Annotated in this window: 34 protein-coding genes, 1 tRNA gene and 2 pseudogenes; 15 read left to right on the top strand and 22 right to left on the bottom strand. The window is 69.9% G+C overall.

Going from position 1 to position 42,991, the window contains the following annotated elements:
- Positions 1-1,715 (bottom strand): DUF2264 domain-containing protein (locus AQI88_RS14270; protein ID WP_208615783.1); only part of this gene is annotated, 1,715 nt, incomplete at its 3' end.
- A 68-nt stretch (positions 1,716-1,783) separates the two neighbouring features.
- Complete coding sequence (locus AQI88_RS14265) at positions 1,784-2,827, bottom strand: rhamnogalacturonan acetylesterase (RefSeq protein ID WP_066997690.1); 1,044 nt, start codon at positions 2,825-2,827, stop codon at positions 1,784-1,786.
- A gap of 188 nt (positions 2,828-3,015) precedes the next feature.
- Between AQI88_RS14265 and AQI88_RS14260 the strand changes: the two genes are divergently transcribed.
- A complete protein-coding gene (locus AQI88_RS14260; protein WP_066997687.1) occupies positions 3,016-4,695 on the top strand; it encodes a rhamnogalacturonan lyase B N-terminal domain-containing protein in 1,680 nt (559 codons plus the stop codon).
- Positions 4,696-5,242: 547 nt separating this feature from the next.
- On the opposite strand, the gene AQI88_RS14255 is transcribed toward AQI88_RS14260, so the two are convergent.
- From AQI88_RS14255 to AQI88_RS14240, 4 genes are all read right to left on the bottom strand, one after another.
- Positions 5,243-5,932, bottom strand: coding sequence for a hypothetical protein (locus AQI88_RS14255; RefSeq protein WP_066997685.1), 690 nt, complete (start codon positions 5,930-5,932; stop codon positions 5,243-5,245).
- Positions 5,933-6,332: 400 nt separating this feature from the next.
- Positions 6,333-6,755 (bottom strand): arsenate reductase ArsC, encoded by a 423-nt coding sequence (locus AQI88_RS14250; protein ID WP_066997683.1) that lies wholly within the window; start codon positions 6,753-6,755, stop codon positions 6,333-6,335.
- A gap of 31 nt (positions 6,756-6,786) precedes the next feature.
- Positions 6,787-7,521 carry an aquaporin gene (locus tag AQI88_RS14245; RefSeq protein WP_079057567.1) on the bottom strand — a complete coding sequence of 245 codons (735 nt, stop codon included), beginning with the start codon at positions 7,519-7,521 and terminating at the stop codon, positions 6,787-6,789.
- Complete coding sequence (locus AQI88_RS14240) at positions 7,518-7,892, bottom strand: ArsR/SmtB family transcription factor (RefSeq protein ID WP_066997680.1); 375 nt, start codon at positions 7,890-7,892, stop codon at positions 7,518-7,520. The genes AQI88_RS14245 and AQI88_RS14240 overlap by 4 nt, the downstream gene beginning before the upstream one ends.
- A 105-nt stretch (positions 7,893-7,997) precedes the next feature.
- On the opposite strand from AQI88_RS14240, the gene arsM reads away from it, so the two are divergent.
- The 3 genes from arsM (at position 7,998) to AQI88_RS14230 (ending at position 11,035) form a co-directional block, all read left to right on the top strand.
- The gene (arsM, locus tag AQI88_RS14235) at positions 7,998-8,888 is read left to right on the top strand and encodes an arsenite methyltransferase (RefSeq protein WP_066997678.1); all 891 of its coding nucleotides are present in this window, start codon (positions 7,998-8,000) and stop codon (positions 8,886-8,888) included.
- 161 nt (positions 8,889-9,049) lie between these two features.
- Positions 9,050-9,137: transfer RNA gene (locus AQI88_RS45900), tRNA-Ser, on the top strand.
- A gap of 413 nt (positions 9,138-9,550) precedes the next feature.
- Positions 9,551-11,035 (top strand): serine/threonine-protein kinase, encoded by a 1,485-nt coding sequence (locus tag AQI88_RS14230; protein WP_079057566.1) that lies wholly within the window; start codon positions 9,551-9,553, stop codon positions 11,033-11,035.
- A 131-nt stretch (positions 11,036-11,166) separates the two neighbouring features.
- Here the strand turns inward: AQI88_RS14230 and AQI88_RS14225 are convergent, their stop codons facing one another.
- From AQI88_RS14225 to AQI88_RS14190, 8 genes are all read right to left on the bottom strand, one after another.
- Positions 11,167-11,901 (bottom strand): site-specific integrase, encoded by a 735-nt coding sequence (locus AQI88_RS14225; protein ID WP_208615782.1) that lies wholly within the window; start codon positions 11,899-11,901, stop codon positions 11,167-11,169.
- Between the two features lie 195 nt (positions 11,902-12,096).
- On the bottom strand, positions 12,097-12,456 hold the full coding sequence (locus tag AQI88_RS14220) for an ASCH domain-containing protein (RefSeq protein ID WP_066997672.1): 360 nt from the start codon (positions 12,454-12,456) through the stop codon (positions 12,097-12,099).
- A complete protein-coding gene (locus tag AQI88_RS14215) occupies positions 12,453-13,568 on the bottom strand; it encodes a hypothetical protein (protein ID WP_066997669.1) in 1,116 nt (371 codons plus the stop codon). Before AQI88_RS14215 ends, AQI88_RS14220 begins: the two co-directional genes overlap by 4 nt.
- 639 nt (positions 13,569-14,207) lie before the next feature.
- Positions 14,208-14,648, bottom strand: coding sequence for a hypothetical protein (locus tag AQI88_RS14210; protein WP_079057564.1), 441 nt, complete (start codon positions 14,646-14,648; stop codon positions 14,208-14,210).
- Between the two features lie 55 nt (positions 14,649-14,703).
- A complete protein-coding gene (locus tag AQI88_RS14205; protein ID WP_066997666.1) occupies positions 14,704-15,933 on the bottom strand; it encodes a helix-turn-helix domain-containing protein in 1,230 nt (409 codons plus the stop codon).
- 216 nt (positions 15,934-16,149) lie between these two features.
- Positions 16,150-17,235, bottom strand: a complete 1,086-nt coding sequence (locus AQI88_RS45895) for an ATP-binding protein (RefSeq protein ID WP_159050336.1) — start codon at positions 17,233-17,235, stop codon at positions 16,150-16,152.
- Positions 17,236-17,977: 742 nt separating this feature from the next.
- Positions 17,978-19,387, bottom strand: a complete 1,410-nt coding sequence (locus AQI88_RS14195) for an RICIN domain-containing protein (RefSeq protein WP_066997660.1) — start codon at positions 19,385-19,387, stop codon at positions 17,978-17,980.
- Between the two features lies 1 nt (position 19,388).
- Entirely contained in the window at positions 19,389-20,471 is a 1,083-nt protein-coding gene (locus tag AQI88_RS14190; RefSeq protein ID WP_066997657.1) for a glycoside hydrolase family 43 protein, read from the bottom strand.
- A 190-nt stretch (positions 20,472-20,661) separates the two neighbouring features.
- On the opposite strand from AQI88_RS14190, the gene AQI88_RS14185 reads away from it, so the two are divergent.
- On the top strand, positions 20,662-22,764 hold the full coding sequence (locus tag AQI88_RS14185; RefSeq protein WP_066997654.1) for an autotransporter-associated beta strand repeat-containing protein: 2,103 nt from the start codon (positions 20,662-20,664) through the stop codon (positions 22,762-22,764).
- A gap of 13 nt (positions 22,765-22,777) precedes the next feature.
- Here AQI88_RS14185 and AQI88_RS14180 read toward each other — a convergent pair whose 3' ends face one another.
- Positions 22,778-24,151: an amino acid permease gene (locus AQI88_RS14180; RefSeq protein WP_066997652.1), complete on the bottom strand. Its 1,374-nt coding sequence runs from the start codon at positions 24,149-24,151 to the stop codon at positions 22,778-22,780.
- A 156-nt stretch (positions 24,152-24,307) separates the two neighbouring features.
- Here AQI88_RS14180 and mmuM point away from each other — a divergent pair, with 156 nt between their 5' ends.
- Positions 24,308-25,225 carry a homocysteine S-methyltransferase gene (mmuM, locus tag AQI88_RS14175; protein WP_066997649.1) on the top strand — a complete coding sequence of 306 codons (918 nt, stop codon included), beginning with the start codon at positions 24,308-24,310 and terminating at the stop codon, positions 25,223-25,225.
- A 50-nt stretch (positions 25,226-25,275) separates the two neighbouring features.
- Here mmuM and AQI88_RS14170 read toward each other — a convergent pair whose 3' ends face one another.
- The 4 genes from AQI88_RS14170 to AQI88_RS14155 all read right to left on the bottom strand — a co-directional run bounded on the left by AQI88_RS14170 (position 25,276) and on the right by AQI88_RS14155 (position 32,879).
- Complete coding sequence (locus AQI88_RS14170; RefSeq protein WP_208615781.1) at positions 25,276-26,844, bottom strand: carboxylesterase/lipase family protein; 1,569 nt, start codon at positions 26,842-26,844, stop codon at positions 25,276-25,278.
- 110 nt (positions 26,845-26,954) lie between these two features.
- On the bottom strand, positions 26,955-28,202 hold the full coding sequence (locus AQI88_RS14165) for an alginate lyase family protein (protein ID WP_066997646.1): 1,248 nt from the start codon (positions 28,200-28,202) through the stop codon (positions 26,955-26,957).
- A gap of 28 nt (positions 28,203-28,230) precedes the next feature.
- On the bottom strand, positions 28,231-31,359 hold the full coding sequence (locus AQI88_RS14160; protein ID WP_066997642.1) for an alginate lyase family protein: 3,129 nt from the start codon (positions 31,357-31,359) through the stop codon (positions 28,231-28,233).
- The gene (locus tag AQI88_RS14155) at positions 31,356-32,879 is read right to left on the bottom strand and encodes a glycosyl hydrolase family 28 protein (protein WP_066997639.1); all 1,524 of its coding nucleotides are present in this window, start codon (positions 32,877-32,879) and stop codon (positions 31,356-31,358) included. Before AQI88_RS14155 ends, AQI88_RS14160 begins: the two co-directional genes overlap by 4 nt.
- Before the next feature lie 296 nt (positions 32,880-33,175).
- Between AQI88_RS14155 and AQI88_RS14150 the strand changes: the two genes are divergently transcribed.
- The 7 genes and pseudogenes from AQI88_RS14150 to AQI88_RS14125 all read left to right on the top strand — a co-directional run bounded on the left by AQI88_RS14150 (position 33,176) and on the right by AQI88_RS14125 (position 39,107).
- Positions 33,176-34,516 carry an ABC transporter substrate-binding protein gene (locus AQI88_RS14150; protein ID WP_066997636.1) on the top strand — a complete coding sequence of 447 codons (1,341 nt, stop codon included), beginning with the start codon at positions 33,176-33,178 and terminating at the stop codon, positions 34,514-34,516.
- An 11-nt stretch (positions 34,517-34,527) separates the two neighbouring features.
- Positions 34,528-35,412 carry a carbohydrate ABC transporter permease gene (locus AQI88_RS14145; RefSeq protein ID WP_066997634.1) on the top strand — a complete coding sequence of 295 codons (885 nt, stop codon included), beginning with the start codon at positions 34,528-34,530 and terminating at the stop codon, positions 35,410-35,412.
- Complete coding sequence (locus tag AQI88_RS14140; protein WP_066997631.1) at positions 35,412-36,317, top strand: carbohydrate ABC transporter permease; 906 nt, start codon at positions 35,412-35,414, stop codon at positions 36,315-36,317. Before AQI88_RS14145 ends, AQI88_RS14140 begins: the two co-directional genes overlap by 1 nt.
- A 196-nt stretch (positions 36,318-36,513) precedes the next feature.
- Positions 36,514-37,554 carry a LacI family DNA-binding transcriptional regulator gene (locus tag AQI88_RS14135; RefSeq protein ID WP_066997628.1) on the top strand — a complete coding sequence of 347 codons (1,041 nt, stop codon included), beginning with the start codon at positions 36,514-36,516 and terminating at the stop codon, positions 37,552-37,554.
- Positions 37,555-37,576: 22 nt separating this feature from the next.
- A pseudogene (locus tag AQI88_RS48790) lies at positions 37,577-37,645 on the top strand (hypothetical protein); the annotation flags it as partial.
- A gap of 162 nt (positions 37,646-37,807) precedes the next feature.
- On the top strand, positions 37,808-38,449 hold the full coding sequence (locus tag AQI88_RS14130; RefSeq protein WP_066997625.1) for a VOC family protein: 642 nt from the start codon (positions 37,808-37,810) through the stop codon (positions 38,447-38,449).
- Positions 38,450-38,588: 139 nt separating this feature from the next.
- Positions 38,589-39,107 carry a hypothetical protein gene (locus tag AQI88_RS14125; RefSeq protein ID WP_079057563.1) on the top strand — a complete coding sequence of 173 codons (519 nt, stop codon included), beginning with the start codon at positions 38,589-38,591 and terminating at the stop codon, positions 39,105-39,107.
- Positions 39,108-39,119: 12 nt separating this feature from the next.
- Here the strand turns inward: AQI88_RS14125 and AQI88_RS14120 are convergent, their stop codons facing one another.
- On the bottom strand, positions 39,120-39,542 hold the full coding sequence (locus AQI88_RS14120; protein WP_066997619.1) for a hypothetical protein: 423 nt from the start codon (positions 39,540-39,542) through the stop codon (positions 39,120-39,122).
- Between the two features lie 352 nt (positions 39,543-39,894).
- On the opposite strand from AQI88_RS14120, the gene AQI88_RS43010 reads away from it, so the two are divergent.
- On the top strand, positions 39,895-40,293 hold the full coding sequence (locus AQI88_RS43010; protein ID WP_079057562.1) for a VOC family protein: 399 nt from the start codon (positions 39,895-39,897) through the stop codon (positions 40,291-40,293).
- Here AQI88_RS43010 and AQI88_RS14115 read toward each other — a convergent pair.
- Positions 40,285-40,965, bottom strand: a pseudogene (locus AQI88_RS14115) (helix-turn-helix transcriptional regulator); the annotation flags it as partial. The gene AQI88_RS43010 and the pseudogene AQI88_RS14115 overlap by 9 nt on opposite strands.
- A gap of 10 nt (positions 40,966-40,975) precedes the next feature.
- On the bottom strand, positions 40,976-41,926 hold the full coding sequence (locus AQI88_RS14110; protein ID WP_066997616.1) for an AraC family transcriptional regulator: 951 nt from the start codon (positions 41,924-41,926) through the stop codon (positions 40,976-40,978).
- A 105-nt stretch (positions 41,927-42,031) separates the two neighbouring features.
- Here AQI88_RS14110 and AQI88_RS14105 point away from each other — a divergent pair, with 105 nt between their 5' ends.
- Positions 42,032-42,877, top strand: a complete 846-nt coding sequence (locus AQI88_RS14105) for an NmrA family NAD(P)-binding protein (RefSeq protein WP_066997613.1) — start codon at positions 42,032-42,034, stop codon at positions 42,875-42,877.
- The last annotated feature ends 114 nt before the right edge of the window (positions 42,878-42,991 follow it).

Here is a 42,991-nt window from a genome sequence, read left to right as displayed (position 1 = left end):
CCGGGCGTCACCGACCACGACGAGCCCGCCGAGTGCTCGTCCGGGGCCGTGAAGCGGAAGTGCCCGAGCCGTCCCGTGGCCCAGCGGACCGTCAGGTCGTAGTCGCCCTGCACCTCCACGGTCACCAGATCCGCGAGGGGCAGGGGGTCGGGTTCCGCGGTCAGCCGGGCGAGGGCGACGAACAGGGTGGGCCCGTCGCCGGTCACGCCGAAGAGGGCGAATCCGTCCGACAGGCCGTGGACCGGCACCAGTTCGGCCGACTCGTCCTCCCCGGGCACCCACCCCGTGACGTGCACTTCGGTGCCGGGAGCCGCCCCCGCCACCAGATGAGCCCGCACCTCCACCGCGCCGTCGGCCACGACGAGGCTGGTCACCTGCGCGCCGGAACCCACCGGGTACCGGGAGGCCGCCCAGTCCTCCCCCACGCCCAGCGGCACGATGCCCGTGCGGACCGGGTCGCCGCCGACCAGGACGATGTTGTCGGGCGGCGATCCGAAGGGCCGGGTGACCGTGGAGTACGCGAACCGCGTGTAGTAGGGGTCGTAGCGGACGTCCTCGCTGCCGTGGTTGTGGAGGCGGACCACGCCGTCCGCACGCGTCGACTGGAGCAGCCAGTTGGGCCCGGCGACCGGCGTCACGGCGTCGGCGCGCTCCGCCGGGCCCGGCTCCTCGGGCGCCGTCCACACCTCGTGTTCCGGGGGCAGCAGGAGGCCGAGGAAGCCCTTGCTCGCCCAGTAGGGCGAGGCCGGTCCCGAGTAGCTCTGCAGAACGGCCGGGTCGGGGCCGTGCCAGCCGAGGGTCAGCAGCCCGCGGGTGTCCACGGCTCCCCGGTCCAGGTAGTACTTCAGCGCTCCGGAGGCCAGCCGCCGCGTCTGTCCCGCCGCCAGCGGCGTACGGCCCGTGAGCGCGCCCAGCCACAGCGGGGCAGTCGTCGCGAACCGGTAGGTCAGCGAGCGGCCCTGGTGCAGGGGCGCGCCGTCGCCGCCGAACAGGCGGGCGTAGTCGGCGAGATGGCGTTCGAGCCGGTCGCCGTAGAGCTTCAGCAGCTCGGCGTCGTCGGCCAGCCACGCGTGCAGCACCGGATACAGGTGCATGGCCCAGCCGTTGTAGTAGTCGAACTTGCGGCCGTCCCCGTCGGTGTACCAGCCGTCGCCGACGTACCACTGCTCGATGCGTTCCAGGCCGCGGTCGATCGCCTTGCGGGCCGCCTCGGGCCGGTGGCCGGTCTCCGCGAGGAAGCCGCCCACGGTGACCGGGAACAACTCCCAGTTGCAGGGCCAGGGTTCGGCGGTCAGCGCGTCCGCCAGCCAGGACGCCGTGCGCTCGCGCACGCCCTGGTCCAGGCGGTCCCACAGCAGGGGCCGGGTCAGCCGCAGGGCGAGGGCGATCGAGGCGGCCTCGACCAGGGGCTGGCTGCGGTCGGCGATGCGCGGCCAGATACCGCCGGGGCCGGTCGCGAGGCCCTCGGCGTAGCGGCCGAGTGCGGTCTCGTCCCGGCGGAACGCGGCCAGCAGGAGCGTACGGGCATACCCCTCCAGGCCGTCGGAGAGGCGGCCCGCGTGGCTCACGTGATCGCCGGGGAGGTGGTAGAGGGCGCGGTCGGGGGTGGCGTAGGGCTCCACGGCGGCGAGCAGGGCGTCGGCGGCACTCTCCCAGTGGGCGCGGGTGTAGCCGGTGTACGGGCTGGTGGAGCGGTCGTCGGCGGGCAGTTCGATCACGGCGGTGGCTTTCCTTCCTGGCGGGCCTGGGACGCCCCGGTTCCGGTCGGGGCGCCCCAGGGGACTCATCCCACCCGCACGGTGCCCTTCGGCACCAGATGCCGGGCGAGGAGTTCGTCGCGGACCAGTCCCGCGTAGACGGTGGCGCCGTGCACGGAGGTGTGCGTGTTGTCCCGCTTCTCGTTGTAGAGGTAGATCGACTTCGAGCCCTCCGCGCCGAGGGACTCCACCAGGGCCTTCGTCTTCGCCGTGAGGTCGATCAGCGCGACGTTCTCGGCGGCCGCGACGGAGCGGACGACGGCCGGGAGGTCGACACCGAGGCCGTTGACCAGCAGGGCCGTGGTGTTGTTCAGGGTGCCGTCGGGGCTGAACCAGCGGCGCACGATCGGTGTCACGAGCACCGGCTCGCCGCCCTTGTCCCGGATGCCGGCCACCAGGGTCGTCAGGTTCGCCCGGTAGGTCGCCTCGTCGGTGGTCTTGTCGTTGTGGGCGAGCTGGACGAGGACGAGGTCGCCGGGGCGGATCAGCGGCTGGACGGTGGCCCACAGCTGCGGGTTCTGCAGGTAGGTGACCGTACTTTCCCCGGAATCCGCGTAGTTGGCCACGGACAGTCCCCTGCGCAGGTACTGCGGGAGCTGCTGGCCCCAGCCGGAGTACGGGTCGGCGGGCTGGTCACAGACGGTGGAGTCGCCGATGAGAATGACCTGCCGGGCGTGCCGGGCCGGGGTGACCCGGATGCCGGCGAGGGCGGGGGCGGAGCCGGCGAGGGCGAGGTCCAGGCCGGGGGTGCCGTCGGGGCCGGTGGGCTCGCCCTCGGGGGTACGGACGTTCACGGTGAAGCGGCGCGTGAGGTGTGCGCCGGCCGCGACGGCGGTCTCGGGGAGCAGCGAGCGGCGGGTCTCGCCGGTGATCGCGGTGCTGGAGGCGGTCGCGCCGCCGAGGCGGACGGTCACGTCGTAGGTGCCGGGCGGGACGTCGAAGTGGCAGGCGGTCGCGGTGCAGTCGGCGATGCCGAGGGGCGGTTGGCGGTCGTGCGCCTGGGCGGGCACGGCGGACAGCGCGCCGCTCAGGGTGACCGCCGCCAGCAGGGCGGTGCTGAAACGTCTCACTCGGGGCTCCTCCGTCACGCCGACTAGGTGGCGGCTGGACCGTACCGCCTTTGGCAAGCGCTTTCTAGACCCTGGGTCGATTTCACAAGACTGCCAACTCTCAGCGAGCGAAAGCCCTTTCGCGAAATCGATTCAACTGCCACAGTGCGAACACCCGCACCCCACCCGCTTCCGAAGGAGGCACCCCCATGTCCGCAGCTGAGAGCAGTCCGGTCGGACGCCGCACCTTCGTGCTCGGCACCGCGGCCGCCGCCGGTACGGCGGCCCTCGCCGGTCCGCTCGCCGGCTCCGCGTCCGCCGGGGGCTTCGGCTGGAGCGACGACGGCTCCGACTTCGTGGTCGACACCGGCGCGAGTCTCGTCTTCAAGGTGAGCAAGACCAACGGCGACCTCACCTCGCTGGTCTACAAGGGCACCGAGTACCAGGGCTACGGCGGCAAGAACTCGCACGTGGAGTCCGGCCTCGGCACCTCCACCGTCACCGTCGGACAGTCCGGCTCGACCATCCTGATCTCCGTCGCCCATGGCACGCTCAAGCACTACTACGCGGCCCGCAGCGGCGAGAACAACATCTACCTGTGGACCAACAAGGCCGACTCCTCCGTCTCCGCGAGCCGCTACATCGTGCGCGTGAAGGCGGGGCTGTTCCTCAACGACGAGCCGGACTCCTACACGTACACGACCAGCACCGTCGAGGCCTCGGACGTGTTCGCCAAGTCCGACGGGCAGACCCGGTCCAAGCACTACTCGAAGCTCCGGGTCATCGACTACGACCACATCGGCTGGAGCAGCGGCGGCGTCGGCCTGTGGATCGTGCGCAGCAACCACGAGAAGGCCTCCGGCGGCCCGTTCTACCGCTCGCTGCTGCGCCACCAGAGCGCGGACGGCGGCGGCCTGTACGAGATCCTGTACTACGGCGAGAACCAGACCGAGGCCGAGCGCTACGGCCTCCAGGGCCCGTACGTCATCGCCTTCACGGACGGCGGCGCGCCCTCCTCGGCGCTTTTCCCCGGCACCCTGACGACCTCCTGGGCGGACTCCCTCGGCATCTCCGGCTACGTCGGCGCGAGCGGGCGGGGCCGGGTGGCGGGCGTCGGGATCGCCGGGCGGAACACGGCGTACCCGTACACGGTGGGGCTCGCGAACTCGGCGGCGCAGTACTGGGGGGCGGCGCGGTCGTCGGACGGGTACTTCTCGGTCGGCGGTGTCCTGCCGGGTGCATACACGCTGACTGTCTACAAGGGAGAGTTGGCCGTATACAGCACCCAGGTGACCGTGTCCGCGGGCGCGACGACCAGCGTCAACACGATCACCGTCCCGTCGTCCAACGACCCCTCCCACGCGAACGCGATCTGGCGGATCGGCGACTGGAACGGCTCCCCGGGCGGCTTCAAGAACGCGGACCTGATGACGTACGCGCACCCCTCCGACGTTCGGGCCGCCTCCTGGACCGGCAACGTGGTGATCGGCAGCGGCACCGAGACCTCCGCCTTCCCGGCGTACCTCTGGAAGGACGTCAACAGCGGTCTGCTGGTGTACTTCAGGCTGACCGCCGCACAGGCCGCCGCCGCGCACACCCTGCGGATCGGCGTGACGACGGCCTACGCCAACGGCCGGCCGCAGATCAGCCTCAACGGCACCTGGACCTCGTCCATCCCCTCCCCGCCCACCCAGCCGAGCACTCGGTCACTGACGGTGGGCTCCTACCGGGGCAACAACCACACGTTCACCTACAGCATCCCGGCGAGCGCCTGGCTGACGGACACCGGCCAGTACAACGTGCTGAAGATCGACGTGGTGAGCGGTTCGGGGACGACGGGCTATCTCAGCGCGGGCACGGCGATCGACGCGGTCGACCTCCTCGCCTGATCCCGTCGACTCCTTCTTGGCGGGCGGCGACTTGACGGCCCGCTCGAGCCGAACGAGCACCACCGCCTCCCCGCGCAGCACCGCACCCTGGCGCTCGCAGCGCTGCCACGAGCCTCCACGGCTCAGTCCGCCACCACCTGACGGTCGCTCGCCCGGCTCCACAACCTCGTCCTCGTCCTCGTCCTCGTCGGAAGGCATGACCAATCCGCCCGTGGAGTTCCGCCCGGCGGAGGTGGCGAGCCGGACGGCGGGGGCGGCGAGGGTCGAGGATCGGGGTCAACGTGGGCCGGGCCTTCCAGGGCGAGGCCTGCCGCGCGGTCTTGAGTCGCAGAGCGTCGGCCCATCTCGGCTCGGTGGCTGCTGACGATGCCCCCCGCTCGTGTGGGACCACGTGTGCAGGGCCCGTTCCGGTCGTGCGGGTTCAGTGCGTTCCCCGACCTTCCGCAACCCTGATGCCTGATCGCGGCCATGGCAGCACAGAGACACCCGCCCGGCGGGCGGCTCGGGGGCGGCGGAGCTGGAGAACGGGCACCGGGTGATCTGACCCTCACTGCATGTGGAGGCATGGATCGCCGTGCAGGGCACCGGAGGAGACCCAGCCCCAGCGGTGGGAGCGCAGGTCCAGGCCGTAGATCCAGGCGTGGTCGGAGTGGCTCGTGCACCGCTTCGTGATCTTGAATTTGTCGTCATGGAAGAGGTTGGCCACAACGAACGCCCGGGGCTTGTCCCGCATGGTGATGTAGGCGGGCCCCACGGCGCGGGTGCCGACGGTATGGGAGCCGGCCGTGTGGTTCGTGCCGAAGTCGACGTGGCGCCAGTTGTGCGAGGCCTTGCCCCACAGGTTGCGGACCCGGCCCTGGCCGTCCTTGGCCCCGTCCGAGTACTTGTTGCCCTTGAGGCACGAGGTCTCCACGAAGGCCCAGCGCGGCTTCCCGCTGATGTGGTGGTCGTGGTCCAGGACGAGCGTCCAGTTCTTGTTCACGCGGTACCGCCAGCCCACCCAGTGCTTCTGCGGTTCCGTCCAGGCACCGGCGGCGAGCGGCTTGCCCGTCCCGTCCAGGGAGGGATAGAAGGTGCAGCCGCCCGGCCGAGTCACTCGCATATCGGTGGTCCAGTCCGATGCGACGGACGTGGGACCCGTGAGGAGTGCGAGTGAGACAGCCGCCGTGGCGACGGCGGCCAGCTTGCTGGTGGTGTGCATGTATCCCTCTTCCTTGTCGGTGATCGGGATGCTCACCGTGGTGCCTCTATCGGGCCGCCATCAGACGAAGTCGCCAACTGGCCTGATTCGACCGGAGTTTGGAGAAGCTGATCATGAGAATGATCACTCCTCTGCCGCGCGGGCGGACCGCGCCCCCGGTCGCACCCAAGAGGCCAACACCCGCAGACACAAGTGCCGCAAGTCCTTGATCCATGCAGGCAGGATGCAGGCAAGTGCCTCCAGGGCCCGTCCGAAGGGGGCGTTGGACTGCCTGGGGGCCTTCGTACGGGAGGAACCGATACCTCCCGAGGGAGTAGGACTCACCCGAGCTCGCGAGGTTGAGGCTCGCTCCATCGAGTACATGGAAGATCTGGCACACGATCACGAGAGCGGCTGCCACTGATACGCGCTGCTACATCTGCCTGGCCGCAAGCCGTCATGCCGCTGCAGTGATATCGAGTTCGGTGAGCAGACCGCGTACCCGCTGTTCGATCGCGTCCCGGATGGGGCGAACCGCGTCGACACCCTGGCCCGCCGGGTCGTCCAGCTGCCAGTCCAGGTACCGCTTGCCGGGAAAGACCGGGCAGGCGTCCCCACAGCCCATCGTGATCACCACATCCGAGGATTGCACCGCCTCGGTGGTGAGGACCTTCGGTGTCTCGGCGGAGATGTCGATGCCGACCTCCGCCATGGCCTGGACGACGGCGGGGTTGACCGCGTCGGCTGGGGCAGAGCCCGCCGAGCGGACCTCTACTTGGTCGCCGCCGAGGTGGGTGAGGAACGCGGCGCCCATCTGGGAGCGGCCGGCGTTGTGGACGCAGACGAACAGGACCGAGGGGCACGAGGCGGGGGTGCTCATGGCGGGCGTCTTTCCAGGAGAGCGGAGTGGATCAGGAGGAGGCGAGTTCGGGTTCGCCGTGCGGTACGACGACCTGGTCCCCGGCGGGGGCAGGACGGCCATACACCGTCAGGACGGCGCCCAGCCCAAGCACGGCTCCAGCCAGCTGCGCAGCGATGAACGGGGCGAGGGAGGCGGGAGCGATGCCGGCGAAGGTGTCGGTGAAAGCCCGGCCTATGGTCACTGCCGGGTTCGCGAACGAGGTGGAGGAGGTGAACCAGTAGGCGGCCCCGATGTACGAGGCCACGGCCGCCGGTGCAAGGGATGCTCGGCCGATGCGGTCAAGTCCGAAGATCAGCAGGATCAGCCCGGCCGTAGCGACCACCTCACCGAGCCACAGGTGAGAGGCGGACCGGTCGTGCGTAGACCAATTGACCAGCGGCTTGTCGAACATCGCGTCGGCCAGGATCGCCCCGCCCATGGCTCCGGCGATCTGTGCGGGTACGTACGCGGCCACGTCCCGCAGGGTGAGGCCGTCGGCCTTGCGGCGGCCGGCGAACCAGGCGGCGAGGGTGACCGCCGGATTGAAATGCGCGCCGGAAACCGGCCCGAGCACGGCGATCAGCACGCCCAGGCCGAAGACGGTGGCGAGGGAGTTGGCGAGCAGCTGCACACCCACGTCGCGCGACAGCTCGGTCGCCTGGATACCCGAGCCGACCACCACTGCCACCAGCAGCCCGGTTCCAACGGCTTCAGCGGCGAGCCGTCGGCCCAGGGGCGCGGTCACGCGGTGGCTCCGGCGGTCTGCGGCGCGGTCAGGAATGCGGCGAGCCGGTCCAGGACACCGGGCAGCACCCAGTAGTACACCCACGTCCCGCGCCGCTCGCAGTCGATGAGCCCGGCCTGCCGGAGCAGCTTGAGGTGGTGGGAGATCGTCGGCTGGGACAGCTTGAAGGCCGGCGTCAGCTCGCACACGCAGACCTCGCCGCCCTCACCACGCGAGGCGATCATCGACATCATCCGCAGCCGGACCGGGTCGCCCAGGGCCTTGAACACCTTTGCCAACTCGGCCGCCTGGTCCTCGTTCAGCGGCGCGGCGGACAGTCCTGCGCAGCAGGCGGTGTCCTGCCCGATCACCTCGAGCTCTTGTTTCGACATGCCTCTATGTTGACGTTTTTCGATTCAAGGCGCAAGGTTGCATCAATGAACGTCGATACAGGCCGTTCCGGGGCACCGCCATACCCCGTCACCTGGGAGTGAGTCATGAGCGATCAGTCCACTGACCTGCGCGAAACCGTCCGTCAGCGCTACGCCGCGGCGGCCGTGACGGTGACCGAGGGCGGCACCGCATGGTGCGGACCGCAGCTGGTCGAGGTCGACGAGAACTTCGGCTCGACCCTGTACGCCGCCGACGAGCGCGACGCCCTGCCCGCTGAGGCCGTCGCCGCGTCACTCGGCTGCGGCAACCCGACCGCCGTCGCAGAACTGCGTGAGGGCGAACGCGTCCTCGACCTCGGCTCCGGCGGCGGCATCGACGTCCTGCTCTCCGCCCGACGCGTCGGCCCCACCGGCAAGGCGTACGGGGTGGACATGACCGACGAGATGCTGGCCCTGGCCCTGGCCAACGCCGAGAAGGCCGACGCGACGAACGTCGAGTTCCTGAAGGGCACCATCGAATCCATCCCGCTGCCCGCGAACACCGTCGACGTGGTGATCTCGAACTGCGTGATCAACCTGTCCGTCGACAAGCCCGCCGTGTTCGCCGAGACCTTCCGCGTCCTCAAGCCCGGCGGCCGCATCGGCGTCTCCGACGTCGTCGCCGACGACACCCTCACACCCGAGCAGCGAGCTGAGCGCGGCGACTACGTCGGCTGCATCGCCGGCGCACTCTCCTTCACCGAATACCGCCAGGGCCTGGAGGCCGCAGGCTTCACGGATGTCGAGATCACTCCCACCCACCCGGTTGCCGACGGCATGCACTCCGCCATCGTCCGCGCCGTCAAGCCCGCCGGCGCGACCGACGCGAACGGCTCCTCCGCAGCCGGTGTTTGCTGTGGTGTGACCGCCTGTTGCACGTCCGGCGAGCAGGCCGCCGATCCATCGGCTACCGTCGCTGAGGCGAAGGCTGCAAGCGACTGCGGCTGCCAGAGCTGACGGTAACCCGGACGTCGGTGGCAGGCAGAGCAGATACTGCCCAGCGGGTGGCCCCGAGGCGTGGAAGTCAGCCAGTGGACCCCGTGTGGACCACAAGCCCCGCGCGAGGCCGGAGGCCGGTGGGCTGTAGCCCGCTCCGGCCCAGGTGGGACGGGGCTGAGGCGGGTTGCCCGAGCGGCCGAAGGGAACGGTCTTGAAAACCGTCGTGGCAGCGATGTCACCGTGTGTTCAAATCCCACCGCATCCGCAGAGGTCATAGATGTGCACGTCAGAAGGGGTGCCCCTCGTTGAGAGGCACCCCTTCTGCATTGGGGCTGTCTCACCTGATTTCGCCCCTGTCGCGTTGCGGATCAGTGCGTGTGGACCAGGCGTGGACCAGACGGGTGGACCAGACGGTCAGTGGTGCAGACGCTTGACGTCTGCCAGCTGTTCAGGGGATATGTGGCCGTGAACGACACCAGGCACTTTCTCGCGGTCGATGATCAGCCGTTGGTGCACCATCGACGGGCCCGGGTGCTGGCATGTTAGTGACAACGGCAGGGAAGGTGTGTACGTACTTCCGGTTCTCGGCCTTGTGCCTGCACGGCCGGAACCCGGCGAAGGGGAGTCTTCGTCTCCTCTTCATATCGATCTGAAGAGAGACGCATCGGGTACGCCGACCCATGCCGAACGGGGGAGCGATGACGAGTGGGACGCAGCCGGGAACGCTGATCGGCGGCCGGTACAGGCTGGACCATCGGCTAGGTGCCGGCGGGTTCGGCCAAGTCTGGCGGGCTCACGACACAGCTCTGGGCGTAGACGTGGCGGTGAAACAGGTCCATCTGGGCAGCAGGCTGCCGGACGAGGAGCGCGCAGAACTACTGGCCCGCGCGGGAAGAGAGGCTCGCAACGCCGCCCGGCTGCGCGATCACCCCCATATCGTCACTGTGCATGACGTCGTCGAGGTGGACGAAGTCCCCTGGATCGTCATGCAGTTGGTGGAGGGATACTCGCTGGCGGAGGAACTGCAGGAACGCGGCCCGCTGGGAGTTGAGTGTGCCGCTGTCATCGCCCAGGCACTGCTCAGCGCGCTGGAGGCGGCTCACAAGGCAGGTGTGGTTCACCGGGACGTGAAGCCGGCCAACGTGATGCTCACCGACAGCGGAGAGGTGCTCCTCGCGGACTTCGGGATCGCCGTCGGGCAGACCGATCCACGCCTGACGGCGACCGCTCTCGTCATCGGGTCGCCCGGCTTCATAGCCCCCGAGCGGCTTCACGGCGCGCAAAGCGACGGCCGGGCGGACCTGTTCTCACTGGGCGTGACGCTGTACGCGGCAGTGGAGGGCGCGATGCCGTTCCCAACGGGGAATCCCACCGCCGCCCTGACCGAGCCCCCTCGCCCACCGGTGAAGGCCGGTCAGCTGGCCGCTCTCATCACCGGCCTGCTGGAGAAGGACCCCTCCCAACGCCCCACCATTCCCGATGCGTTGGTGATGCTCACTGCGCCTCCCAAGCCTCCGAAGCCCCCTGTCAAAGAGCCGCCCAAGAAGCCAGTACGGCCCGAAACCGTGAAATTCACCAACACACGAGCCGAGCTGAAGAAGGCATATGACGAAGATCCCGTCGACGGCTTCGCGTCCTACGGCCTGGGCTGTACAGGAATCCTCCTTGCCGGCCCCGTCATCAGCCTCGTCTGGGCCGAACACTCTGCCTCGGATTCGGCAGGCACCTTTATCGGGCATATGTTCGTGGGCTGGTTCGTATTGGGCTCGGTGTTCGGGTTGGGCCTACAGCTGGTGGGTTGGTGGCGGGGACGCTTTGATCTCTCGGATGTAGTCACCATCCACGACGACGGCATCACCTTCAGCCGCTGGGTGAGGGAGAACCGGAAGCTCAAGAGCTTCACGGTCCGATGGGACACGTTGGAAGCCATCACTGTCGAAAGAAACGCCGCCGGCAAGCATGAGGTCGTCGCATGGTTCAGTAAGACGAACGAGCCGACGTCCAAATGGCTCGTCGCAAACGGGGTCACCACCCGTCAGGGCGGTGGTTTCATGCTCTACGGACGGGACACCGCCAGCAGAGTCGATCCCAACCGGTTCCGCAACGAGCTGAAGAGGGCCGCCGGACCGCGATATGGCACCCCACAGAACTCCCGGCGTCCCTGAACAGGGAGTGATGTGACGCGTTCAGAGTCACGTCAACGTACGAAGATGCGTCGCCCCCAAACTTACTGATTGCCAGTGAGGGCGACGCGCACGTGACTCACATCGTGGCGGCATGGTCTGGCCTGGCCGGACTACTCTTCGGCTGCTGCTTCCAGAGCCCGCTCGATCCGTTCGTTCGAGTGCTGCTGGTTGCGGTGAATCGCCTTGGCGTAGAACCGGAACAGAACCGCGATGCTGTGGCCTGCCCGGCGTGCAACTTCGGCGGGGGAGACGCCGGACGCAAGCCAGAGCGAGACGCCCGCGTGGCGCAGGGAGTACGGCACGTCAGCCAGCGGTGAGGCAGCCTCGGACTCTGTCAGCACCGCGAGCCGAGCCGCCTTCCAGACCTCTCCGTACTCCTTGGACAGGAGGTGGCCGCCCTGGGACGCGCGGAACAGCCGACCGTCTTCGGCCGCGCCGAACTCCTTGATGTGCTCGCGGACCAGGCGGACGAGCACGGGCGGAATGGGCACCGGCCGGGTCGCCTTGCGAGCCCGCTTCTTCAGGCCGCGTGTATCGAACGACTCGCCCGTGTCGGTCCATCCGGAGCCGACTCGGGGCATGCTCGTGGAGAGCAGGACTTCGCCCCAGCCCTCTTCGGGAATGGTGAAGTCGTCCTCACGCAGACTGGCAGCCTCACCAGGGCGGTTGGCCGCGTAGTAGAGGCAGCCGAAGAACGCTTTCAGGTGCCGCCCGCGTTCGCCCTGTTCGCCGGCAGCGTCGATCAGCGCCTTCGCCAGCTTAGGTCCGGGCACGAACCGGAAGTCGATCTCGTCGTCAGTCTCGGGCGGGGTCCAGTCGACCTTGAAAGGGGGGTGCAGCCGCACCCGCGTTCGAGCACGCCGACCGCCCCGGTACCATCGGCACCGGGGTCCTGACCAGGGATTCCAGGACCGGACCACCCCGGATCGCTGTCCAGGCTGAGGGGTGGTCCGGTCTCTTATTGGCGCCCGCCGCTCGTAGCGCGGGCGCCGAGGAAGCCGCGCTGTCCCCCTCGGGGGAGCGGGGGCCACGCGGCGGGCTTAATGGGGCAGCAGCTCGATTTCGATGGCGAGCGCGCCGAGCGCTTCCTTATCCGCCGGGTAGATCTCGCGGATGTTGGCGAGCTGCTGCTCGCGGGAGGAGGCCGGGTTGACGTTCGCCGAGCCCTCCCCGTCGAGCAGTTCCTCGAACGTCTTGTACTCCGTGACCCGCTTCACCAGGACGTCACAGGTCTCGTCCGTGCCCTTGATTCGGAAGCGGATGACGTCTCCGGCGGCCAGATCTTCGAGGTGGGGATACTTCACCCGCACCTCGATCGTCTTCTGACCGGCGGCGACGAGGCCGAAGTACCGGCGGTAGAGGTTCAGTTCGCGGACGCGCGCGGCGGCTGTTTCCGTCATCGGGCGGGAACGCTCCTAGCTGTTGCAGTGGACATGAGCCGGCCGAGTACACCGGCCGAGTACGAGCGGAAGAAGTGGCGGGGGTCGGCGAGTAGCACGTCTGTCAGACCGAGCAAGCGGTCGACGTACTCAGCCAACGAGCCGGGCCACTCTCGGGTGTCGAGCATCCACGGGGCCGCGCCGTCGGGCAAGGGTGCGCGCCCCTCGCGGATGAGGGACTTGGACAGCTTCGCGCCCGTGTCCGTGACCACCTGGGGGCAGAACAGTCGGGCGGGCAACTGCCCGCGGGTGAGGCCGACCGCCTGTAGGGCACCGTCGACGAGGATGCAGCCGGGCATCCAGTCGCTGCCCTTGACCATGACGTACAGCGTGCCGACTGCCCCGCTGATCATCAGTTCCTTGACCAGGTTCCGGTACAGGGTGGCCAGGTCCAGGTATCCGCCATCGGTGGGTTCGATGACGACCTCGTACTCGCCATGAAGCAGACACACGGCCGAGACCGTTGCCCGCTCGAAGCCGTCGTCACGTACGCGGGTCCGCTCGGCGTACTTCTCGGCCCACCCGCAGCCGGGACGCGGGCAGGGAACACGGACATGCGGCACACCCGATGACGGGGACAGGTACCAGCGGGCAGCGTCCATGCGGGGCAGCACTCGCAGCCAGGTACGCCGGAAGTGCTGGGCTGCTTGCTGCTGGGTGTACGTCTCGACCGAAAACGGCACCTTCAGCCGCTCAGAGAGCGCGGTGAACAGCGGTCGGTACAGCTTGTCGATCTGCTCGGCGATGCCGGCCGCGCCGAGGGCATGACCGTAGGCCCGCTGGTAGCGGTGACCACTCTCCTTGTCGGTGACGATGGCGTACGCGGCGTTGTCGAGAGCACCGAACTGCACAACGGCCGGGACGCCGAACCGGTCTCGGATGCGGGCCGCCGTGGCGAAGGTGAGCGACTGGACCAGGGACGTTCCGATGTGCGGGGCTCCGTTGATCTGCGTTCCCACCACGAACACGATCCGCTCGGGTTCCGCGTTGGCGATGTGCGGCCTGAGCAGGTCCTCCGCATTCGTGAGCGCGTTGGCGAGCACGGTGTTCGGCGATACGGGATAGGTGGTCACCGCGTCTTCCCCTCGGTAGATGGGCAGGACTGCGCCGCAGAGCGGCGGGTGTGCTTCAGCGGTCGAGTGGTGGACGCGCCGCCGCGCCGGGGGGGAACCAGGAAAGGCGCGGGGGCGGGAGTCATCGGAATGTGCGCCGCCCACGGGGTCTTCGATGGCGACCCGTCCCCGCCGAGGAGTGGGGTGGGCACCGGGCGGGGACGGGGGCCGGTGGCGGTGCCTGTCGGCGGATGGGCAACGGGTACACGCGGAGGTAGTACCGGGCGTCGTAGTCCGTCACGGTGAACATGAACGCTCGGCCCGTGGCGAGGGAGCGCAACGCGTGCTCGTAGGCGCGGTCATCGTCTGCCCACGCACGCAGGTCTGCGTCAGGGCGAGGAAAGTCCGGACCAGCGGTCGTGAGGGGCGCGTCTCGGAGGAACAGAGCATCAGGGGTCGGGGACAGCAGCCGGGCGAGGCGGTGAGCTTCCGCGCGGAGCCAGCGGGCGGCGAGGCGCGGGGAACGGCCACGGCAGGTGGCGAGCAAGATCTCGCGAGAGCTGCTGAGGTCGTGGGCGGTCGCCTCACAGCGGAAGGCGATGGGCGACCGCATCGAGGCACGTGCAGAGGCCGGCGGGGCGAGCGTCAGCACGGCCCGGCTCACCGCGCATACTCCCGTGCCGATTCCCTCGCGGCGATGAGCTGTGTGAACTGGATGGAGTACAGCTCGACTTGGGCCGGGGTAAGCACGAGTACCGTCTTGCAGGTGCCGCCGTCTTCGTAGTGAACGGTGACCGGCAGCGCTGCCTGTTGGGCGCGGTGGTCGTAGATGGCGTCGCGCCGCATGGGGGTGACGTGCGTGACCGGGACCGGCACGGGGCGCAGGGTGGTCCCGTCCGACTTGGCACGCCAATCTTCTCCCCCGCCCGGCGGGCGCAGTTGGTACGACGCCGAGGAGTCGCTCGGCAGGGCGACGACTACGCCGATCTTGCCTGCCTTGGCGAGGTCGAGCGCCAGGTCGCCGAGGCGGGGGTGGAACGGGGAGCCCGCACTTAACTCAGCGCCAGGAACGGGAAGTTGCTTCGCAGTTCGTTCGGCCATGCCCCGAAGCTAGGAATATCTCCGGGGCCCAATATGAACCGCAGGAATACGACCCTCAGCCGTCGAGGTGGAAGCGGTCTGACATGCGCCGCAGCTTCTCACGGGTGCTCGCCCGCTCGGCGTACACGATGCTCCGCAGGGTTGACCGGGCGATGGGGTGATTGCGGACGAGCTGGGGGGCGGTGCTCTCGGCCTTCTCCAGTTCCTTCAGTGCCTTGTCACGGTTCCCGTCCCACAGCCAAGCGCGGGCCAGGTCCATGTGGTGGTGACCCTGCCGGGAGTTGGGAAGCGACTCGACCAGCTCCTTGCTCGTGCGCCGGTTTATCGACAGCGCCTCGCGTTGCTCATGCATCTCCAGGGCGACGCTGATTGCATGGATCTGCACGTTGCCCGGCGAGAAGGTGAGGCTGTGGCGGTCGTAGACCGGAGGGCCGACGGCCTCCGTCATCCGCTTGGCTGCACCCCGCGCGTGCTTGATCCGGTCCTTCGCTTCCGCCTTGCGACCGGCCCGCGCAGCCGAGACAGCCGCGCGCAGTTGCAGTGACCCCCACGCCCGCACGGCCAGCGGCTCACCCCGGTCGTATTCCTGCTGCACGCTGCGGATTGCCTTGTCCGAGAGGGCAATGGAGTCATCCCAGTCCGCTGTGGCCCACATGTCCCAGACGCGCATCCAGTCTGCGACGGCAGGCATCACCGGGTCGGCCGATAGCCGTGCGGACCATGCGGCCCGTTCGCATGCCATGGCGACCAGCTCCGGGTGTCCAAGGGCGTGCGCGGCAGTGTGAGCGAACTTGCAGCACACTGCGTAGATCGCATACGCCTCTTCCTGCTCGTGGCCCGTGGAGACTTCGGCCAGGGCACGCGCCTCACGGAACAGGTCGGGGAGCACCTGCATGATCGCCACGTTCGCAGCAGCGTCGCGGAGGCGGTGCAGACGGGTGGTTTCCTGCCACAGCTGACCAGCTGGGCGGGGGGTTCCGTCAAATACGGGAGCGAGGTCGTAGCGGCGCAGCTCACGCATGATCGCTGCGGCCGAGACCTGCCACTGATTCTCGGCCGGGGAGCTGTTGTACGGCCGCCCGATCAGGTCGTTCGGGTGTACGTGCAGTTCCGAGGCGAGCAGGTTGAGCAGGCCGACGCGATCGAGTTCGATGTGTCCGCGTTCCATCTTGGACACCCAGCCCTGCGTCTTGCCCAGGGCCGCAGCGAGGTCGGCTTGCGTCATGCCGAGGCGGAGTCGGGCGCGGCGCGCGCGACGGCCGATCTCTTCGGCTTCTTCCAGCATCAGCGCGCCCCCCTGTAGGTGAGGCGCCGGCGGTCCAGCAGGCGGCGAGGCATCGTGCTCCATCCGTCGGGGCTTCTACCCTTGACGGTACCGAGGCCGCGTGCCGCGTGTGGAGTGTTACAGGGCAGGAAGTGCCCCCGGCTCGCCCAGTTACATCCGGCACCCGTCCCAGTCGCCCAATAACTTACGGACCCGAACTGGCAGGGATGGTCATCCCTAGTTCTTGGGTATCTCCCCGCGCCGAAGAAGCGCACGACCAGCAGCCAATGTGGCGTGCACGGCTGGAGCAGTAATCGGGATGGAAGATTCACCGCGGCGTCTAACGATGCTGATGAAAGCACCCTCGACATCCCCGTCCACAATGGCCCCGTGAACAAGGAACGGCTTGTGCTCCTCGGGCTGAGGTGGGATATGCAGAACCACCAGACTTCCACCGTCGGCGGGCACCAGCTCGATGTCTAGATAGTCTGGCGGTGGATAGAGGTGCTGCTCGATCGCCGTCTGATAACTGCGGAGCGTTCGGCCATTCACCGGCACAGGACAGATGCTGCTGATAATTTCTCCTCCGGGCACCTTCTTTCCGCGCATGCCGACTACGACGATCCCGCCGTGCTCAGCGTTGGCGAAGCGAGCTACCGCTTGCGCGATGGAAATCTTCCCTGAGGGTGACTGGAGATCGTAGTGGGCGCTCTTCACGTCGAGCCAAGGACCCTCCTCCTGTCCGATCAAAACCTGAGCGTTGCCAGAACGAAGCAGGTCGAGAGTCGTCTCGCGGGTGAGCTTTCCGCTCTCAAATGCCTGGAGCAGAGCCAGGGCGCCTTCGGCGATGCGGAACAGATGGGCCATGTCCCGTCCTCGTGGTGAGCACGATATTTCGACGTCCCAAATGAGCGGATGATAATAGTTTGGGTTCATCTCGACATTCGCTACCCAGGCTCGGCGGCGTTTCAGGTAAGGAGTCAACGGGGTCGAAAGTGTTTCGGTCGCAGATTCTTCATCGTCGTACTCGTCAGTGGCGTGGCCGACCGATACCGACAGCGCCCCTTCGGAGAATTTAATTGAGATGGGTTCGGCGATGGAATACTCGTCGTCGACGCTGTCGTCACGGGTGACGTTGACCGTGACCTCGTCGCCGCCCATTGCCCGTTTCAGAGCCCCCTTCAAATCGGTCGGACGCATTCCTGTAAGGTCATCGACGTGGACCAGGAAATTGTCTACATCGAACCCGTTGCGAGACTGGCCGTTAGCCAGGATTAGCTTGTGCTGGTCCCGGTCGAACAGTACCGACTTTGCTGTGGCCACGCGGTATCCCCTCCTGCGACAACCCGCGCAACATTACAGCCCGGTACTGTTTCCACAGCGTTGATCACTTCAACATCCCGTTGGCGACGAGGTTACGCACTGGGTGGGCGCCGGTGCAGCCCTCGACTGAGGTCGCCGGCAGGCTGTTGGTCACCGCCCAGGGAGGGCGGGGTCGGGGACAATGGTGATGTCGAGCGAGGCCGGGCTCGGTCTCCGAGCCCCGCACTGGGGCGCGACTCAGAGCTGAACTTGGACGAGCGAACAGAGCCAGTGGACCCTGTGTGGACCACACCCCCACGATCACCTCCGATCCCAATGCGCTGTACCCGCTCCGTCCCAGGTAGGCCGGGGCGCAGGTGGGCTGCCCGAGCGGCCGAAGGGAACGGTCTTGAAAACCGTTGTTGTGGCGGTATCACCCCCTCGGAGCTGACGACAGCTCTGACGGCAACAACTCCTGCGAATCAGAGGGTGCAGCTCCCGTTCCGCACGCTGATATTCAGCTGCGTGACTCGGGGCAGGGGCGGGGGGGGATGGACGGGAATCTCGCCGCGGCGAGCACCTGGTAGCTGTGCTGCCCCTGGCGTCCGATGTCGGACGCCAGGGGCAGGCGGCTGGTGATCCGGAAGGCGTGCCTGCCCGCCGGCGTCGTCCGCAGCTCACCGGTGCCCGGACTGCAAGTCCATGAGCTTCCGGCGGGCACGGTCGGGGATGGCTGGAATGCCGTGGGTCGTGACGGTTTCGATCAACTGCCCCTGATCCACTGCTGGTTGGTGCCTTCGTTACAGGTGTACGTGATGAGTGCAGCGGAGTTGGCGGTGGACGCGCCGGACACGTCCAGGCACTCGCCGCTCGTGCGGGCCTTGATGTTCACGTACGAGCCGGAGGTGACGACCGACCACTGCTGGGCGGTGGCGCCGGTGCAGTTCTCCTGGTTGACGTCGGAGGCGTTCTCCTGCAGGCACAGGGAGCTGCCCCGGCCCAGCAGCTCGTAGTATCCGTTGCCCAGGTTCTTGAACCACCACTTCTGGTTGGCGCCGCCGTTGCAGGTGTACTGGCTGATCGCGGCGCCCTGCCACAGCGACTGGCTCGGCACGTCGGCGCACTTGGAACTGTGCCGGGCCACGAGCGTGTTGTACGTGGCACTCGTGCCGGTCACCGTGCCCGCGGCGGTGTCGACGGTGACCTCCGGGGACCAGGACAGGGACATCGAGGTGGAGGTCGGGAAGGAGAGCGGCAGCCAGACGTACCGGGAGTCGTTGACGGTGCCGCCGAAGGCGTTGCCCCAGCGGTCGCCCATGTAGAGGTACGAGGTGCCCGAACTGCCCTGCACGGGAAGGACGTACGCGGTCTGTGAGCCGTAGGCGGCAAAGTCGCCGACGTTCGTCCACGCGGTCCAGGGGCCGGCGAGGGAGGTGGCGGTGGCGTACTGCTGCTGGTTGGGATTCCAGCCGGTGGCGCCCGAGGTCAGCATGAAGTACACGCCGCCCCGCTTGAACAGTGCGGGTGCCTCGCGATGGCCGCCGGGCCAGGGGTTGGCGACCAGGCTGTCGATGCCGGTGTAGTCGGCGGTGAGCTTGTAGAGGTGCAGGTCGTGGTTCTCGTTGGCGGCCGAGACCATGTAGGCGGTGCCGTCGCTGTCCACGAAGGTGGTCAGGTCGCGGGACATGTACTGGCCGAGCGGGCGGAAGCTGCCCTGGTAGGTGTAGGTGCCGTCGACCGTCTTGGAGACGGCGACGGCGGCGCGGGCCTGGCTGTAGTCGACGCCGTTCTCCTTGTGCATCCACATGACGAAGGTGCCGGTGGCGGCGTTGTAGATGACCTTGGGACGCTCGATGTAGGCGGTGCCCAGCTCCGCGGCGGAGGACTGGGTCAGGACGTGGCCGCGGAACTCCCAGCTCTTCAGGTCGGTGGAGCGGTACGCGTCCACGGAGCGGAAGGTGTTGTCGGAGTTGCGGTCCTCACCGAACCAGTAGTAGTACGAGCCGACCTTGATGACCCCGCCGCCGTGGGCGTGCACGGGGTTGCCCGAAGTGTCGGTGAACTGCGTGCCGCTGGTGATCGTCTGCGGTGCCGCCTGGGCCGGGCCGGCGGTCACCAGGGCCGCGGCGAGCGCACAGCACAGGGCGAGCAGGATCGCGTACGCACGTCTCATCTCACGCACTCCCCTTGGCCGTGTCGGCGACGGGGATGCCGAAGTCCGGTGTGCCGTCGGGCTTCCAGCCGAGCTTCTGGATCCGGGTGTGGCGGTTGGGGTCGTGCAGCGGGTCGCCGGTGATCTCCTTGTACTGGCGGGCGTGGTAGACGAGGACGTCGCTGTGGCCGTCCTCGGCGACGGTGAAGCAGTTGTGGCCGGGCCCGTACTGCTTCGTCGTGTCGTTGCTGGTGAAGACCGGGGCCTGGGACTTGGACCAGCTTGCCGCGGCCATGAGGTCGCTGTCGGCGTCGGCGGTCAGCAGGCCGATGCAGTAGTGGTGGTCGGTGGCGCTGGCGGAGTAGGTGAGGAAGACGCGGCCGTGGCGCTGGAGGACGTACGGGCCCTCGTTGACCTTGTAGCCGACGCACTCCCAGTCCAACTCCGGTGTGGACAGCCTGACTTGTGGGCCGGTCAGGGTCCAGGGGTTGGCCATCCTCGATATCCACAGCGCGGTGTTGTTGTCCATGCCGGGTTCGTGCTGGGCCCAGACCAGGTAGCGGGTGCCGCGGTGCTTGAAGGTGGTGGCGTCCAGGGAGAAGGTCTCCCAGGCGGTCTTGATCTGCCCGCGCTCCACCCAAGTCCCCTGGAACGGATCGGCGTTGGCGTTCTCCAGCACCCAGATGCGGATCGCCCACACGTCCTCGGCGGGGGCGGAGGCGAAGTAGATGTACCACTTGCCACCGATCCGGTGCAGTTCCGGCGCCCAGATGTGGGCGCCCATCGGGCCGGTGGCATGCGCCCGCCAGATCACCGACTCGGCGGCCGTGGCGAGGCCGTTCAGGGTGCGTGAGCGGCGCAGGATGATGCGGTCGTACTCGGGGACGGTCGCCGTGAAGTAGTAGCGGCCGTCGGTGTGCCGGGTGATGTGGGGGTCCGCACGCTGGAGGACGAGGGGGTTCACGAAGGGGGCGGCCTCGCGGGAGGCGGACAGGGCCGCCAGGGCGGGGGTGGCGGACGCCGCCGCCAGGGCACCTGCGGCTGCGGCGCCCTTCACCAGCAGGCGGCGGGTGGGGAGGTGGGGAAGGTGGGGGTCGCGGCTCATGCGGACTGCCTCTCGGTGGGGAGAGCGAGGAGGGATTCGATATCTCGAACGCCATCTGTCATTCCGAACGCCGAAAAGGTAAGGGCGAGCAACCAGGAGGTCAACGGGTCCGACGAGACAAGGGGGTAAGCGATTTCTGGAGCGTGGGCGATTTTCTGTTATCGGTCGCAGGCCCGCCCGTCTCCCAATCGTGCGCACCCATACCCACAGGACAGCAGCGGCCGTCGGCACCCTCGCGGCGGTCGCCTTCACGATCAGCACTCTCTCCCCCGCTGCCGCGGCCGGTACCCGGGACGTCACCGCCGACGTCCTCGCGGGTCGGGACGTGACGCTCACCGGAGACACCGTGATCACCGTCCCGTCCGGGACGACCACGTACGACGGCGTCTTCCACGGCCAGGGCACGCTCACCGTGCGCGGCAACGGCACGCTGATCCTCACCAGGGACAGCGACTTCACGCTGCCGAGGTCCCGGCAGCGGCAGGTCGTGCGCACCCAGGGCGGCAACCACCCGTACACCACCGTGACCAGCCCCGACCCGCCCGCGATCACGGTGGAGCGAGGGGCCACGTTGCAGTACGGAACCGGCGGCGGCACCGGCCTGCTCGGCCACTTCCCCTACAACACCCCCGGCTACCAGCTGAACCAGCTCAACATCCGGGTCGACGGCACCCTGCGCCTGTCCCTGACCCGCACCTTCAACATCGGCACCATCAGCGGCTCGGGCCTGGTCTCCCAGCCGCGCAACACATGGGGCACCCTCGACCTCGCCGGCACCCACCCCTTCTCCGGAGTCATCGACAACGGCACCGGGATGGCCGTGGGCCGCCCCGAGTACCCGGTGGCGCTGCCCCACGCCCGGGCGATCCTCAACCAGGGCTCGTGGATCATCGACACCCCGCTGTACCGGACGATCACCCTGCGGCAGGACTTCTACCAGCGGGAGTACGGCAGCGACGTCAACGTGCATACGCGCCCGGGCAGCAAGGTGGTGCTCACCGGGCAGTACAGCTACAGCGACCGGGGCGGCGACACGAACCCCTCGCTCAGCGACCCTTCCCTGAACTGGCGGGCGATTCCCCACCAGTTGAACAAGCGCGGTACGAACATCGAGGGTGCCGATGTGCAGTGGGGCGACGGGACCACGCACCGGATCTTCATGCCGGGCACGCGGGACACCGTATACATCAACCTGCATACCGCCGGCGGTCGACGGTCCCGGCTCACCTTCGACTACAACGGCCCGGTGACGCTGGGCGCCCCGATCGGCGGCGGCAGGTACCACGACACGCTGGCCGCGCCCGGCGCCGGGGACGTGGTGATCGCGGGGACGCGCGGGAACGACGTGACCTTCGCGGCCGGGCAGTACTACGACGGCTCCACGACCGTCGGGAAGGGCGCGGTGCTGCGGCTGGGCTCGGGCACCAAGGGCGGCGACGGTTCCCTGCTGACGGGGACGGCCGGGCGGCGGATCGTGAACGACGGGACCCTGTTCGTGCGGAACGTCTCGACTCCCGTGCAGCTGGCCCACGTCGGCGGGAGTGGCGCGCTGGTCCAGTCGGGCGCCGCGACGACCACGCTCACGGGCGACGCGGTGACCTACACCGGGACGACGACCGTCTCCCAGGGCACGCTGGCCCTGCGGTCCGGGGCGACTCTGGTGCACAGCAAGGCGATCAGGCTGACCTCGGCGGACGCGCGCCTTGACGCGGGCGCCTCGGGGTTGCGGCTGACCACCGTGCTCACCGGCAAGGGCACGGTGAAGGGTGCGGTGACGAACGACGGCCTGGTGGCGGGCGGTCTGACGGTGGCCGGGGACTACACGCAGCACGCGAAGGGCGAACTGGTGCTGCGGGACCGGCCGTTGCGGGTGGCGGGCAGGCTGCGGCTGGCCGGGTCCTTCGACATGTCCGCCGCCGGGGCCGACCCGGAGCCCGAGATCACCGTCATCGAGCACGGCGGCCGCTCCCTGACCACGGGCACCTTCGACGGCCTGCGGGAGGGCGCCCGCCTGAAGCTCGCCGACACCCTCTACCGGATCAGCTACAAAGGCGGCGACGGCAACGACGTCGTACTGACCGCGACCGGCGACCGCCCCGCCCCCGGCGCCCGCACCAGGGCCGCCGGCCCGGGGGCCGTGGCCGGCCGGACCACGAGCACCGCGGCCGACGGCTTCGGCTGGTGGCCGTACGTCCTCGCGCTCGGGCTGCTGGGCGCGCTGGTGTTCCCGGCGACCCTGCGCACCCGGAGCAAGGGGCGGCGCAGGGGCGGGCGGCACGCGGCGCAGGAGTAGCCGGACGCCGAGCTCAGGCTGCGGCCTCCTCCGGCTTCTCCCCGCGGCCGCGCAGCCACACGTACACCGGGATGCCCGCGAACAGGAACAGCACGCCCTGGTAGACGGCCGCGTAACCGGCGCCCGCGATCAGCCAGAAGGAGAAGGCGAAGGAGAGCGCGGCGACGATCAGGTCGCGGACCAGGCCGGCCGGGCGGACCCGGTCGCGGGTGCCGCGGGCCAGCCAGTACAGCTGGGCGGCGGCCGAGAGCAGGTAGGGGACGCAGCCGGTGAAGGTGGTGATCAGGACCAGGATGCGGAACGTGGTGTCCGGTCCGGCCGTGTAGTTGAGGGCGATCAGGACCGTGCCGAGGACCGCGCAGGCCCAGACACCGAAACCGGGGACCCCGCCCTTGCCGACACGGGCGAACGGCGCGGGGAAGAGTCCGTCGCGGGCGGCCGCGTACGGCATCTGCGCGGCCATGAGGATCCAGCCGTTGAGGCAGCCGGTGATCGAGGCCACCGCGACCAGGGCGATGGCGGTGCCGCCCCAGTGACCTCCGGTGATCACGTCCACCGCGTCGGCGAACGGCGCTCCGGAGTCGGCCAGCTTGTCGTGCGGGACCAGGCCGAAGACCGCGACCGTGCCCAGGAGGTAGACAAGGGCGGAGCCGAGCGTGCCGAGGATGCTCGCGCGGCCGACCGTGCGCTCGGGGTCGTCCACCTCGCCCGCACTGACCGCGGCCGACTCGACGCCGAGGAAGCTGTACAGGAGCAGCGCGGCGGAGGCGGCGAGGGCGCCGGGGACGCTGCCGCCGGAGGCGTTGAACGGGCCGAAGTTGTCGGTGTCGACGAAGAAGAGGCCGATGGTGGCGACCAGCAGCAGGGGGACGAACTTCAGGATCGTGGAGACGATCTGGACCGCGCCGACCCACCGGGTGCCCGCGAAGTTCGCGGCGGCCGGGAGCCACAGCGCGGCGAGGGCCACGATGCCTTCGGCGAGGTGGTTGCCGTGCAGGGGTATCAGGACGTCCACGTAGCCGACCGCGGCGACCGCGAGGGCGGCGATGCTGTCCCAGCACATCGTCCAGTACGACCACGCCGACAGGAATCCCGCGAACGGGCCGAACGCGTCGCGCGGGTAGACGTACAGACCGCCGGTGACCGGGCTGCGCCGGGCCAGCTTCCCGAAGAGCAGGGCGAGCAGTACGGCGGCGACGGACAGCACGCCGAAGGCGAGCAGGCTGACCGTGCCGTAGGGGGCGACGGTGGCGGGCAGCGCGAAGATGCCGCCGCCGATGATGTTGCCCATGACCAGGGCGGTCGCGGCGGCCAGGCCGAAGGTACGGCGGGGAGCAGCGGGCCCGGTCTCGGGCGCGGCGGCCTCGGTGGGGCTGGGGGCAGTCATGGCGGTTCCGGGGTGCGTGGGGGCGCGCGGGGGCGCCGCGCGGCGGCGTACGGGGGTGGGGGGCGTGATCATATCCCGGCATTCCACATGCTGGTCCATTTGTTCATCAGGTGGACACAATCCGGGGCTCGCGGTCCCATCGACTAGCGTCGTGACATGAGCAGCAACACCTCCCCCCACCTCGCCGAAGCCCTGGCCGCCGGGACGGTCGTGCTCGACGGCGGCATGTCCAACCAGCTGGAGTCCGCGGGGCACGACCTGAGCGACGAGCTGTGGTCGGCGCGGCTGCTGGCCGAGCGGCCCGAGGCGGTCACCGAGGCGCATCTCGCCTACTTCAGGGCGGGCGCGGATGTGGCGATCACCGCGAGCTACCAGGCCACCTTCGAGGGCTTCGCCAAGCGCGGGATCGACCACGCCGAGGCGGCCCGGCTGCTGACGCTGAGCGTGGAGCTGGCCCGGGAGGCGGCACGGCAGGCCCGTGACGAGGGAGTCTCCCGCCCGCTGTGGGTGGCGGCCTCCGTCGGCCCGTACGGGGCGATGCTCGCGGACGGGTCCGAGTACCGGGGGCGGTACGGGCTGAGCGTCGAGGAGCTGGAGCGCTTCCACCGGCCGCGGCTCGAGGTGCTGGCCGCTGCCGCGCCGGATGTGCTGGCGCTGGAGACGATCCCGGACACCGACGAGGCGGCGGCGCTGCTGCGTGCGGTGCGGGGGCTCGGTGTGCCGGCCTGGCTTTCGTACACCGTCGACGGTCGACGCACCCGTGCCGGGCAGCCCCTGGAGGAGGCTTTCGCGCCGGCCGCCGAGGTGGACGAGGTGATCGCCGTCGGGGTCAACTGCTGCGCCCCGGAGGATGTGGAGTACGCCGCCGACATCGCGGCCCGGGTCACCGGCAAGCCGGTCGTCGTCTATCCCAACAGCGGGGAAGCCTGGGATGCCGAGGCACGTGCCTGGAAGGGGCGGACCACGTTCGGCGCCGGGCAGGTCAAGGCGTGGCGGGATGCGGGGGCTCGGCTGATCGGGGGGTGCTGCCGGGTGGGGCCGGAGGCGATTGCCGCCATAGCGCGGGGGGTGTGAGTCCGCCTGCTCGCCGTAGGAGGTTCTGACGTCCGGCGATTGCGGACCGTTCAGCGCCGCCGGGCCCCCACCGAGCGGCGCAAGCGGCGTACCGCTGAGGCGAGTTCGGCTCCGGGGGCCCGGATGTCGGAGGCGGGGGACGGTTCCGGGACGGTGGGGGCGGCCGACCACAGGTCGATTTCCGTATCCCGTGGACCGTATGCGATATGCGGGACATCGTCGTCGAAGATCCGTACCGGATGGGTGGCGTCCCAGGCCTGCCAGCCGGGATCCCCGGTCGCCGCGAACCGTACCCAGGCCGAGTGCATCGCGTCGCACAGTTCCTGCGGGGCCCCTTCGCCGGCCAGCTTGGCCGACTCCGGCACATCGGCCGTGTCGAAGACGAATCCGAGTTCCAGGGCGTGGCAGGCGCCGAGGCCGGGGAGGCGGGACGGCCAGGCGAACTCGTAGAGGTACGAGCTGCCGGGGCGGGCGTCGGCCAGCCGGTGCAGCGGGATGCGCAGCAGGTGGTCGGTGACCATCTGGCCTACGAGCTCGGCAGTGCCGGCGTCCGGGTGCAGGGCGCGGTAGCCACGCGGCACCTCGTGGCCGACGTGGCAGCGGGCCATGGCGCCGGCCAGGGCGACCGGGCCGAGCCGGTTGACGTGTTCCACGAGTCCGCCGGGCACCAGCCACAGCCGGTACTCGTCCCGGGTCCAGCCCATGAGCAGGTCGACGCCCCGGGCGGCCTCGCCGTCGATCAGGGCCTGGAGCGGGTCGCGGGGGACGAGGTCGCCGTCCACGACGATGCCGAAGGCAGGGCCGCCCAGTACGGGACTGCTCAGCCGTCCCACCTCGGCCTGGGTGCGCAGCAGCAGGTCGCGGTCGACGGCGGCGAAGGCCGCGGCGGTGGCGGGGATCTTCAGCCGGGTGGCCATGCGGCGGACCATGCGCCGTACCCTGTCCCGTTCCGAGGCCTCCGGCGGTCCGCTCTGCAGAACCGCCCGCCGTATCAGGCCCTGGGTCTGGGGCGCGGCGATCAGGGCGCCGGTGCTGATCGCGCCGGCCGACTGTCCGCACAGGGTCACGTTGCCGGGGTCGCCGCCGAAGGCCGTGATCGTCTCGTGGACCCAGCGCAGGGCGGCGAGCTGGTCGCGTAGGCCGGGGTTGGGGGGCGCGTCCGGGAACAGTCCGTAGCCTTCGACTCCCAGCCGGTAGTTGACCGAGACGCAGACGACGCCGTCGCGGGCGAAGGTGCGGCCGTCGTAGACGGGGACGCCCGAGGATCCCCTGGTCAGGGCGCCGCCGTGCAGCCAGACGAGGACCGGGAGCCGGGCTGCGGGACCCGGCTCGGGGGTCCACACGTTGAGGTTCAGGCAGTCGTCGCCGGCGACGGCCGGATCGGCCAGGTACTGGGCGAACGCCTCCGAGTACGGCGGTTTCGGCGCCGTGGGCCCGAAGGCTCCGGCGTCGCGCACCCCGTCCCAGGGCTCGGGCGGCTCGGGCGGCCTGAACCGCCGGGGGCCGACGGGCGGGGCGGCGTACGGGATGCCCCGGAACACCGCGACGCCCTGCTCGTACCGGCCGCGTACGGTCCCGTGGGGCGTCGTGACCACGGGGGCTGTCCGGTCTGCCGTCATCGCCCACCAGCCCTTCGCCGTGCTCCTGCACCGCTCACTTCAGAGCACCACATCGCGCGGAGGTATTCCGGTGCACGGACCCGGTGTACGGCCGAATGGTGTACGCCGGGCTATTTGGCGTACATGAGCGTGCCGAAGCCGAGCTGGTCGTAGCCGCCGGAGGTGGAGCCGTAGTCGCCGCCCCCGCCCTCGGGAGCCACCGAGTGGCACATCTGAGCGATGTACTGGTCGTCCAGGTACAGGCGCCGGTTGTAGTGGTAGTGGAGCATCGCCCACACCGGACGGACCTGGCCGCGGGAGGACGGGGAGACGGCGGTCTGGGACTGCTGGGCGCAGTTCTGGCTGCTGCCCCAGGTGTAGGTGGTGTACGGCACGTCCTGGCCGAGGTTGTACTTGGCGACGTACTGGGCGGCTTTCATGAAGCGGCGGTTGTCGTACGAGTAGAGGTCGTCGCCCTGGTTCCAGGCCATCTCGCACAGGGCGCCCAGCTGCCCCATGCCCATGATGCTGTGGGCCTGGTCGCGGCCGGACTCCTGCCACTGGCCGAGGGCGTAGCCGTCGGAGTCGGTGGAGAGGTACGGCACCGCGTGCGCGATGGAGCCGTTGCCGGCACCGGACTTGACGTAGGTGACGGCCTGGTCGTACTTGGCGGCGTCGTCGGTGAGGATGCCGATGGCCATGATGGAGGCCATGTTGCACAGGTCCCAGTTGGCCCAGTAGTTGGTGATGCAAGCGTCGTTGTGGCCGGTCAGGAACTGGTTGTTGAGCGGGTAGAAGACCTTGACCATCAGCTGCCGGAAGGCGGCGAGGTCGAACCCGGTGTGGCTGCGCAGGAGTTCGGCGGCGTTGGCGAGCTGCCAGCCGTAGATGCCTGCGGCCAGGAAGCGGTCGGCGTTGCCGGTGACGGTGGTGAGCGTGCTCGCCCAGGCGTTGAGGATGCGCACGGCGCAGTCACCGTGCGCGGCCGTGCCGGCCACGTTCCAGCGCAGGGCGTTCTGGTAGGCGGCGGCTATGTCGTTGTAGAGGATGCCGTAGTTCTCGCCCGTGCCGCCGCGGATGATGGTGGCCTGGGGGTTGGGGGTCCAGGTGGACTGGGCGTGGGAGTTGGCGGTCAGTCTGTTCCAGCCGGACAGCCAGGGGTCGGTGCCGGCGGCGACCCTGACCTTGGCCCGGTTGATGTCTCCGGCGTTGTGCAGCATGCCCGGGTGGGTGAAGCTCGCCGGTGCCGCGTCGGCCGTGGGGGCGACGGACGCGGAGCCGACGGCGATGGCGGCGGCGGTGAGTCCGCCGGCGGTCTTCAGCAGACCGCGGCGGCTCAGCTCGCCGGTGTGGGGGTGGTGGTGCTCGCGGCGGCTCATCGCGATCGTTCTCCTTCGTGGGGGAAGGTCAGGTGGGCGTGATGCTCACCTCTTCGAATTGCGCGGTGACGAGGGCCTGCGGAGTGCGGGAGCAGACCACGAGGCCCACGTGGTAGGGGGCGTCACCGAAGGACGGGATCGCGCTGGTGGCGAGCGGGGTCCAGGTGGCGCCGTCGTCGGTGGAGACGGCCGCGGAGAAGGCGGTTCCTGCCCGCGTCATCCGCAGCAGCAAGGGGAGTCGGACGGTCGTGGTGCCGGTGAAGGCGGAGACTCCGGCGACCGTGGGACGCAGCATGAGCTGCGCGGTCGTACCGCCGGTGACGATCACTGCGGCGGCCTGGTCGAACGGAGACAGTGACTTGGCCATCAGCAGTCCGACCCGGTCGGCGGTGGCTCCGGTACGGGAGACGAGCCGGGCGGTGACCACACAGTCGCCGGTGACCGGCTGCCGTACGAACTGCCCGGTCATTCCTTGGGAGTTGACGTTCAGGTCGGTCCCTGCCCCGCGCACGGTGAAGGTGCCGTCGGTGGAGGTGGCCTCGCCCGGGGTCAGGACGGCCACCACGCCGAGGGTGCCGAAGGCGCGCCGGTCGCGGACGAGGTCGCCGAGGTCGCCGTGGGTCCAGGGCGCGGGCAGGGGTGTGCCGGTGACGGCCGGCTCCGTCTTCGGCTCCGGCGGGGTGGTGGCGGTGGGCATCACGGCGCCGATCGGCGGCGAACTTCGGCCCTTGCCCGCACAGTTGGTCTTGCTGACGGTGTAGTGGTACGTCGTCCCGGGCGTGCCGGTGCCGTCCGCGTACCGGATGCGGGTGCCGAACCCGACGGCGCCGATGCCGGTGGCGAGGGTCTCGTAGGGCCCGTCGGCGTGCGGGGACCGCTGGACCGTGTAGCGGGCCGAGGGGTCGGGGTCGGTCCAGGCCAGCCGGACGCCGTCGGTACCGGTGGCGGCGCGCAGGTCGGTGGCGGTGCGGGTGGGCCGGGGGACGCGCCAGACCACGCCGTCCGCGGACCGCACGCTCACGTTGTCGAAGGCGCCGGTGCCGGTCTCGGCGTAGTCCTCGTCGACGCCGAGGCAGGAGCTGAGGGCGAGACCGGCATATGCGTTGTGCGGCAGATCGCATACCGTCGACCCCACGTCGGTCCACTGGACACCGTCGGCCGAGATCGCCCCGGTGCAGCGGTCGCCCTCGCGGGTCACCCGCACCCAGTACGGCGCCCGCATACGGTATCCGTCCCCCGCGCCTTCGACGTACGGGGCCTCCAGCGGGGTCGCCGACTGCGGCAGCGCGCCCAGGTCGGAGAGGGGGAAGGCGGCGCCGGTGGTGATGGTCTGCTGCTGGGTCGGCGGCACCGGGGTGCTGCCGGTGGCGGAGACGGGCGCCCCGGCCCGTGGCCGTACCGTCCACACCCCGCTCCAGGTGTGCAGGGGCAGCCCCTGGATCAGCATCGAGGCGTGCGTCGCGGCCGGGTCGAGCGAGGCTCTGACCGTGACGCCGATCCTGGAGTACTGGGAGCTGAGCGGCCAGACGATCCGGGCGGTGACCGTGCCGTCGCCGTGCAGCGGGAGGTGGACCAGGCGGTGGGTGTCGGCGGTGCCGCTCGCCTCCAGGACGAACCGCTCGCCGTCGAAGTGCGCGGAGCCGGGGGTCTGCACGGTGCCGACGTCCTGCGTGGACCAGGGCGCGGGCAGCCCGGCAGTTACGGGCACGGCCGCCGACGTGCTGCTTTCGCCGAGGGAGTTGGCGGCGGTCAGGGTGTAGTAGTACGTCCGGCCGGGGCGTACGTCGCGGTCGGTGTGCGTCGGCTGTGCGACCGCCGAGGCCAGCGGCTCGTACGGTCCCCGGGGCCGCTCGGCACGTCGTACCGTGTAGCCGGTCGCCCAGGCGGCGGGCAGCCAGGACACGGTGATGGCCCGGGCGTCCCCGACGGCCGTGACGCCGGCCGGAGCGGTGGGCACGCACGGCTCGGGCGCGCTCGCCCCGGCGTAGGCGAAGGTCCCCCAGCTCGGCAGGTCGTCGTTGCTGCCCTCGACGGCCCGGGCACCGCCGGTGCCGCGGAAGACGGCAGCCTTCGTGTACGGGGTGTCGAGGCCGCGGACGCCCACGTAGTGCGCGTAGTACATCTCGTAGGCCGGGGGCAGGGTGCCGCGTCCCGTGGGCGAGACCGCCTTCTTGACGTACTTTCCGGTGCGGTCCAGGTCGGGGGTGAACGGGACGTCGCCGCCGAGGTTGTAGCGCGCGGCGTACTCGGCGCCCGCGAGTATCCGGTTGCCGTCGAAGCCCCACAGGTCGACGCCCTGGTTCCAGGCGACCTGGGCGGCATCGCCCAGCAGGCCGACGGCGAGCTGTTCGTGCCCTTGGTCGCGGCCGCTCTCCTGGCCCTGGCCGGCGTCGGTGACGATGCGGTGCGGGACGCTGCCGTTGCCCGCGCCGGCGGCGGCGTAGCGCAGGGCGTCCTCGAAGAGGGTGGGCTCCTCGCAGAACACGCCGAAGGCGAGGATGGCCTGAAGGGCCGTCAGGTCCCAGTTGCCGTTGGCGTAGAGCATGTAGCCGGAGACGGCCGGGTACCAGACGTCCAGGAAGGACCGCTCGCAGCGCGCGACGGCAGCCGGTGCCCAGCCGTCGTAGCCGGTGTGCCGCAGCAGTTCGGCGGCGTTGGCGAACTTGAAGGCCTGTAGTCCCGCGCCGAGTGGTCCGTCGGCGCCGGTGATGATCTCCAGGGAGGCCGACCAGGCGTCAAGGATGTTGCGGGCCTTGTCGGCGTGCGCGCGGTCGCCGGTGACGGCCCAGACGAGGGCGTTCTGGTAGGCGGCGGCCGAGTCGGCGACGGCCTGGTTCATGTAGGCGGCGGGGCCGCGGCCCCAGGAGGAGATCTGGCCGGTGTTCTGGATGGTGTATGCGCTCTGCGAGCGTGGGTGGGCGGTGAGGGCGAGGTAGCCGTCGTAGACGGGCGACTGTCGATGGTCGACCGCCGATCGCATACGGGCCAGGTCGTCTGCCGTATGCAGGATCCCGGGGTGGATGAACTGCCGGGGCCGGCTCTCCCCGTCCAAGTCCCCCGCCGCCCGGGCCCCGGCCACGGACAGCGTGCCCGCGCCCACCCCGAGCAGCACCGCCCCCCACGACTTCAGCAGCCCCCGTCGGCTGAGGGGGCTCACTGGACCCCCGCCTCGGCCTCCGCCGTGGTGAGGAAGCGGAGGTTCAGCACGTGCTCGTTGGCGAACCACTGGATCGCATCCGTGGTCTGGTACCACTTCGGCTTCTTCATCGAGTCCGCGATGACCGTGCCGTTGATCACGAGGTTCTCGAAGGTGACGTTCTTGATCGCGTGGTCGGCGTCGTAGCCGAGGAAGAGGGACGGGTTGGCGCGGGTGCCCGTGTAGGTGAGGTTCTTGACGTAGACGTCCTCGATGCCGCGGCCGACCGAGGTGTTGTACTTCGCGTTGCACATGACCCGCAGGTGGATCACCTGGCCCCAGCGGAAGTCCTCGATGCGGACGTCCTCGATGCGGACGTTCCTGATCAGGTTGGAGTCGCCGGGGTTCAGGGCGATGCAGCCCTGGTAGCCCAGCTGGGGTTCGCGGTGGTCGAGGATGTCGATGTTCCTGATGACGAGGTTCTCGATGGTTTCGGGGGCGTCGGTGTTGCCGTGGGTGCCGATGTTGACGGGGTGGGCGACGTCGGCCCACAGGGTGCAGTTCTGGAGGGTGATGTCGCGGGTGTCGCCGTAGTAGTTCCAGCGGTGGGCGTAGACGGCGAAGCAGTCGTCGGAGGTGCGCATGAAGCAGCCGTCGAAGAGGACGCCGGTCGAGGAGAAGACGTCGAAGCCGTCGCCGTTGCCCTTGGAGCTGAACGCACGGGCCTTCCTGACATGGATGTTGTGGCTCTCGCCGAAGGTGGCGGCGTAGCCGGCCGGGTTGAGGATGATGACGTCCTCGATGCGGATGTTGCTGCTGCTCTCGCACAGGATGGCCCCGCCGGGGTTGGCATACAGGATCCCGCGGCCCTTCAGGCAGGCGTTCTCCACGTTCTTGAAGTAGACCTGTGCGGTCAGTACGGCTCCCCCGGCGAGGTAGACGGTCTTGCCGCTGGGGACGGTGAGGACGCCGCCGGTGACGGTGTGCACGCCGGGGCCGAAGTAGAGGACGTCCGGGTCGTCGGCGGAGGGCGCCTGCTGCTCGACACGGTTGGTGATGACGTGCAGACAGTCGAAGATCTCGTCGTTGATCTGCACGACGACATCCCGCGGTTCGTCGAGGGTGAACCGCAGGGTGTCGCCGAGGAGTTCGGGCGTGATCATGAGCGCATCGGGTCTCACCCGGGCTTTGGTGGTGCCGCCCTTGAGGTAGATGACCTCGATCTCGGCCGTGCCGTGGAAGTCGAAGTAGACCATCGAGGTGGGGTGGACCTTGCCGGAGCCGCTGGTGGGGTTGATCTCCTCCAGCTGGGGCCGCCAGATGTCGAGGGTCTGCCAGTCGCCGTCGGGCGCGGTGCGCACCCGCACCCGGAAGCCGGCGTTGGTGGGCATGGCGGCCGGGCGGGGATAAGTGACCAGTCTGGGCGGGGAGTTGCCATCGTCGGCCCGGGCGGCAGTTCCTGCCAGGCCGGACAGGCCGGCGGCGAGCACGGTGGCGCCCGTCGCCTGGAGGGCGGCACGGCGGGACAGGGGCAGGTTCATGAGGAACTCCTGTGGCGAGCGGCTCAACCAGGAAGCAACCGGTTGCTATGAACGGTGAGGGGAGCTTCTTCCCGTACCGAGGGCTCGTCAAGGGGAGGGATGCACTTTCGAAAACCGATCGGACGGCAACCGGTTACCATGTGTACCGGTTGCCGTGAATGAACCGTTCGACGGGCCGCACGGAGCAAGATTCCCGCGCATACCCCTTGCTAGGGCTCGCCGCGCCGTCCTACTGTCCCGTGGAAACCGGTTTCTAAATCGTTCTGGAGCGCCAACTTCCGAAGGAACACGGTCAGATGAACTCCACCAGCCCCCGCAGAAGGTTTCTCCTCGCCGCCGTGGCGAGCCTCGCGCTGACAAGTGGACTGCTCACGTCCTGCGGCGGCTCCGGTTCATCCGGCGACTCCGCATCGGCAGACGGCCCGGTCACCCTGCCCTTCTGGGGCTGGGCGAACGGCCAGGACGCCGTGGTCAAGGCGTTCAACGCCGCTCACAAGGACGTCAAGCTCAGGTACACGAAGGTCACCGACCAGCTGACCATGCAGAAGCAGCTGACCAACGCGGTGAAGGCGGACAACGCGCCTTGCCTGGTGCAGAACACCGCCGAGTACGTGACCAGTTGGGTCTCCCAGGGGGCCCTCGCCGACGTCACCCCGTACGTGCGCTCGGCCGCAGGGACGTTCAACTCCGGTTCCTGGGCGGCCGCGCAGGTGCAGGGCCGGATCTACGGCGTTCCCACCAGCTCGGCGCCGAACTTCACCATCTACCGCACCGACCTCTTCACCCGGTACGGCCTCGAACCGCCCGCCACGTGGGACGAGTTCATCGCGGCCGGCAAGGTGCTGAAGAAGCACGGCATAAAGATCACCAACTACGCCGGTGAGGACCCGAGCACGCTGGAGGTGCTCGCCATGCAGGCCGGCGCCCACTGGTACCGCATCGACGGCAACTCCTGGAAGGTGAACTTCCAGGACCCGGGCACCCTCAAGGCCGCGCAAGTGATCCAGGAGATCATCGACAACGACCTCGACTCCAAGCTGTCGTTCGCCGATTACGCGGCCGTGCAGCGCAACTACGACAACGGCGGCACCGCCACCCGGCAGATCTCCACCTGGCAGATGGCCGGCATGGTGCAGAACTTCACCAAGTCCTTCGGCAAGTGGGCGCTCGCCCCCTGGCCCGCCTTCACCGGCGAGGCCGCGAAGACCCCGGCCGGCACCAATCTGACCGGCAGCGTCACCCTCGTCACCAGGCAGTGCACGCACCAGAAGCAGGCCGCCGAGGCGGCGTTGTGGATATCGACCAATGCCGACGCGGTGAAGACGATGGCGAGCCCGGCCACCGGCAACGGTGTGCTGCCCGCACTGAAGGACAGCGGCGCCTACGTCGACGAGGCCATCTCGTCGAAGCTGCTCGGCCGGAACTACGAACCGGCCAGGAAGACCGTCACCGACAGCCTGAACACGGTGACCACGGACTGGACGTTCGGCCCGGACTGGACCGCGATGTTCACCGAGTTGCAGAGCGGCTGGGCGAAGGTCGTCAGCAAGGAGCAGAAGGTCACCGATCTGCTCGCGCACATGCAGCAGTGGACGGTCGGGGACCTGAAGTCCCGCGGCATCAGCGTCAAGGACTGAGGCGAGGGTCGATGGTCCGCTCCCAGCGCTGGAAGGGCGCCGCCTTCACCGTGCCCTTCCAGCTCGGCTTCGTCTTCCTGTATCTCATCCCGGTCGGGTACGCGGTCCACCAGTCGCTCTACCGCGAGCACCAGTCGGGGCTGGGCCTCGGCGGTGCCACCGAGGAGTTCTCGGGGCTCGCCAACTACCGTCAGGGACTGACCGATGCGGCGTTCCTGCACGCGGTGCTGCGGGTGCTGCTCTTCGCCGCTGTGCAGATCCCGGTGATGCTGCTGGTGAGCCTCGTCCTGGCGCTGTTCCTGGACGGGGTGTCCGCGCGGGTGGCGGGCCGGTTCCGGATCCTGCTGCTGGTGCCGTACATGATCCCCGGGGTGGTCGCGGCCATCGTGTGGATCAACCTGTACAGCCCGGACGTCGGCCCGCTGACCCCGCTGGGCAAGGTGTTCGGGCTGTCCTGGAACTTCTTCGCGCCGTCGATGGCGTGGCCGACCATCGGCAACCTGCTGACCTGGCACGGCATCGGCTACAACATGGTGATCATCTACTCGGCACTGCAAGGGGTGCCGCGTGAACTGTTCGAGGCGGCCCGGCTGGACGGCGCCTCCGAGCGGCGGATCGCGCTGAGCATCAAAGTGCCGTACGTGCGGGGCGCGTTGGTGCTGACCGGCATGCTGTCGGTCATCCAGATGCTGCAGATCTTCAACGAGCCGGCCCTGTTCCGGAACGTCACTCCGCAGACGGTCGGCGACAGCTTCACCCCGATCATGGTGATCTACAACCAGGCGTTCAACGCGGGCAACTACCACTATGCGGCGGCCCTTTCGGTGCTGCTCGCGCTGATCCTCGGCGTCGCCTCCTTCCTCTTCTACCGGCTCACCGCGCGGGAGGCCGACTGATGACGCTCACCGAAGAACGCCGGCCGGCCCGCCCGGTGCGCCGGCTCACCGAGCCGGATCCCGCGTCACGCTCGCGCGGGGGCCAGCGTTTCCTGCTGCTCGGGCTGGTCCTCGCGAGCGCGTACAGCCTGTTCCCGGTGTGGTGGCTGCTCGTCGCCGCCACCAAGGACCGTACGGGCCTGTACCAGAGCAACGGCCTATGGTTCTCGGGGCTGCACCTGTGGGACAACCTGCACCAGTTGTTCACCTATGAGCACGGCATCTTCCTGCGCTGGACGGCCAACTCGTTCCTGTACGCCGGTCTCGGCTCGCTCGGCGGCACGCTGATCGCCCTCGCCACCGGCTACGGCCTGGCCCGCTTCGACTTTCCGGGCCGGGGTGCGGTGTTCGCGTGTGTGGTGGGCTCCTTCCTGGTGCCGATCGCGCTGCTGACACTGCCCCTGTATCTGCTGTTCTCGAAGATCGGCCTGGTGGACACCCCGTGGGCGATGCTGATCCCCTGTCTGATCAATCCGTTCAGCGTGTATCTCGCCAAGGTGTACACAGAAGCCGGTATTCCGTACGAGATCCTGGAGGCGGCCCGCATCGACGGCGCGGGCGAGCTGCGGATCTTTCTCACCATCGTGCTGCGGATGATGACGACCGGCGGCGCCACGGTCTTCCTGCTGGCCTTCGTCAACACCTGGAACGCCTTCTTCCTGCCACTGACGGTGCTGCGCGGCGAGGAGAACTGGACGCTCAACCTGGGCCTGTACAACTGGACCGGCAAACGCCTGGAGTCCGGAGTCGACCTCACGAGCCTGGTGCTCACGGGCGCGCTGCTGTCGATCGTGCCGATGGCGGTGATGATGGTCGCGATGCGCCGGTACTGGCGGACGGGGGTGACGCTGGGCGCCCTGAAGTGACCACCGGCGGCCTCCCGCCGTTCGGAGTTTCGAAAGCCCCGCCCGCGCCCATCCCGTGAATTCCCCTGTCTTCCCGCCGTGTTGACGCGCATCTATCGTAGGAAGCGCTTTCTGCATGGTCGGTGACCAGACCGCGGAAGCAGCGTTGGTCGCAACTTTCGATGGCCCAAGGGCGGGCCGGAGGGGCGGGTTCCCTATGGTCCGTACGGGGAGTACGAGCGTGGCGGCCGGGCCGACGCTGGCGGTGGTGGCCCGCGAGGCGGGGGTGTCGGTGCCGACCGCGTCGAAGGTGGTCAACGGCCGCGAGGACGTGGCCCCCGAGACCCGCCGCCGGGTCACCGAGGCGCTGGACCGGCTCGGCTATGTACGCAGACCCCGCTTCGACGTGGCGAAGACGCCGGGCCTGGTCGACCTGGTGGTGCACTCGCTCGACAGCTCCCGGTCGGGCGCGGTGCTGCACGGGGTGGAGGAGGCGGCGTACGAGGCGGGTCTGGAGGTGGTGGTCTCGGCAGGCCTGAACCGCACCCGGGGCGATGGCCCGCAGCGCGGCTGGCTGGACAAGCTGACCGCCCGCGGCTCCTCGGGCGTGCTGTTCCACCTCGCGGAGCTGTCCCCGGCCCAGTACGCCTGGCTGGACCACCACCGCATCCCCTACGTGCTGATCGACCCGGTGCACGAGCCGCCGGCGGGGGTGGTGTCGGTGGGGGCGGCCAACTGGCAGGGCGGCGTGACCGCGACCGAGCACCTCCTGGCTCTCGGGCACGAACGGATCGCGGTGCTCGCCGGGCATCGGCGCAGGATGTGCAGCAGCGCCCGGGTGGCGGGCTACCGCTCGGCGCTGGCCTCGGCCGGGGTGCGGCACCGCGCCGAGTATGTGCGGCACGCGGGGTTCGAGGAGGCCACCGCCCGGCTGCGCACGCACGAGCTGCTGGACCTGCCCGAGCCGCCGACGGCGCTGTTCGTGTGCGCCGACCGGATGGCACTCGGGGTCTACGCGGCGCTGGCCGAGCGGGGGCTCAGGGTGCCGGACGACGTCAGTGTGGTCGGCTTCGACGACCTGCCCGAGGCCCGCTGGGTCGCCCCCGCGCTGACCACGGTCCGGCAGCCGCTCGCCGAGATGGCGGCGACCGCGCTGCGGCTGCTGGTGCGGATGATGCAGGGCGAGCGCCCGGAGGGAACGCGTACGGAACTGTCGACCCGGCTGGTGCGGCGGGCGAGCACGGCCGCGCCGCGGTGAGCGTCCCGGTCGGGGTCATGCGATCGGGCTTCACTGTTCGCCGTACTTCAAGTCGAGCTACAGCAGCGGCGACGGCGGTGCCTGCCTCGAAGTCGCCACCGAACCCACCGCCCTCCGCATCCGCGACCCAAGACCCCCGCCGCCCGCACCTCACCGTCGCCCCGTCCGCCTGGGCCGCGTTCCTGAACGTTCCCGGCGGCAGTTCCGCACAGGCGTTCCACACAGAGGTGTCGTTCCCGTAACCTCCCCCGGAATGAAGCCCATTCCTCCGCTGCTGGACCACCTCGTCCTCGCCACGCCCGATCTCGCCGCGACCGTCGCCGACTTCGCCCGGCGGACCGGGGTGACGCCCGCGCCCGGTGGGGTGCACGTCGGGCTGGGGACGCGGAACCACCTGGTCGCGTTGGGCGGCCGGAGCTACCTGGAGATCATCGGGCCGGATCCGGAGCAGCCGGAGCCGGTGGATCTGCGGCCGTTCGGGGTCGACCGGCTGACCGGCCCGCGCACGGTGACCTGGGCGATCAGCCCGCCCGGCCTGGATGCGGCGATCACGGCCGCCCGAGCGCAGGGGTACGACCCCGGGCCGGTCCATCCGATGAGCCGCCGCACCCCCGACGGCACCCTGCTCCAGTGGCGGCTGACCGACAGCGGCACCGCGCACCCCTCCGGGCTGGTCCCGTTCCTCATCGACTGGGGCGACTCGCTGCATCCGGCGGCCTCGGGTCTGCCCGTCACCCCGCTGCTTGAGGTGTCGGCCACGGTGCCGGACCCGGACGAGGTCCGGCCCCTGCTGGCTGCGCTGGGCACCGAACTCGCGCTCGGCGAGGGGCCGTTCATGATCTCGTTCACCGTCCAGACGCCGGAGGGGCCGGTGACCTTCGGACGGTCCGCCTGACCAGGCCGAATACGCCGTACAGCCGTGTCCTCCGTGTCGTCGGTCCGGGGTGATTGATTGCCCTGGCGACGACTGCCAGCATGAGCCCGTGGTGGTGGTCCCCGGCTGGGTATGGCGAGGCGGTCCGGTTCGCAGGGCAGTGAGCATCGGCCTTCTGGCCGGTGTCCTCTTCGGCGCGTTCGTACTGGCCGAGTCGGGATCATGGGTGGGCGCAGTCGCGGCGCTTCTCGTCCTCGGACCCTTCTACGGCATCAGGGCAGCCCGACGGATGGGCAGAGCCTGGCCCGGAGCCAGGGACCTGGCCCCCGCGGATCGGACGGCAGTGGTTCGCGCCACCCGACGTGGTGAGGACATCGGTGATGCCCGGCTGGCGCCTGCCGTCATCGACTACTGCGACGGCCTGCGGAAAGCACGGGAGCAAGATCGCCTCTTCCCCTTGGTGGTCCTGCTCCTCACCGGACTGGCTGTGGCCCTCGCTGTGATCGACACCCTCTCCGGATCGACGCGGCAGGCATGGGTGTCGTGGCTGTTCGTCCTGTTCTTCCTCGTCGAACTGACGTGGTGGCCCAGGAAACAGGCGCAGCTCATGTCCCATGCGGAACGGGCGGAGCGGTCGGCCCGTCGTGCACTGCAGCAGCGGAATTCGCCTGACGAGTGAGGCCGCTGTCCGTCACCCGGCTGTATGCGGGTCGTCGTGCTGGACGTCGCGGGGCAGTCCGCCGGTCATCGGCAGCCGCGACCGGTCCTCGGGGAAGGGCAGGCCCGGGCCGGTCAGGGCCGCCGTACGAGTCGGCCGCCCGGGCGGGAGCAGCGCGTCGAGCTCGCGGCCGAACATGTCCGTGAGGAGTCCTCCGGGCAGGGCCACGGGAGCGCCGGCCGAAGCCACCAGCAGGTGGGCCAGGGCCACACCCGCGGCGGCCTCCCACTGCGGGCTCCGGTACCCGGGCTGCTCGACGGGCGGTGTGCTGTGCCGCTGCGCCACCAGGGTCGCCCAGCCGGTGATCCGGGGAGCCGGGCCGGGAACACGGCGTACGGCGGTGGGTTCGAGCCACACCGCCTGCCAGATCGAGCAGTCGTCCATCCGGGTCGCCACCGGCCGGCCGCACTCCTCAAAGCGAGGTTCGGGCCGTCCCTGCCGTCCAGGCCCAGGCAGTAGCCGTCACAGCGGTCCGGAATCAGCGCGGTGCCACGGATGTCCCCCGGCGCGACGACGACCGCACCCGCCGGCCCCGAGGGCAGGGAGTACACCGGAGCGAACACCCGTCGGCCGCCGCCCCCTCTTCGCCGACCTCGTCCCAGCGGCGCCAGGGCCCTCCTCGGGGCTCAGGGTCGACGGCGTACGTTCCCGACTCCATCAGCGCGGGGAGCATCTCGTGCCCGTAGAGCTGACGGGCACGTCCGATTCCTTCAAGACCGGGCGCTCTCCGCCTGCCTACGGTGAACCCATGACTCCACGATTCGCCGTGATCGGCGTGGTGGCCTCCGACCTGGCCGCCTCGCTCGCGTTCTACCGTCGCCTCGGGCTGGCCTTCCCCGAAGGGGCCGAGGAACAGCCGCATGTCGAGGCCGAGTTGCCCGGTGGGCTGGTGCTCGCGCTGGACACCGAGGAGACGGTCCGGTCGTTCTACCCCGGGTGGCGGCCGTCAGCCGGCGCGGGCCGGGTCGGGCTCGCCTTCCGGTGCGGCTCGCCGGCCGAGGTCGACGCCGTGTACGAGGATCTCGTGGGCGCCGGGTACCACGGGGAGCTGAAGCCGTGGGACGCCTTCTGGGGCCAGCGGTACGCCACCGTGCACGATCCCGACGGCAACGGCGTCGACCTGTTCGCACCTCTGGCCGCTCAGTAGCTCTCCGAGTGTCGCCCCGGCCAACTCCCGTACGTCTCGGGCGAAGTGGGGCTGGTCGGCGTATCCGGAGCGGGCTGCCGTCTCGGCGAACGGGACTCCGGAGCGGGCCAGGGTCAGGGCGCGTTGCAGGCGCAGGATGCGGGCCAGGGTCTTGGGGCCGTAGCCGAACGCGGTCAGACAGCGGCGGTGCAACTGGCGGGTGCCGATGCCGAGTTCAGCGGCCGTCGCGGCCACCGGGCTGCCCGCGTCCAGGCACTCCACCAGGCGGTGCAGGAGCGGGTCGGGGGCCGCCGCCGACCGTGCAGCCAGGTCCAGGGCTATGCCCTCCAGGGCCGCCCCCGGGGCGGGGGCCGCCTCGACACGGTCGCGCAGCCGTCGTACCCGGGCGGCGGGCCACAGGTCGGTCAACTCGACACGGGCGTCGCGCAGTTCGTGTGCCGGTACGCCGAGCAGGGTGGGCGCGGTGCCGGGGAAGAAGCGGATGCCCGCCCAGGCGCGGGGCGGGCCCCCAGGAACGTACGCGCGGGTGTCGGGTCCGGCGACCAGCAGCCGGCCCTCGCTGTACAGCAGGTCCATGCAGCCGTCGGGCAGCACGGGCCGGACGGCGGGGTCCTCCGGGGTGCGGTGCCACACGACCGCGCCGGTCAGCCGGGACGGCCGCTCCTCGTACACGTACGCCAGGTTACGCCGCCCGGGTGCGGTGCTCCTGCGGGCTGACGCCGTACATCCGCTTGAACGCGCTGGAGAGGGCGAAGGCGCTGCCGTAGCCGACCCGGCGGGCGATGGCGGCCAGGGTGTCTTCGGTGTCGCGGAGCCGGTCGGCGGCCAGGGCGAGGCGCCGGGCGGTGAGGTAGGCCATCGGGGGCTCGCCCACCAGATCGGTGAAGCGGCGGGCCAGGGCCGCACGGGACACCCCGGCCTTGGCGGCGAGCGCGGACACCGTCCACGGGTGCGCCGGGTCGTCCTGGATCAGGCGCAGGGCGCGGCCGACGACCGGGTCGCCGAGCGCTCGGTACCAGGCGGGTGCGGCCGCCTCGGGGCGGGAGAACCACGCCCGCAGCGCGCTGATCACCAGCAGGTCCAGGAGGCGGTCCAGGACCACCTCCTGGCCGGGTTCGTCACGGACGATCTCCTCCATGAGGAACGGGGTGAGCGGGCACTGCCACACGTCGGCCGGGAGGGTCAGCAGCGGGGGCAGGGCGTCCAGCAGGCGGCCGGTGATCTCGCCCTGCATCAGGTAGGTGCCGATCAGCATCACCGTCGGGGCGTCCGGGCGGTCGCCCCAGGTGCGTACGCCGAGGTCCATGGAACCGTTCAGGGAGCTGCCGTCGGGGTAGCGGCACTCGCCGCCGGGCAGGATCAGCGCCTGCGGGGCAGTGTCGGGCGTGTCGGCGCAGGTGTACGGGTCGGGGCCGCGGGCGATGGCCAGGTCACCGGGGAGCAGCCGTACCGGCTCGCCGCCGCCGTCGGAGGTGATCCAGGCGTCACCGCGGGCCATCAGCATCACCGTCAGCGGGGCCCGGTCCTCCACGCGCACCGCCCACGGCGGCTCGAAGCACGCCCGGATCATGAAGGCGCCACGCGCGCGTGGGCCGTCGAGCAGGCCTGCAAGGGGGTCCCCCCGCGTGAGCATGTTCGAGCCTTGGGGAGCGTCCATGGGGTCAGCGTAGACGCGCGCGTATGCGCGTGAGCCGATCGGCGATGGTCCCTTGCCCGGGGCCGCAGTTGACTGGCGGACATGACGCAGAACACGGGCACTGAGCAAGGGTTGACGGTGGTGGTGACCGGCGCGTCCGGTCGTACGGGAAGCCGCGTGGCCGAGGCCGCGCGGGCGGCCGGGATGACGGTCCGGGCGGCCTCGCGGACGCGGGGCTTCGACTGGCGGGACCGGTCGACGTGGGCGCAGGTGCTGCGCGGCGCCGACGCGGCCTATCTGGTGTACCCCTCGGACGTCGGGGCGCCGGACGCGGCAGACGCGGTCGGGTGTCTGGCCCGCGAGGCGGTCGGTCTGGGGGTGCGGCGGCTGGTGCTGCTGTCGGCGCGGGGCGAGGAGCAGGCGCGGCCCACCGAGGAGGCGCTGCGCACATCGGGGGCGCAGTGGACGGTCGTGCGGGCCGCGTGGTTCGCACAGAACTTCAGCGAGGGTCCGCTGGTGGCGGAGCTGCGGGAGCACGGGGAGCTGGTGTTTCCGGGCGGGGCGGTACGGGAGCCGTTCATCGACGTGCGGGACATCGCGGACGTGGTGGTGGCGGCGATCGGCGCGGGCGACCGGTATGCCGGGCAGGTGCTGGAGGTCTCCGGGGCGCGGCTGCTGACCTTCGGCGAGGCGGTCGCGGAGATCGCGGCGGCGACGGGGCGGGAGCTGTCGTACCGGGCGGTGCCGGCCCGGGAGTACGGCGAACGGCTGGCCGGCTTCGGGGTGCCCCCCGAGGAGCTGGACTTCGTGGTGGACCTCTTCGAGTCCCTGCTCGACGGCCGCAACGCCCACCTGTCGGACGGCGTACGGGAGGTGCTGGGCCGCGAGCCGCGGGACTTCGGTCAGTTCGTACGGGAGGCAGCGACGGCGGGCGTGTGGAAGCCGTGAGTCGTGTGGAAGCCGTGGCGCAGGTGCCGGCCGTCGGGCACCGCCGGTCTCCGTCACCGGGCTTCGCGCCGTTGCGGCGGTAAGTAGTGGGGCGGCGCCGTCACCAGGCGCGAG

The organism is Streptomyces cellostaticus, assembly GCF_001513965.1.
Lineage (GTDB): Bacteria > Actinomycetota > Actinomycetes > Streptomycetales > Streptomycetaceae > Streptomyces > Streptomyces cellostaticus.
Note: the sequence above shows the minus strand (reverse complement) of the source record. Positions and strands in the feature narration are given on the sequence as shown.

What these genes read in the sequence shown, in the direction of transcription:
- AQI88_RS14110 (WP_066997616.1), bottom strand. Translation starts at nt 41,926, where the DNA reads ATGCTCACGCGGGGGGACCCCCTTGCAGGCCTGCTCGACGGCCCACGC.
- AQI88_RS14240 (WP_066997680.1), bottom strand. Translation starts at nt 7,892, where the DNA reads ATGTCGAAACAAGAGCTCGAGGTGATCGGGCAGGACACCGCCTGCTGC.
- AQI88_RS14105 (WP_066997613.1), top strand. Translation starts at nt 42,032, where the DNA reads ATGACGCAGAACACGGGCACTGAGCAAGGGTTGACGGTGGTGGTGACC.
- AQI88_RS14190 (WP_066997657.1), bottom strand. Translation starts at nt 20,471, where the DNA reads ATGAGCCGCGACCCCCACCTTCCCCACCTCCCCACCCGCCGCCTGCTG.
- AQI88_RS14150 (WP_066997636.1), top strand. Translation starts at nt 33,176, where the DNA reads ATGAACTCCACCAGCCCCCGCAGAAGGTTTCTCCTCGCCGCCGTGGCG.
- AQI88_RS14205 (WP_066997666.1), bottom strand. Translation starts at nt 15,933, where the DNA reads ATGCTGGAAGAAGCCGAAGAGATCGGCCGTCGCGCGCGCCGCGCCCGA.
- AQI88_RS14230 (WP_079057566.1), top strand. Translation starts at nt 9,551, where the DNA reads ATGCCGAACGGGGGAGCGATGACGAGTGGGACGCAGCCGGGAACGCTG.
- AQI88_RS14135 (WP_066997628.1), top strand. Translation starts at nt 36,514, where the DNA reads ATGGTCCGTACGGGGAGTACGAGCGTGGCGGCCGGGCCGACGCTGGCG.
- AQI88_RS14220 (WP_066997672.1), bottom strand. Translation starts at nt 12,456, where the DNA reads ATGACGGAAACAGCCGCCGCGCGCGTCCGCGAACTGAACCTCTACCGC.
- AQI88_RS14140 (WP_066997631.1), top strand. Translation starts at nt 35,412, where the DNA reads ATGACGCTCACCGAAGAACGCCGGCCGGCCCGCCCGGTGCGCCGGCTC.
- arsM (WP_066997678.1), top strand. Translation starts at nt 7,998, where the DNA reads ATGAGCGATCAGTCCACTGACCTGCGCGAAACCGTCCGTCAGCGCTAC.
- AQI88_RS14210 (WP_079057564.1), bottom strand. Translation starts at nt 14,648, where the DNA reads ATGGCCGAACGAACTGCGAAGCAACTTCCCGTTCCTGGCGCTGAGTTA.
- AQI88_RS14180 (WP_066997652.1), bottom strand. Translation starts at nt 24,151, where the DNA reads ATGACTGCCCCCAGCCCCACCGAGGCCGCCGCGCCCGAGACCGGGCCC.
- AQI88_RS14250 (WP_066997683.1), bottom strand. Translation starts at nt 6,755, where the DNA reads ATGAGCACCCCCGCCTCGTGCCCCTCGGTCCTGTTCGTCTGCGTCCAC.
- AQI88_RS14155 (WP_066997639.1), bottom strand. Translation starts at nt 32,879, where the DNA reads ATGAACCTGCCCCTGTCCCGCCGTGCCGCCCTCCAGGCGACGGGCGCC.
- AQI88_RS14145 (WP_066997634.1), top strand. Translation starts at nt 34,528, where the DNA reads ATGGTCCGCTCCCAGCGCTGGAAGGGCGCCGCCTTCACCGTGCCCTTC.
- AQI88_RS14260 (WP_066997687.1), top strand. Translation starts at nt 3,016, where the DNA reads ATGTCCGCAGCTGAGAGCAGTCCGGTCGGACGCCGCACCTTCGTGCTC.
- AQI88_RS43010 (WP_079057562.1), top strand. Translation starts at nt 39,895, where the DNA reads ATGACTCCACGATTCGCCGTGATCGGCGTGGTGGCCTCCGACCTGGCC.
- AQI88_RS14165 (WP_066997646.1), bottom strand. Translation starts at nt 28,202, where the DNA reads ATGAGCCGCCGCGAGCACCACCACCCCCACACCGGCGAGCTGAGCCGC.
- mmuM (WP_066997649.1), top strand. Translation starts at nt 24,308, where the DNA reads ATGAGCAGCAACACCTCCCCCCACCTCGCCGAAGCCCTGGCCGCCGGG.
- AQI88_RS14170 (WP_208615781.1), bottom strand. Translation starts at nt 26,844, where the DNA reads ATGACGGCAGACCGGACAGCCCCCGTGGTCACGACGCCCCACGGGACC.
- AQI88_RS14130 (WP_066997625.1), top strand. Translation starts at nt 37,808, where the DNA reads ATGAAGCCCATTCCTCCGCTGCTGGACCACCTCGTCCTCGCCACGCCC.
- AQI88_RS14195 (WP_066997660.1), bottom strand. Translation starts at nt 19,387, where the DNA reads ATGAGACGTGCGTACGCGATCCTGCTCGCCCTGTGCTGTGCGCTCGCC.